This is a genomic window from Geotalea uraniireducens (assembly GCF_027943965.1).
Lineage (GTDB): Bacteria > Desulfobacterota > Desulfuromonadia > Geobacterales > Geobacteraceae > Geobacter > Geobacter uraniireducens.
Genome location: NZ_AP027151.1, coordinates 1,464,579 through 1,521,679 on the forward strand (window position 1 = coordinate 1,464,579; position 57,101 = coordinate 1,521,679).

Consider the following 57,101-nt stretch of genomic DNA (forward strand, 5'->3'; position numbering starts at 1 on the left):
GGGAATTCCTCCGGTGGATCATTTTGCTCACCCTCAACAACGCCCGCCCGGCCGGTTGCTACGAGGAGCTGGTGCTGATGACGGCCCAGGGCTACTACCAGGACGCCACTGCCCACGAGCTGCGCCGCGAGTTGGATTACCTGTACGACCGCAAGCTGGTGGAACTGCGTAAAGAGCCCAGCGGCCGCTGGTTTTGCGACCTCACGCGTTACGGAGTTGACGTGGTCGAGTACACTGTCGACTGCGATCCCGGTATTGCCAGGCCGGTGAACTACTGCCATGGCTAAGCGAAGCTCCGTACAAGGACTCCCCGTGGAGGTGAAGGCTTGGCTGGACAAGGCGCTGGTGGAGGGGAATTTCAGCGGTTACCAGCTCCTCGAGGCAGAGCTCAAGGAGCGCGGCTACCAGATCGGCAAGAGCAGTATCTGGCGCTATGGCACCAAGCTGGAGCGGAGACTGGCAACTGTCCGGGCCGCCACAGAGTCCGCCCGCATCATCGCCGAAGGCGCTGCCGACGAAAAAGACGACCGTTCCGCAGCCGTTATCGCCATGGTGCAAAGCGACATCTTTGAAGCCATGCTGTCGTTCCAGGAGGCCGAAGAAGAGGAGGACAAAGGGGCGCGACTGAAATTGCTGGCACAAGCGGCAAAGGGGATTGCCGATGTCACCCGCGCCTCCATCAGCCAAAAGAAGTTCGCCACCGAGATCCGGCGGCAGGCGCTTACCGATGCAGCCTCGGCGATCGATGACGCCATAAAGGTGCCCGGAGACAACTTTCAATACGACCCGCGAACGGTCGATTACATCCAAACGGTGCTTTATGGTCTCAGGCCGAAATAACGCATACATCCTGGGCTTATCCCTCCTGCTGGTCCTGCTGGTCTGGCTGGGCCGGCCGGTCATTGCACTGGCCAGTTCACATCCCGACTCGGCCAGCACGCCCATCCATATTCCGGCCGCCGATGGCATAACCTCCGTTAGTGTCGACACCATCGCTGGACCGCTGATACCGCTAACCGAATATCAGCGCCGCTGGGTCCAGGACGACTCCCGCCTTAAAATCGGTATGATGACCCGTCAGGGCGGCAAGTCGTTCGGCACCTCCCTGGAAGCGGTCATAGACTGCTTCAAGCGTAAAACCACCTGGGTATTCCTCTCCGCCGGCGAGCGCCAGTCCAAGGAGCTGATGGCCAAGGCCGCCATGCATGCCAAGGCCATGAACCTGGCGATCCTTGAAATTTCCGACACCTTCAAGGATGAACGGGGCGATCGCACCGAGTACAAGCAGTTAGAGATCATCTTCCCCAATGGTAGCCGGATCATCGGCCTGCCCGCCAACCCGGCCACGGCACGCGGTCATTCCGCCAATATCCTGCTGGATGAGTTCGCGCTGCACAAAGACTCCCGCGCCATCTGGACCGCGCTCTATCCGTCGATCACGCGCGGCTACAAGATCCGCGTCATCTCCACCCCACTCGGCAAGAAGAACAAGTTCTACGAGCTGTGGACCGGCCTGACGCTGCAGATATGGGACGGGCAGCAATACCGCCACGTGGGCGAAAAAGGCGGTTGGTCGAAACATAAGGTTACCATTTATGACGCCGTGGCCATGGGACTGGAGTTGTACGACGATGACTTCAATCCCACCGCCGATCCGGAATACCTGCGCCTCGGCCTGGCCGATGACGAAGCCTGGCATCAGGAATACCTGTGCGAGTTTCTGGATGAGACTACCGCGTGGCTACCCTATGACCTGATCGAGTCCGTGGAGGACGTGCGCCTCGATGCGTCGCCGGCATGGCTGAACGAGCTGATCGCCGAGGCCGTGGCCTATCACGAACAGTGGAAAACCGTGGAGCATCCCCCGGTATCTTTTGAAGCGTCACACATCCTGGACAAGGCCGTGATTGGCGGTGATCTGTATGCCGGGTTCGACGTAGCCCGCCACCGCGACCTGTCACTGATCTGGCTGGATGAAATGGTGAACGAGATCGCCCGGTGCCGTGGCGTGGCCAACCTGTCAAAGCAACCGTTCGGCGTCCAGAAGTTGGTCCTGTTCGCGATCCTCAAACATCCGAAGATGCGCCGCTGCTGCATCGATAAAACCGGCATCGGCGCCCAACTGGCCGAGGAAGCCGAGACGCTCTTCGGCTCCAGGGCGGAAGGGGTTCAGTTCACCAACGCCAGCAAGGAAGCCCTTGCTGTTGATCTCAAGAAAAGCTTCCAGGACGGCAAGGATGTCATCCCTACTGACACCACAATCCGCCTGAGCCTGCACACGGTCAAGAAGATCGCCACCAGCGCCGGCAACTTCCGCTTCGATGCCGACCGCGACGAAAAAATCGGCCATGCGGACCACTTCTGGGCCAAGGCACTGGCGGTGCAGGCACGCGGATCGGCTGTTCCCGATACGTGGGCCGCCTCAAAATCCTCTATCGTTCAGGGCGGCTTCTACGCCGGGTTCGGCGGCGGCAGGGCAAAAGACTTACTCGCGGGGTACAACTGATGAAACACGGCCTCTATCTCCCCGATGGCACCTTCATGCGGTTCAACGAAGCGACGGGCACCTCCAGTTCTCTCAGTGAGGAGATCGCCGTCCGATCGCGCAGTGCCGATTTCTTCGCGATCGGAAACCTCTACCTGCCCAACCCCGACCCGGTGCTCAAGGCCCAGGGCAAGGATATCCAGGTCTATACCGACCTTATGACCGACGACCGGGTCTCGGGCTCCATGACCAACCGGATCAACGCAACCCTGGCCCTGGACTGGCAGATCGATAAGGGCAAGAGCAGCAAGAGCCGTCAGGCCAAGGCGGTCAAGGATACATTCGACAAGCTGCCGCTCAACCGAATCATCGAAAGCATCATCCGCCACGCCCGCGCCTTCGGCTATGGGCCGCACGAAATCATCTGGGGCCAGCGTGACGGGCTGACCGTTCCCGTGGATATCGTGGCCAAGCCGCCGCGTTGGTTTGTCTTTAGCCAGCTCAATGAGCTGCGCTTCCGATCCCGCGATCACCTGATGGACGGCGAGGAGCTGCCGCCGCGCAAGTTCATCTGCCCGACCAACGAGTCCTCGTATGACAACCCCTACGGCATCGGCCTGAACTCACGCTGTTTCTGGCCGGTCGCCTTCAAGAAAGGGGGGTGGCGGTTCCGGATTCAGTACGGCGAGAAATTCGGCCAGGTCTGGCCCATTGGCAAGCTGCCGCGCACCGCCACGCCAGAGCAGGTCAACGATCTGCTCGAGCGGTTGGTGGGCATGATCCAGGATGGCTGTGCCGTGATCCCTGATGACGGCAGCGTGGACCTGAAGGAGTCCAACACCAAGGGTGCCACCTCGGACATGTACAGCGGCATCATCTCCGATGCCAACAGTGCCATCTCGACCGTCTGGCTCGGCCATGCCGGCGCCGGCGAGGCGCAGTCCGGCGACAAGTTCTCCAAGGACACCACGGCCATCACCGTGCGCCGGGATTTGCGCGATGCGGATAAAAGCCTGGTCGAGGAAACCTTGAACCAGGTAATCAACTGGACGTGCGAGGTCAACTGGAGCACGGCCGAGGGCGCCCCACGATTCAGCCTGTGGGAAGAGGAGGAGGTCGACCAGGCCCAGGCCGAGCGCGACCAGTCGCTCACGCAATCTCTGGCGCGATCAGGGCTGAAACTCACGCGAGTCTATTATCAACGCACGTACAATCTGGAGGAGGAAGACATCGAGGCCGCACCGGCTAAACAGCCATCCCCCGGCCCGGTGACACTGCCACCCCGCCTGCCGGCGCAGGCCGATGTGCCTGCAGCGTTTGCCGAACCAGCCGACGTCCAGGACAGCGCCGATGTCGTTGCTCAGCGTCTCGATGAAGCGGCCGCGCCGATCATCGAGAGATGGTTGGCCACCCTGAAGAACGAAGTGGATGTCGCCGGCAACTTGGTCGATCTGCGCGACGATCTCCTGAAGGCTGCTAATAAGCTGAATCTTGCCGACCTGGCTGTGCCGATCCGCGACGCCCTGCTGGTGTCTCGCCTGGCCGGCCGGGCCGAAATCCTGGACGAGATTGCCGCGTCCGATGCCGGCGCATCGTTCGCCGAAATCGAGCGGATGCACGCCTGGTCGATGGGCTACCAGTTCGCCGAGCCGGTACTGCGCAGCGCCTTAAACCTCCCCTTTCAGAAGGCCGTCGAGTTCTTCCGGAGCAAAGTCAGCATCCCCACGGAGAAGTGGAACGATCTGTTCCTCGACCAGCACTCCCAGGGATTCATGATCGCTGGGGCGATCAAGGGAGATTTGATCAGCGATCTGCGCGACGCCGTCGATCAGGCGATCAGCGCCGGCATTACCCTGGCTGAGTTCCGTCGGCAGTGGGACCAGATCGTTGAACGCCACGGCTGGCAGTACAACGGAGGCCGCAACTGGCGCACCCGCATCGTCTACGAGACCAACACCCGTCAGGCATACAACGCTGGCCGCTGGCAGCAGGCCACTGATCCGGACGTCCTCAAGACCCGACCCTACCTGATTTATCGCCACGGGGACTCCATCCACCCCAGGGTGCCGCACATGTCGTGGGACGGCACCTGCCTGCCGGCGGATGATCCCTGGTGGGGCACCCATACCCCTCAGAACGGTTGGGGGTGCAAGTGCAAGATCTTCTCGGGTGGCGAGCGCGACGTCGCACGGCTGGGAGACAAGGCCAAGCGCACGGCGCCCAACGACGGCACCTACACCTGGATCGACAAGCAGGGGCGTTCGTTCGAGATCCCCAACGGCATCGATCCCGGATTCCAATACAACCCGGGCGCGGCGGCGGGGAAGAATAAGCAGATACTGGAGGACCGCATCAGCCAGTTGCCGGCCGACATTGCCACGCGAATTCGTGCCGAGATCGCCCAGGGGGCGCAGCAATGAGCAAGGAGCTGATTGAGATTACGCACGACCTCTCGACCGGCGCTCAACGGCAGTTGGCTCGCCTCGTTCGGAAGATCGAAGATACCCAGTCACTGGAGAAGGCTGTCGGCGAGTACCTGGTGATTTCCACCGAGGAGCGCTTCGATACCCAGACCGATCCGGAGGGCAACAAGTGGCAGGAAGTCAAGCCCAGGACGCGAAAGCGGAAGCGGCATTCCAAAATCCTGACCGAGGATGGGTACCTGCGGGGGGACGTTCATCCCGCCGTCACCAACGAGGGACTGCTCGTGGGCGTCGGCATCGCCTACGGCGCCATCCACCAGTTGGGGCACGAGTTCACACAGGAAAACGTCACCCTGCACCTGACGGGCACCGGCCGCAACACCAGGTTTGCCAAGAAAGGCCAGGGAGATCGTACCAAGATTGTCAACCGCACGATCAAGGTGCCGGCACGGCCCTACCTGGGGATCAGCAAGGCGGATGAGCTCGAAATTCTGGCGATCGCCAACGATCACCTGAAACCGTAACGCCCGGATTTTCGTTTTAAGCCGTGTTTCCCGTTCTGGCCGGCCCATGACCCGGCACAGCGCCGAAAATGACGATACAGGAGAATTTAAAGGCGGTTTAAAGGCGGTTGCGACTTACGGCGCGTCTCTCTTTGGGGAGCACGGCCACGGACAAGGCAAAATGAGGCGCGGCTGGTTTTAAAGCGGCTTTAGTCGAAGGCTACTCGGGCGACTGGTACAGTCGCCCTGGAGAAAGGGGCACACATGACGATAGCGAACGACGATATGACGGGCTGGGATCTGGTATTTCGCGCCGGAACGCATGTGGACAGCAACGGCAATACGAGAACCTGGACCACTGCCGATCTCGATAAGATCGTCGCCAGTATCAATCCGGGCTATCACGAACCTCCGGTGGTTATTGGACATCCGTCCGACAATGCTCCCGCGTTCGGCTGGGTTGCGGCAGGCAGGCGGGTCGGGGTTGATTTGTATCTGAAATACAAGGATGTGGCTGAGGAGTTTAAGGAGTGGACGCAGCGGAAGCTCTTCAAAAAAAAGAGCATCTCAGTTTACCCGGACGGCAGCTTGCGCCACGTTGGTTATCTGGGCGCAATGCCGCCGGCCATCAAGGGGCTGCCGGATTACCAGTTTTCGGACGGTGATCGCGGCCAGGCCGTGACCTACGAATTCAGCGACTGGCGCATGACCACTCTGGGACGCATCGTCATGCGTATGCGTGACTACCTGGTTGAGAAAGAGGGAACCGAAAAGGCTGACGGCATCATTTCACCCTGGGATGTCCAGGACATGTTAACCCCGCCCCCTGAATCGGATGACATAAAGAGCAGCTGTTACAAAGAACCCCACGAGGAGGGAGAGATGAAACCTGAAGAGGTCAGCAAGATTGTCGCCGATGCGATGGCGGCCGGACTGCAACAGTTCGGAGAGACGATGGGTAAAACCATCAAAGGGTTGGAGGCGCAGATCACTGCGCTCAAACAGGGCCAGGCCTCCGAGCGCGAGTCCAATCTGAAACGGGAGTTTCGGGAGTTCCTGATGACGCCCGAGATGCAGAAGCGTGTGCCCGAGGGGAGCCGCGAGGCCACTATCAATCAGATGATGACCCTGACCAGCGCGGAGCCGGTCCAGTTCGGCGAAGGTGACAACAAGACCAGTAAGGCGGCCCTGGACGTGTACAAGGATCAACTCCGCGCGCTGCCCGAGGTGGTCCAGTTCGGCGAACACGCCACCAAGAACAGGGTGGGCGACGTGGAGATGGTCGGCGAATTGGATGCCGTGGCTATCGCCCGCCAGGCCAGCGAGTTCGTTGAGGCCGAGGCTAAGGCCGGCCGTGCAGTTACCGTTTCCGAGGCCGTCACTCATGTCACCGCGCAGCTGCAGAAAGGGGGTGCACAGTGAATCCTGGCCTGATCAAGTCCTACCTGGCCGAGGCCGCGATCGCGGACTACACCCTGACATCCTGGGGCGCTGCCGACCGTACCGTCCGGACTGCCGTGGACGGGTCCGCTCCGTTGATTGGCGCTACCACCATCGTCGGCGCCGACAACGCCGGCGATCCGGTCGACGTGGTTCGGGGTGGTCTCCCCGAAGTCCGCTATGGTGCTGCCGTCGCCAGGGGTGACCGCCTGACCGCCGATGCGCGGGGGCGTGCCGTACCCGTTGGCGTTCCCGGGGTCGGCGAAACCATCCACTACCTCGGATATGCCGAGGTAAGCGGTGTCGACGGCGACATCGCGCCCATCTTCATCGCGCCCGGCGCGATTAAAGGCTAAGGAGGATATGCACCCATGAAAACCCCGTTTCCCATTATTCCCGCCCTCTGTGCGGTGGCCATCGCGTACCGCAATCAGGACCTGATTGCCGACCAGGTTTTGCCTTACGTCCGGGTGGGTAAACGCGAATTCTACTACATGGATTACACCGGCGTCGATTCGTTCACCGTCCCGGAGAATGAGGTCGGCCGTAAATCGGCCCCCAACGAAGTCGAGTTCTCGGCCGAGAAGAAGTTGGCCAGTGTCAAGGATTACGCCCTCAAGGACAAGATCCCGCAGGGCGATATCGACGCCGCCGGCCAGGAAGAGTATTCCTACGACCCCCTGGCCCGCAGCACTGAGGGGATCATGGCCCTGAACAAACTGGCCCGCGAAGTTCGCGCGGCTCGGATGGTGTTCAACCCCGCTACCTACCCGGATGCCAACCGCATCGCCCTGGCGGCCGGGTCCAAGTTTTCCGACGCCACCGGCGATCCGATCACCGTCATCAATCGTGGCCTCGAAACACCGGTCCTGCGCCCCAACACCATGGTCATAGGTCAAACAGCCTGGACGGCACTGCGCACCAATCCGGCCATCTGCAAGGCTGTCAACCGTACCGACGGTGACAAGGGGATCGCCAGCAAGCAGGAAATCGCCAACCTGTTCGAGGTCAAAGACATCGTCGTCGGCCAGGGTTGGGTGAATGCCGCCAAAAAAGGACAGCCGCGCAATCTGGTGCGCGTCTGGGGCAGCCACCTCTCCCTGCTGTACCTCAACCCCAACGCCAACACCGACAATGACATCACCTTCGGTTTTACTCCCCGCTACGGCAACCCCTGGGGCGGCGCCATGTTCGACAAGGATATCGGTCCGCAGGGTGGTCAGGAAGTTCGCGCCGGCGAGTCCTGCCGCGAGCTGATCATCGCCCCGGATCTCGGCTATTTTGTCGAGAACGCGGCATAAGGAGGGCGTGAAACATGGGAGAAAAGAAACCCTACAGCGTGACGGCGGCCATTGAACATGACCGCAAATTCTATCCCATCGGTGGGACGATCCGACTCACCGATAGCGAAGCGACCGAACTGGCATCCTCCATTAAGCCTGCAGACGGGCACCCCGGGATGGGGGCGTCGGACGCGGAAGAGCTTGACGCACTCAGAGCACAGATCTCCGATCTGCAGCAACGGCTGGCAGCCAGCCAGACCGAGTGCGATCGACTCGTGGGGGAGGCAGAGAGGTCGGCGGCCGTTGTCGCGGAACTGGAGGCCAAGGTCACAGAGCGCGATGCCCTCATCGAAGAGTTGAAGCTCAAAGAGGGCGGTGCCGATGCGGCCAAGAGTACGGCCAAGGAGAAGAAATAACCCATGTACACCACGGCGGAGACACTCATCGATAAGTTCGGCGTGCAGCATCTGATCTACCTCACGATCAAGGAGCCGAACGGCACCGAGACCGAACCGGACCTCGCCGCGATCAACCGCGAGATCGGCCGCGTCGACGGTATTATCGATGGGTATCTCCGCTCCCGTTACACCCTGCCGCTCGCTGAGATCCCGCCGGAACTGGCAGGCTACGCCGAGGACATGACCATCGCCCGGATCTATGGCTGCCTGCCCGAACGAACCGTGCCCGAGGACGTCACCAGGGCCGCCAAAGAGGCGGTGGCTTGGTTGCGGGATATTCAGAAAGGGTTGGCATCGCTCAGCCTCGCCACGCTCGCGCCGGCGCCGTCAGGGGGAGAGCCCGGCGCCACCGGGTTCTTTAAAACCAGCAAGCGGTCCGAGGACCGGCTCTTCAGTGACAGTATCCTCGACCGCTTCACTGGGCCGAGGTGATCATGGACTTTCTTACCCTTATCGAGGACAGCATTATCGACCGGCTGCGGGCAAAACTCCCCGGCATCTTGGTCCAGCCCTATCCGGACAATCCGGAAAGCTACGAGCCGACCCACCCGGTGGGGGCGCTCCTGGTACGTTACTCGGACGCCGATTATTCCGACAGCCGGGATACCGCCACGGTGGTCCAGGATCGGGACATGCACTGGGAGATTACCCTGGCCATGTGGAGTTTGCGGGGCAAAGCAGGCGGTAAGGGACTGTATGCCTACCTGGAGGCGGGCCGGGTGGCCCTGACCGGATTTAAACCTCCTCATTGCCGCCTCAAGATGACACCGGTCACCGAGGGGTTCGTTAATCGCACCGCATCGGGGCTGAAAAACAAGGCCCAGCGCCTGTGGCAATACCAGATCACGTTCCGCACTCAAGGGCTGAACATCGAGCTCGTCGACGAGGAACAGGAGGTGCTGCTGCGGCACATAACCAGTATCAACGTGACATCCGACATAACCACGGAGGTGCCATAGATATGGCGAAAACGGATACCAATTATCGCTACAGCGGTCCACTCACCGGGGTGACTCTGGACGACGGCCGCGAGGTGATGCTGCACCCCGGCGGCGAGATCTCGCTGCCGGCGAATAACCACTATGTAAAGGCCCTGGTGGCTCAGCGTCTCCTGACTGAGGTGCCGAAACAGTCTCCAGTCCAGGAAGTGCCAAAGCCCCAGACCAAAAAGGAGGAACCGAGTGCCAGCTAATTTCCTGCATGGTGTCGAAACCATCAACATCGACCAGGGTGGCAAACCGATCCGGGTCGTAAAAAGCGCCGTGATCGGCATCGTCGGTACTGCCCCTATCTTCCAGGCGGCCGCCGGCGATCGAACGGTTAACAAGCCGGTCCTGATCCTGAATGATGTGGCCGCCGCCCAGTACTTCGGCAGCGAAAAAACCACCGGCTACACCATTCCCAAGGCCCTGAAAGCGGCATTTAAGAAGGGCGCCGCTACCGTCGTGGTGGTCAACGTTCTCGACCCGGCGGTCCATAAATCGTCGGTGGTAGCTGAGACCGTGGCCCTGGGTGCCGACAGGACCGTCACTCTGGCTCACCCCGGGGTGGCCACCGTCGTGGTCAAGGACCAGACCGGTACCACCACCTACGTAGATGGTACCGACTACACCCTGGACGCCGCTGCCGGGACCATTACCGGAATGGGGGCCACGCTCGTTGCCGGCGTGCAACTCACCGTCGATTACGACTATGCCGACCCGACCAAAGTGGTGGCGGCCGACATTATCGGCACGGTGGACGGCAGCGGCAATCGCACGGGTCTCCAGGCCCTACTCGACTGCTACAGTCTGTTCGGCTTTAAGGCCAAAATCATCATCGCGCCGGCGTACAGCACCCAGAACAGCATTGCCACCGAAATGGTGGCCCTGGCCAACAAGGTGAAAGGGATGGCCTACATCGACGCCCCCATCGGTACCACCGTCCAGCAAGCCATCGAAGGCCGAGGCCCATCCGGCACGATCAATTTCCAGACCTCCAGCCCTCGCGCCATGCTCTGCTATCCGGCCGTCACCGTCTACGATGCGGCCAGCGACAGCACGGAACTCCAGCCGTTCAGCCAGTTCCTGGCCGGCATCCGCGCGTGGCGGGACAACGAGAACGGCTACTGGTGGAGCTCGTCCAACACCCAGATCGACGGAATCGTCGGCATTGAGCGACCGCTCACGGCGGAGATCAACGATCCCTCCTCCGAGGTTAACGCCCTCAATGAAGTGGGGATCACCACGATCTTCAACTCGTTCGGCACCGGCTTCCGGGTCTGGGGAAACCGCACCGCCGCCTGGCCGTCCGAAACGGGGGCCAACGTCTTCGAGTGCGTCCTGCGCACCGGCGACGTGATCGGCGATTCGATCGAGTACTCGATGCTGCAGCACATCGACGGCCCGCTCAATAACGCCCTGATCGATGCGATTGTCGAGAGTGGGCGCAGCTTCCTGCGGAAACTCATCGCTGATGGCGCCATTCTGGACGGTAACTGTTGGTACGACCCGGCTGACAATCCGGCGTCCGAACTGGCCCTGGGGCATGTTACCTTCCGTTATGACTATATGCCGCCGACTCCCGCCGAGCGGATCACGTTCAAGCGGACGCTCAACCTGGATTACCTGAAAAACCTGGGAGGTAACCAATAATGGGTCAGATAGCGATTAAGCAGATCACTAACGCCAACGTTTACATGGATGGCGCGTCGTTCCTCGGCAAGGTCGAGGAGGCCAAACTTCCCGACGTCGTTGCCACCCTCGCAGAGCACAAGGCGTTGGGGATGATCGGTAAGGTCGAGCTCCCCAACGGCATCGACAAGATGGAAATGACCATGAAATGGAATTCCCTCTACGGCGATGTTCTCAAAAAGGCCGCTAACCCGTTCACTGCGGTGCAGTTGCAGTGTCGTTGCTCCCAGGAGACCTACACCGGCCAGGGGCGGACCGAGGAGGTCCCGGTAACGGTTTTTCTCACCGGGACCTTCAAGAAATTCCCGTTGGGCGGCTTTAAGCAACACGAGAACGTCGAAGCCGAGACCACCCTGGCCATCACCTATTTCCGCCTGGTGGTGAACGGCGAGGACATCGTCGAGGTAGACGTCCTGGCCAACATCTACAAGGTTGGCGGCGTCGATCTGCTGGCGCAGTTCAGGTCGAATATCGGCGGGTAGCCATTACTAACAGGGTGGGTTGCCCGCCCTGATTTCCGAACAGGAGCTGACGCATGAAGATTACGAAGGTTGAAGGCAGCAAGAAACCATTGACGGTGGAGTCCGTCGAGATCCGGGAGAGCTTGGTCGAGGATCTGATCCATGCTGAGCGGATCTCCGGCAAGACTCAGGGGTTTGAATTCCTGGCGGCGGTCTTGTCGCAGATCGGCACATTCGATGGCCAGCTACTGGCGCCCGAGGAGTTGCGGAGGCTGCCTACGAAGGATTTTTTGGAGCTTGCCGGCGAGTCGGGGCTGACGGATGCAACGACCTCCCCGGGCACGTCATCTACCTCGTCCGAGAAGGAAAGTGGCGAGAAGAGCGAGTAATGCAGATGACCCTGGCGGAGCTGGACTATTGGGTTAGACGGGTGGATGGCTACATCAGGGAGTTGAATCGACGGATCAGCGACGGGTAGGGGTGGGCTTCAGGCCCGCCCTTATCCCGTTCAGGATCGAGCGGGCAATGCCGAGCAGCAGGGCGGCCGGATAGACGATCAGCCAGAAGAGGATTACGCCGGCCAGGATGATGAAGCATATCATTACGAAGGTTTCCATAGGATGAAGCATACCACATGACCAGCCTCTTTACCATAGCCCTGATGTTCAAGGTGCTCGACAGCGCCACGGCCCCCGTGCGGCGGATCAACGAGACTCTGGACGTCACCGGCCGGAACCTGGACAAGGCGGCCGGTAAGAGCACTGCCCTCAATAACGGCATCGATCGGCTGGGTGTCGGCGCCGGCATTGCGGGCCGGCTGGCGGCCGGCGTTGACAAGATCGGTAAGGCCGCCGGGGCGGCAACCGCCAAACTGGATGCTCTGCAGAAGAAGGCTGAGAAGTTGGGTGAATCGGCCCAGAAGCTTGACGGCCTGGGGCGGCCCCTTTTGGCTGCCGGTGCAATCGGTGCGATAGGTCTCGACCTGTCCGCGGTTCCCGGCGACGCTATAGCCGCCGAGCACGCCCTACGTTCCCTGGGGAACGTGGGAAATCTGACTAACGCCCAACTCGACAGAATGAACGGCGGAATTCTCGTCACCTCCCGATGGGTAAACCAGACGCAGAAAGAACTTATCGAGGGGATGAATGTTCTGGTGGCGGCGGGGCTCAATCCCGAGATAGCCACCAAGTTTATGCCGGTGATTGGCAAGACAGCAACAGCGGCAACCGCAGCGGTTGCCGACATTTCAAAAACAGCTTTTGCCGCCTATGACAACCTGAAGATCCCAATCAACCAGCTTGAACGGGTCATGGATTCACTCTCGCTGGCGGGGAAGGAGGGGAGGTTTGAGCTAAAAGATATGGCGACCTATTTCCCGATGCTGACCGCCGGCGCTCAGGCGCTGGGTGTCAAGGGTGTGGGTGGCGTGGCGCAACTCGGCGCGGCTCTGCAAATCGCCATGAAGGGGGCGGCTGATCCTTCCGTCGCGGCCAATAACTTCCAAAATTTTCTACAGAAGGTCACGTCAAAAGAAACGGTAAAGAATTTCGAAAAATTCGGCATTAACGTTGAGACGGAGCTGAACAAGGCCCTGAAAGCAGGAATGGACCCGTTTGAACACATGATCGGCCTGATCATGAAGGCGACCGGCGGCAACAAGTTCAAGCTGTCCGAACTCTTCGGTGACATGCAAGTAACCAACTTCCTGAACCCGATGATGCAGAACATGGACGAATACCGTCGTATCAGGGACGAGGCACTGACAGCCACCGGCGTGGTGGATAAGGATTTTACCAACATGATGGGCACCACTGTCGAACAGTGGAAGCAGCTAAAGATCACCCTCGCCTCCGTCGCCATGCCGGCACTCGCCGGCCCCCTTTCTCTGATAAACCGCATACTGAAGGCGGTTTCCGCTAACGCAACAGTGGCAAAAATAATCATCTATGGTATCGGAGCGGCGCTAACCGGTGGCGCTCTCCTGACTACCCTCGCCGGCCTGGGGGCGGCGGCGCCCAAAGCGTTAGAGGGGCTGATCGTGTTGGGCAAGGGTGCCACCTGGACCACTGGCCGTCTCACCGCGCTCTACCTGGCGATGCGACGCAAGTGGATCATTAACCGGTTGCCGGATAGCATGTTCGGCGACGTAATTCCTGGCGCGGTCAAGGCCCAAACCGGTATCCGCGCCGTGATCGCCTCTACGCGGGCGTGGGCGGCGGCCAACCTCTTCACCATATCCGGATTGCGGGCACTTTCCGTTACGCTGCTGACCTCGCCCATCGGCTGGATCGCCCTGGCCATCGGCGTGGCGGCCCTGGTCATCTATAAATATTGGAAGCCGATCAGCGGTTTCTTCCGAGGGCTGTGGCAAGGACTTAAAGAGGGATTAAAGGGCCTGGAACCTGCGTGGGACGTCTTCAAACGAGTGGCGCCCATTCTTTTCCCGATCCTGATCCCCCTGAAGTGGATCTTCATCGCCATTAAAGCACTCTTCAAGCCGGTGGATGACGTGGGTGGCAAGGCTGAGGGTATGGGGCGGCGCTTCGGGCGAGCGATCGGTACGATACTCTCCTCGGTCGTGCAACTGCCGGCCAAAATGCTGGCGGCTGGCGCCAACATCATCGACAGTCTGTTCAAAGGGATGACGAGTAAACTCGACAAGCCAATCGGTGCCATGAAGGGCCTGGCCCAGCGGCTGCGCAACTTCCTGCCCTTCAGCCCGGCCAAGGAAGGACCGCTCCGGGACATCAACCGCGTCCGGATCGTCGAGACCATTGCCGAGAGTATGCGGCCTACGCCTCTGGTCAATGCCATGCGGGCCACGACGGCGGCAGCCATGATCGCGGCCGCGCCGGCCGCCGCCCTGGCTCACCCCACGTCTCTCGCCAACCGTCCGGCCGTGCAGTCGCTGGCCCGGCCGATGGCGACGGGTAGCGGCGGCTCGATGCAGCTCACCTTCGCGCCGCAGATCACTGTCCAGGGCGGTAGTGATCCTGAACGGATCAAGGGGCAGGTCAATGAGGCAATGCGATTCTCCTTTGCGGAGTTCGAGCGGATGATGAAGCGTTACGAAGAGCAGAAACAGCGGCGGTCTTTCTGATGTTCGCGCAACTGGGAGACATCCGTTTCGAGTTGATCACGTATTTCGATGGCCTGGAGGGCAGCCAGTCCTTCACGTTCGCCGAACACCAGGTTATCGAAGGAAAGCCGATGCTCCAGTATATCGGCGATGCCCTGGAGACAGTCAGCATCACCCTCAAGTTTCACGTCCTCTACTGCGCTCCGGAAGCCGAGTTCAAACGGGTCAAGGAGATGGCCGCCAAACACCAGGCACTCCCGTTCGTATTCGGCAACGGCATCTACAAGGGCCGCTACGTCATTGTGGAGATCACCGATACGGTGGAGGTCACCGCCGTGGACGGTACGGTGATCGAGGTCTCGGCCAAATGCAGTTTGAAAGAGTGGGTGGACGATTCTCCCCTGGTGCTCAAGAAACAGCAGAAGCAGGCCAAGGCCCCGGCCCGGCTGAAGAACGGCAAGCCGCATCCCAAGGCCAAGAAGGTGGACATCCCCCAACTTACTCCGGCCAGCCTGGCCGCCGGCTACAGGGTCGTTGACAAGAACCAGATCGTGAGGTTGCCCAAGAAATGAAGACCGACATTCTGGAACATATAACCAGCGATGGTGAGCGCTGGGACTGGCTGGCCTGGGAATACTACGGTGACGCCAGCCGGTACGAGCCGATCATCGCCGCCAACCCGGAGGTTATGATCACCCCTGTCCTGCCCGCCGGCATCAAGCTGTTGATCCCGATCATCGCCGATGCCGACCTGGTTGACACCGAGGATCTGCCACCATGGAAACGCTAGACGCGCAACCGGTCAGACAACCGGTCTGGATCATCGAGTACGAGAAAAAGGATATCTCGGCCGCGATCGCCCCCTATGTGCTGCAGGTGACCTATATCGACAACCTGGCCGGAGAGTCTGACGAGTTGGAAATTAATCTCGAGGACCGCGATCACCGCTGGAAAAACGCATGGGAACCCGAAAAGGGAGATCGGATCAGTCTCAAGATCGGCTATCAGGGTGAAAAGCTCGTTCCCTGCGGCGAGTTCCAGGTCGACGAGATTGAATACAACGGCCCTCCCGACACGGTCTCCATCCGCTGTCTGGCGGCCGGGATCAACCAGGCCCTGCGCACGAGGAATTCGAAGGCCTTCGAAGGGATGCCGCTCAAGAAGATCGCCGAGCAGATCGCGGCACGGCACGGTCTGACTCTGACCGGTAATGTGCCGGAGATTCGCATCGAACGAGTGACGCAAAACCAGGAAAAAGACCTCTCGTTCCTGAAGCGGCTGGCCGAGGCATACGGTTACGTGTTCAGCGTGCGCGGTACGCAATTGATCTGGCATGAACTGGCGCAGTTGGATCAGGCCGGAGCCGTGGCCACCATCCAGCGTCTCGGGCTGGCCGGCTCCTACACCCTGCGCACCAAAACCACCCACGTCTATCGGGGGTGCCAGGTCTCCTATCACGACCCGGTCAAAAAGAAGCTGATCACCTACACCTTCCCCGCCGCCGGCATCACCACCGGCGATGTGTTGAAACTCACCGGGCGCTGCGAGAACAAGGCCCAGGCCGAAGCCAAGGCTAAGGCGGCACTCCGGACCGCCAACGGCCGGCAGGCGGAGGGGACCCTGCTGCTCCAGGGCGATCAGCGCCTGGTAGCCGGAGTGAACGTTACCCTGGCTGGGTGGGGAAACATGGACGGCGGCTACCAGGTGCTGAAGAGCCGACACGTCATGGAGCGCTACAGCGGGTACCGGACCGAGATTGAGATCTCCACCACCAGCGCGGCGAAGGTCGGGATGAAGAATTTGAAGAACGAAAAGAGATTGGTGACGGTGACCACATGAAGATCGGCATCGTTGTTGCCAGAGATCCTGCCAGGTGCGTGGCCCGCGTCCAATTTACGGACAACGACGGCATAGTTTCGTACTGGTTGCCGGTGATTCAACCCAAAACGCTCCGGGACCGATTCTATTACTGTCCCGACATCAACGAGCACGTGGTCTGCCTCCTGGATGAGAACGGCGAGGCGGGTGCGATCCTGGGGGCGATCTACTCCGAGGCCGCCACCCCGCCGGTAACGAGCCCGGACAAATGGCATATCACCTTCGACGACGGCACGACGCTCGAGTATGACCGAGCCGCGCACAAGCTCGCTGCCGACGTAAAGGGGGACGTTGCTCTTACCGCCACGGGGACGGTGACCAGCGATAGTCAGGGGGCGACCACCATCCGGAGCGCCACCGAGATTACGTTGATGGCCCCGGCCATTAACCTGAAGAGCTATCTCGGCGGGGCCGCCAGCGGGACTCTGACCGGCACGCTGCACGTGACTGAGCAGATCAAGAGCGACGATCAGATCATCGATTTCAAACGCTCGATGGATGCCGACCGGCAGATTTACACCGGCCACGATCATGACGATGCCCAGGGCGGTGTCACGAGTCGGCCGAACCAGGGGATGTAAATGGTGGTGCGCGTCAATGGCATAACATCGGCCGAGTGGTCACTGAAGCTGGGAAGTCCCGGCGACGTGGTCGAGGAACTCCAGGATATCGATCAGTGTATCGCCATCATTCTGACCACCCGCAAAGGGAGCGATCCGCACCGCCCCCTCTTTGGCTGCGATGCCTGGAAATACCTGGATGCCCCGGCAGGCGTCGCCATTCCCAACGTCATCCGCGAGGCGGTGGACAGCCTGGAGGAGTGGGAGCCGCGTATCAGCCTGGTCCGAGTTACGGCCAGTGTGGAGCTGGCGCACATAGTTTTCAATGTAGAGTGGAAATTGAAAAGCGATGACGTCGTATCTGCATCGGAGGTACAGCTTGTCCAGCCTGCCTGAACCATCATTTATCGATCGTGACCCCAACGTGATCACTGCGGAGCTAGTGGCACAGTATGAGACCGCATCGGGCAAGGTTTTGCAGCCGGCACAGCCCGAAATGTTGCTGATCAATCTCATCGCCTACCGGGAGACGCTGCTCAGGATCGCCATCCAGGAGGCAGCCAAGCAAAATTTGCTGGACTATGCCAGATTCCCGGTCCTCGACTATCTGGGAGAACTGGTGGGGTGTGAACGGCTGTCGGCCCAGCCGGCTCGCACCACGCTCCGTTTCACCCTGGTTGCCCCCCAGAGCTTCGACGTGGTGATTTCCGCTGGGACGCGGGTGGAGACGAAGGACGGCAAGGTGGTCTTCGCCTCCGAGTTCGATCTGACCATCCCGGCCGGTCAGGCGACGGGTGACGTTGCCGCCGTGGCCGAGGATGCTGGCACCGCCGGCAACGGCTATCTGGCCGGGGAAGTAAATAACCTTCTGGGTACGGTGCCCTATCTGCAAAGCGCTGCCAACACCGCCACCACCGCCGACGGGGCCGACGATGAAGACGACGACCGTTACCGGGAGCGCATCCGGACCGCCCCCGAGGGGTATTCCAACGCCGGCAGTCGTGGTGCCTACCGGTTCTGGGCCATGAGCGCTCATCAGGATATCGTCGACGTGGGGATCACCAACCCTAGCGATGGAGTGGTAAACATCTACCCTCTGACCAAGTACGGCACTCCCTCCGCCTCCATGCTCGCGCTCGTGGAGGCGGTGCTCACCGAGGACAAGGTTCGCCCCCTTACCGATCATGTGATTATTCTCCCCCCCGCCCGGATCGATTTTTCCATTGAGGTGGCAGTAACTGCCTATCTGTGGGCTGACACCGCAACCACCCAAACTGAGGTGGAAAAGGCGTTGGAAACCTATGCTGCAACCCTCACGGTCGGACTCGCCAAAGATATTGTTTCCAGCCAAGTGGTCACGGCAGTGGGGAGCGTATATGGGGTTTACGATCCAGTAGTCACGCTCAAGGATAGCAGTGGCGTCGCCTTCACCAAAAGAGAACTGGTTGACAACGAATGGGCGAACTGCACCGCCACGACGGTGACCATGGCGGGGGTGACCAATGGCTGATCGGCGGCTGATTCCGGAGAGCATCCGTGACGTCTCCACTCTGGCGTTCAACGAGCTCATTGACCGCATGGGGACGGTGGATATCACCCCGCTACTGGTCTACATGGTCGATAGCGTGACGGCCTCCGCTCTGCCGCACCTGGCGGAGCAGTTCCACATCACCGGCTACGAGGGGTTTCGCCTGGCCGTCAACGACTCCGAGCGGCGCGGCGTCATCAAAAGCGCCATCGAGAAGCATCGCTACAAGGGGACACGGTACGCTATCGACCTGGCCCTGGCCTCCCTGGGGATCATCTACACCCTGCAGGAGTGGTTCGAGTACGGCGGTGCCCCATATCATTTCCGGATCACCATCGACGTGATCGGGGCCGAGCTGCCGGCCGAAACGCTGGCACTCCTCGATAGTTACATCAATGAGTACAAGAACGTCCGGTCGGTGCTCGACACGATCAACGTCAATCTGTCCGTTGCCAGCGCCGTACCGGTTTACGCACTGGGATTGCAAAGCACCGAGATCATCACCGTCTATCCGCAATAAGGGGGTTCCATGCCTGCCACCTATTACTGCATCCTGACTACCTACGGCCTCAACAAGCTGGCGGCCGCCGAAGCAACCCAGACGCCACTGCCGCTGACAACGTTCGTCGTGGGCGACTCCAACGGCGTCTACTATGAGCCGAGTCAGAGCCAGACCGCGCTGGTCCACCAGGTCTGGAGCGGCGCAGTCAACAATGTCTACGTGCATCCGAATAACGCCAACTGGGTCGTGGTGGAGGCGCTGATTCCGGCCAGTCAGGGCGGTTTCGACATCCGCGAGGCCGGTATCCAGGACAACGCCGGCGGCGTGGTTGCCGTGGCCAAGTACCCGCTGACCAGCAAGCCGGCCCCGGGCTCCGGCTCCGAGAAGGACCTCTACGTCCGGATCATCATGCAGGTCACCAATGCTGCCAGCGTTTCGCAGACCATTGATCCCTCGGTGATCACCGCTACCCTCGAAACCATCTATCAACGCGACTGGAAAGATAGTGTCAAGGCCGCCACAACCGCCAACATTACCCTATCCGGCACTCAAACGATCGATGATGTAGCGCTAGTCGCCAACGACCGCGTGCTGGTCAAAGGCCAGGCCATAGCCAGCCAGAACGGCCTCTACCGGGTGCAGAGCGGCACCTGGTTGCGGGCCTCTGACGCCGACAATGCCACGAAGGTCACCACTGGCCTGACCGTATCGGTCGAGCAAGGAACCGTTAACGGTAGCTCGATCTGGAAGCTCACCACCACCGGCGCCATCACCCTCGGTACCACCGCGCTCACCTTCGCCAAGATCCCAGCCGGCAATGCCGACACCGTGGGCGGGTTTACGCCGAGCCAGACGCCGGGACCGAGTCAGGTGCCGGTTATTGGAGCCGACGGCAGCCTTACGTTGCCGGGCGTTGTCAACGCCGTCGGCTTGGCGCAAAAGGTTTTTAAGACGGGTAGCTCGGGGATTACCGCGAATCAATACGTACCGGTTGCCACAATCACAATCCCCGCCCAGTATCAAAGCTATTCAGCAACTCTGGAGACGCAGGTTGCAGATCACTCGCAGGCGTCAGTCGGAAATTGCCGGTTGGTCATTAACGTCAAGCAGCAAGCGACGTTCGGGTCTAATCCGCTAGTTTCGATGATTAGATACTACGACTCGACTGATGCCGATTATGTTGATTTCGGCTATGTCATCAACCAAAACTCGCCCAACACGATTGTGACAGTCTACGCCGTTATAAAGACCACGTATGCCTCTCTGGTCGGGTACAAAGCACTGGAAAGTGGTGGTGGAACCTGTGTCTGGACCTCGTCCGGGGTCATGTCCGCCGCTCAACCTGTAGGATGGGTAGCTAGCTCAAAGTTCGGCCATATAGGAGTAACGTCGACAACAATTTACACCCCGGCAGCAGGCTCAGCGATTTGCCCCAATACGGCGGCGGGCGCAGATTCGGGATATCTTTCGATCGCCGGCGCTGGGGCAGCATCAGTATCTCGCGGTGCAGCCCTCACACTGTATGGGCTGCAATCTGCCGGCGCGGGGCGGGTCGACTATTACGCCTCGGTTGCAGCTACACATCGGTTCTACCTCGGCACGTACGAATATGCTCGAATCAGCAGTAATGGTAATTTTCTGGTTGGCACGACGAGTGATTCCTTGTTCGGTCTGGATGTCTACAAAAGCGTCGCTACAACCTGCGGCATTAAGGTCACCAATCCCGATACCGGTACAACGTCATCGTGTCGGCTGCAATTGTCCAATGGGGTGCAGTCGGCGAGCATGATACTGAGTGGTTCCAGCTATACTGGTGCAGCCAGTACCTTCAACATCTATACCAGCGACCCCATAAATGGCGACATCGTCATCAGCGCCGGTGCGGCCGAACGAGCACGCTTCAAAGCCGGCGGCAATGTTCTCGTTGGCACCACAGTAGACAAGGGAGGGAAAGTAACGATCGGCGTCAGTTCCGGAACCCCCACCCTTACGACATCGACCGGCGGATTTGAAGTTTCCGACAACTCCGGCTATGGAACATTGACGTGGTGGGGGACTCAGGCGGGTGTCGGGGTATGGAATGGTACTCATGCGACAGTCGGAGCCACCAAAATCAGCCGGGATAGTACCAGGCCGTTCGTCATATCAATGGCACCAGCAAATAATGGTGCCGGGCTGACATTTACCGATGTCATGGTTGTAACGCCAGGTGGGAATATCGGTTTAGGCACCAATGCTGATACCATTTACACCGCCGCAGGAAAAACGTTGAATATTGTTGCGCCAGCGGGGGCGGCACGCCTCACCCTCCAGGGAGCGGCCGCATCTGATTACTCGGCGATTGATTTTGGTGGAGGCGCACAGCGCAATGCGACAATCCAGGGGGATAGCGCTGGTACGCTGACGTTCCTCACTAACGCGTCGCCTAATACGGCCAGCGTTGCAACAAGAATGTGGATCACTGCCGGGGGGCTAGTCGGTATTGGTGCAGCGCCATCCGCTGAGAAACTGGAAGTCGCCGGAAATATCAAAGCCACCGGCTTTGTTTCCTCCGCAACTGCCGCCCAATTCGATAACACCACGAAACTGGCTACCACCGAATTTGTGCAACGAAACGGTCTCGCGTTTCCAACTGCCGGCGGCAGTTCGATCAACGCCGATACCACATTGGCTGTAAGCAGTGCAGGCTCGTGGGCGTATGTCGGGGCCAGTGTTACCGTGACGCTGCCGGCATTGTCCGCCGTCCCACGCGGCGCGACGTTCACGCTGGTTGGCGGTGCCGGTTTCACGCTGAAAGGATCGGGCACTGACAACATCCAGGCCCAGGCCATCCTGCAGAACAGCATCTCTGTTTTGAAGGGCGAAACCGTTACGGTCTCCGCCAATGGCCCGGCCAGCAGTTGGTACGTGGTGGCTGGCGGGGTTGGAGGGTATTCGTTCGGGGTATCGAAAAGTGCCAACGGATACCAGAAGCTCCCGTCCGGCCTGATCCTCCAGTGGGGCGTCTCCGCCTCGGTCAGCGCGAATGCCAACATAGACGTCATATTCCCCATATCATTTCCGTCAACATGTCTGCAGGCCTCATCGTCGATGGTGAATGCCAGCACTACCGATGATGACGTTTTCTCCCGGACGATCTCTACCTCACCCAGCGGTGCTACGCTGCGCTGTGAGCAGGTTTCCGGGGCTGCATTGACCGGGACTCGATACATTCAGTATTTCGCCATCGGCTACTAAAGAAAGGGAGCTAGCTCATGTACGCCCAATTCAACCTGAAAGGCCTGCCGGTCGCATTCTATAGCGAGGATATCCATGGTTCGCTAACCCTGTTGGTAGTGGTCAATGGTGCCGAGATCGACGCGTATGATGTTCCTTCCGAGATCGAGAAGGAAGTCGTCAACGACGATGGCAGTATAAGCATTCAGAAGGTGCCGAATCCTGACTATGCACCACCGGTGCCGCAGTGTGAATCCGTGGCAAACCCCGACTGTAAAATCCCGGCTGACGCTATCGAGATCAGCCAGGAGGATTACATGGCCTATGTGAACGAACCCGGCATGTGGTGTCGGTCCGCCGATGGTCAGCGTGTCGCCGTTGTGCCGGAGATTACCCCGGCCGAAGCCCGGGCGGCGAAGTTGGCTGATCTGGCGGCGTATCGCTTTACCATCGAAACGGCGGGCATTGCTGTTAATGGAGTGACCGTCAGTACCGATCGGGAAAGTCAGGCCATGTTGACAGGAGCCTGGGTACGCGCGCAGCAAGCTCCGGAAGGGCTCATTGATTGGAAGGGGATTACTGGTTGGGTCCAGATCGATAAGGCCACTGTCGAGGCCCTGGCTGCTGCGGTGGGGGCTCACGTTCAGGGCTGTTTCAGCGCCGAGCGGAGGCATGCCGAGGCCATTGCCGCGCTACCAGATGACCTGCAGATGATCGAGGCATATGATTATTCGTCAGGATGGCCGATCAGCTAGAAAAAGAAAGGAAGCGACCGGACCGTGTAGCGAGCACGATCCGGTCGCTCGACCCACAGAGCAAGCTGTGAGCCAAGCCAAGGCTTCCCGCCCTGATCAGAGCGGAGAGAGCCTACCACAAAACCACAAATACCGAAAGGGGCTCACGTGAAGTACCAACCTATTATCCCGTGGATAGGCGGGAAGAGAAGACTATCAAGGCACATCCTGCCTGCATTCCCGGCCCATACCTGCTACGTTGAACCGTTTGCCGGCGGTGCGGCTCTGTTTTTTCTGAAGGAACCATCTAAGGTCGAGGTCCTCAATGACGTGAACCTCGACCTTGTTACTCTTTACCGGGTCATCCAGCATCATCTCGAAGAGTTTATAAGGCAGTTCAAGTGGTCTTTAACCAGCCGCAAAATGTATGGGTGGTTGAAGATTACCGACCCCGACACCTTGACCGATATCCAGAAGGCAGCCCGCTTCTATTACCTCCAACGGCTGTCCTTTGGTGGCAAGGTGAGCTCAAGAACCTTCGGCACGGCAACCACTTCGCCGCCGAGGCTTAACCTTCTGCGGATCGAGGAGGAGTTGAGCCAAGCCCACCTGCGGCTGGCCCGGGTCTATGTCGAGCACCTCCCCTGGGAGCAATGCATTGAGAAGTACGATCGGCAACAGACTTTCTTCTACCTTGATCCGCCCTACTGGCAGACTGAAGGCTACGGGGTGCCGTTCGAGATCGAACAATACCAGCGCATTGCATCCCTTATGGGGACCATGAAAGGCCGGGCCATTCTGAGCATTAACGACCATCCGGACATTCGGAAAGTCTTTAGTGACTATCAAGTTCAAAAGGTGAAGATTGACTACACTGTGGGGGGAGCTGGGAAGGGCAAAGGGAGGCAGGAACTGATCATCAAGAACTATTAAAACTGAGGGGAAGTCAGACGCTCCGAAAGTGGCCGTTTGGCTCCCCAGATTTCAAAACATTCAACTGCCAAATTACGCGGCGGATAGCACATATTCATTAAAATATCTTAACCGTTAAATCCAGTGTAAATCCACTGCCAAATCAAACGGCGCGCTACAAATACCGCCGGTGGTGTGGCGGGGAATTTCTCCCCTACCACACCACCGGCGGTTTATAAACCATGTGTCCAAATTACATTGAGCATTTGGCGCGTTACACGATGCGGTGATCGGCCGGAACTGGTTCGAAGTGTTCGTGCCGCCGGACCAGGCGACGGTGCGCGAGATGTTCTATTCGTCAATCAAGGCGGGGAAAATGCCGGTCCAGGTGCAGAACGACATCCTGACCCGCGCGGGCGAGCGACGCTTCATCTCCTGGACCAATGTCATGGTCCACGATGATGATGGCGCCATCAGCGGCGTGATGAGCATCGGCGAGGATATTACCGAGCGGAACAAGGCCTATAACACCCTGGCGATGTACCAGGAAAAGCTCCGCGGGCTGGCGGCCGAGCTTTCGCTGGCCGAGGAGCGTGAGCGGCGGCGGCTGGCTGCCGAACTGCACGACCAGATCGGCCAATCGCTGACCTTTGCCAAGATCAAGGCCGACTCGCTGAAAAACCTCGTCCGGGAAGAAGGTGCCGCAGCGCTTGGCGACGTGACGACACTGATCGACAGAGCGATTCAGGATACCCGCTCGCTGATTTATCAGATCAGTTCGCCGATTCTCTACGAACTGGGGCTCGAAGCTTCCCTTGAATGGCTGGCCGAGCATTTCGAGACCGAGCATGGTTTGCGGATCGCCTTTTATGACGACGGGGCGGGCAAGCCGCTGAGCGACGAAGTGAAGGTGACGCTGTTCCAGGTGGTTCGGGAGCTGCTGATCAACGTGGCCAAACATGCCCGGGCCGACCGGGTGAGCCTGGCGGTCCGACGGCGGCGCAACCAGATCGTGATCAGCGTCGCCGACGACGGGGACGGATTCGAGCTGTCGCAGGTGGTCGGCGACGTGCGCGGCCGGCGCGGTTTCGGCCTCTTCAATATCCGCCAGCGGCTTGAGTTGTTGGGGGGCGAGCTGGACATCGCCTCGCTCCCCGGCCGGGGAACGACCGCGACCGTGGTGGCGCCGCTCGACAGCGATCCGGGCCGGTAACGTTTCTGCCGGTTGCCATTACCCCCTTTCTATCATGTCTCAGGAGGAGCAGATGAAGATCAAGGTACTGATCGTCGATGATCATAAAATCATGCGCGAGGGGCTGAAGTCGCTGCTCGACAAGGAGACCGACCTGGAGATGGTCGGCGAGGCGGATAACGGCCGCACCGCCATCCAGTACGCCCGGGATCTCGCCCCCCAGGTCGTGCTGATGGATCTGTCGATGCCGGAGATGAATGGCATCGACGCGACGCGCCGGATCGTCACGGAGTGCCCCTCTACCAAAGTCCTCGCCCTGTCGATGCATTCGGACCGCCGTTTCGTCGAGGGGGCGCTGGCCGCCGGCGCCCACGGCTTTCTCCTGAAAGACTGTGCCTTCGACGAGCTGGTGGTGGCGATCCGCGAAGTGGCCGGTGGCCGCTTTTATCTCAGCCCGCGCATTGCCGGGCTGGTCGTCAAGGACTTCCTCGGCCGGGGGGAACGGCCTGGACAGATGGCCGCCGTTCATCTGACTCCCCGGGAACGGGAAGTGCTGCAGCTGATTGCCGAGGGGAAAAATACCAAGGAAATCGCTTTCGCCCTCAACGTCAGTGTCAAGACCGTCGAAACCCAGCGGATGCAGGTGATGCGCAAATTGCAGACGAACAGTATCGCCGAGCTGACCAAGTATGCCATCCGCGAAGGGCTGACGACCATGGATTGACCTCTTCCCGCCCTCTGCCGGCTTCCCGCCAACCAACGGGAGGCGATTTCTGACCCTCTTTCAGGATTTCCTTCCCTCCCTTTTCAGGGTTTCTCTGATAGTCCCCCTTAATCCTCGGCCGATAAGCTCTCGTGAATGAATTAACTTTTATGTGCGGTGACCGCCGCTGCGGAAGGTCCCGCCGCGTGGGGGCTTATCGATGGCATTTTCCTTTTTCATGCGTGATCAGCAGATTCTGGAGCGGGCGGCGGATCATCTGATCCCCGCCGTCGCCGGCCGGAGCCGGATCAGAATCTGGGATGCCGGCTGTGCGCTCGGCCAGGAAACCTGGACGGTCGCCATGATTCTCGCCGAGCGGATGCACCCCTTTGGCTTCAAGAATCTGCGGATCGATGCCACCGACTACGACCAGGCCAACCGCTTCGGCGAGGTGGTCAGCCGGGCGATTTACGCCCACGACGATTTGAAGCGTTTGCCGCCGGAGCTTCTGGAGAAGTACTTCGAAGCCGCCGAAGTCTCAGGGAGTCGACGGGTCAAGGCGCTGCTCCGCGAGCGGATCACCTTCCAGTACCACGATCTGTTGTCACTCCGGCCGATCGGCAGCAATTACTGCCTGATCGTCTGCAAGAACGTGCTGCTCCATTTTTCCCCCCAGCAGCGGGTCGAAGTCCTCAGGATGTTTCATGGCGCCCTGGCGCCGGGAGGTTACTTCGTCTGCGAAAATACCCAGAAAATGCCGGGCGAGCTGGCCCCGCTCTTCGAGCAGGTGACGGCTGATGCCCCGGTCTACCAAAAACGTGTCTAGGCAGTGGGAAGCATTCGCGACGTAACTATCGGCAAACGGGAGGATTTATGGTTAAGAACATGAAAATCGGCATGCGGCTCGGGGTAGGATTTGCGGTGGTGGTCGTGCTGATGACGGTAATGGGATTGTTTGCCATTACCCGGCTCAGTGCCCTCGATCGGGAAATTGAGGATATGGTCAAGGATAAATGGCCGAAAACGGTGATGGCCAACGAAATCATCGAGAACCTCAATATTGTCGCCCGGGCGTTACGCAACGGGGTGCTGCTCAATGAGCCGCAGGAAGTTGCCAAGGAGTTGGCCCGGGTCGACGAGGCGAAAGGCAATATCGCCAAACGGCTTGACGAGCTGGATAAACGGATTACCACCCCGGAGGGGAAGGTGGCGCTGAAAGAGGTGGTCGATGCCCGGGCCGCTTACCTGCCGCTCGAAAGCCGCATCGAGGGATATCTCCGCGCCGATAACGATGCGGCGGCGAAGTCGCTGATGTTCGGCGATTTCCGCAAAGTGCAGAATGCCTACCTGGGCGCGGTGAACAAACTGATCGAATACCAGGGGGAGTTGGTGGAGAAAGCGGGCAACGGTGCCTTTGCCACCTATCAGCAGTCGCGTAATCTGATCGTCGGAACCTTGCTGGCCGCCATTGCCCTGGCGGTGGTGCTGGCGCTGTTCGTCACCCGGAGCATCACCCGTCCGGTGGCAGTCTGCATCGAGTCGGCGCGCAAGATTGCCGCCGGTGATCTGCAGGTGAACCTTGACGATACCGGCAAGGACGAGACGGGGCAGCTGCAGGGGGCGATGAAAGTGATGGTCGAGCGGATCAGGGCGTTGATCGCCGATGCCGACCTGCTGGCCGGCGCAGCGGTGGCGGGACGGCTGGCGACCCGCGCCGATGCCACCAAGCACGAGGGGGATTACCGGAAGATCGTCGAAGGGGTCAACAATACACTCGACGCGGTGATCGGGCCGCTGAATGTTTCGGCTGAGTATGTGGACCGGATCGCCAAGGGAGATATCCCCCCCCGGATTACCGACGACTATAACGGCGACTTCAACGAGATCAAGAACAATTTCAACCTCTGTATCGATACCCTGAACGGCCTGATCAGCGACATGAACGAGATGTCGAAGATGCACGATCTGGGCGACATCGACGTGATGATGCCCGCCGAACGGTACCAGGGAGCCTACCGGACCATGGCCACCGGGGTCAATACCATGGTCGGCGGCCACATCAGCGTCAAGAAGAAGGCGATGGCCTGCGTCGCCGAGTTCGGCAAGGGAAATTTCGATGCGACGCTGGAACGTTTCCCGGGGAAAAAGGCGTTCATCAACGAGACGATCGAAGAGGTGCGCAGCAATATCAAGCGCTTCGAGGAACAGCTCACGGTCCTGATCAGAGCGGCGGCCGACGGCGAACTGGACAAACGGGCCGACGCCGGCCTGTTTGTCGGCGGCTGGCGACAGCTGGCCCTGGGAGTGAACGACACGATCACCAACATCGTCAATCCGCTGATGGTGACGGCCGATTACGTGGACAAGGTGGCGAAAGGGGTGATCCCGCCGACGATCACCGCCGAGTACCGGGGGCAGTACAACATCATCAAGCAGAACCTGAATGCGATGGTGCAGATGATGAACGACCTCTTGGCGCAAACCGACATCATCATTCGCGCCGCTGCCGACGGCGAGCTGGACAAGCGGGCCGACGCGACCCTGTTCGTCGGCGGTTGGAACAAGCTGGTGACGGGGGTGAACGACACGATCACCAACATCGTCAACCCGCTGATGGTCACGGCGGAGCACCTGGATCTGATCGCCAAGGGGGATATGCCGCCGGCGATCACTGCCGAGTACAAGGGGCAGTACAACATCATCAAGAACAATCTCAACCTGCTGATCGAGGCGATCAACGGCATCACCCGGGCCGCGCAGACGGTGGCGGCCGGCGACCTGACCGTGGAACTGAAGTCCCGCTCCGCCAGGGACGAACTTATCCAGGCCCTGTCCGCGATGGTGAAGAAGCTCTCCGAAGTGGTCGCCGACGTGATGAGCGCCGCCGACAACGTCACTGCCGGCAGCCGGGAGATGAGCACCAGTTCGGAGCAGATGTCCCAGGGGGCGACGGAGCAGGCAGCGGCCGCCGAAGAGGCGTCGTCGTCGATGGAGCAGATGTCGTCCAATATCCGCCAGAACGCCGACAACGCCTCCCAGACCGAGAAAATCGCCCTGAAGAGTGCCGCCGACGCCCGGGAAGGGGGGAAGGCGGTGGCCGAGACGGTAGCGGCGATGAAGGATATCGCCGGCCGGATTTCGATCATCGAGGAGATTGCCCGGCAGACCAACCTGCTGGCGCTCAACGCGGCGATCGAAGCGGCCCGGGCCGGCGAGCACGGTAAAGGGTTCGCCGTGGTCGCCGCCGAGGTGCGCAAGCTGGCCGAACGGAGTCAGAAGGCGGCCGGCGAGATCAGTCAGCTCTCCGCCTCCAGCGTCGAGGTGGCCGAGAAGGCCGGCGACATGCTGGCGCGGATTCTCCCCGACATCCAGAAGACCGCCGAACTGGTGCAGGAGATCAGCTCGGCCAGCCGCGAGCAGGATACCGGTGCCGAACAGATCAACCGGGCGATCCAGCAGCTCGACTCGGTAATCCAGCAGAATGCCGGTGCTGCCGAAGAGATGGCCTCGACCGCCGAAGAGCTCTCTGCCCAGGCCGAACAGTTGCAGAATACCATCGCCTTTTTCACGGTCGATGAAACGGCCCTGGCCCGCCGGCGTGCCGTGCCGGTCAACGCGACGAAGAAGGCGCAGTTCGTTACCGCCCATTCGAACGGTTATCACCAGGACGAGTCGAAACCGGCGGCTGCCGCCAAGGCGGTGGCCAATGGCGGTGTCCACCTGGATATGGGCGGTGACAGCCTGGACCAGGCCTTCGACGTGTACTGAAATCGATAACGGTCGGGGGCGGTGCGTGGCGCCGTCCCCCTTCCCCGAGGAGGCGACAATGGCAGTGGCGGCGATTACAGAAACCCGGCAATACCTGACCTTCAAGCTGACCGAGGAGGTGTTTGCCGTTGATGTGGCGGAAGTGCGCGAGATCCTGGAATATTCGACCATCACCAAGGTCCCCCGGACCCCGCTGTTCATGCGCGGGGTGATCAATCTGCGAGGGAGTGTGGTGCCGGTGGTCGACCTGCGGTTGAAATTCGGCATGCCGGCAACGGAACCGACCATTAATACCTGCATTATCGTGGTCGAGATCGATCTGGCCGAGGATCAGCTGGTGCTGGGGATGCTGGCCGATTCGGTGCAGGAAGTCTTCGAACTGGCGCCGGAAAGCATCGAACCGGCACCGCGGCTCGGCACGAAACTGGATACGGCGTTTATCGCCGGGATGGGCAAATATCTGGAGCAGTTCATCATGATTCTCGATACCGACCGGATCTTCAGCGCCGCGGAACTGGCGGAAGTTCAACCGGAGGTGGCGGTGGCGAACGGCTGACAGTCCCTGGTGCCGGGAGAGCGTACCGGCGACAGGGGCGATTGACTCATGGCAGCGGATGATGGGAGGTGTTCATCGTCCGCTGTTTTTGTGTGCCGCGGCGTCACCACCCGGAAACTGCCGGCCGGCGGACGCAAGTGTCGGAAAAACATATAACTTCGTTTTGAAAAAACCACTCAAGCCAGGGGGGAAACGGTCGATAGTGATAAGTGTGTAGGGATTAACCGCACAATGTACGTGTGATTAGCGTTGTTTTATGAATTGATTCTTTTGTGTTTTTGATGGGCATTTTTCCGATAAAGACCCATCGTTATGTCCCAGTCGTTGATGAGGGAAAGGGGAACACCATGCTGAATTTTTTGCGCAAGGATTTGCTCGAAGAGAAGGCCCGCCTGGAAGAAAAAATTGCCGCGCTGGAGCGCGAGCGGGAACAACTGCAGGGAGAGAAATTTCGCTGCCAGTCCATTGTCTCGGCAATCGCCGCGCCGATGTTTGTGGTGGACCGCAATCTGGTCATCACCCATGTCAACGAGGCTGCGCTCACCGCCATGGGGTACCGCAGCGACGAGGTGGTCGGCCGAATGACCTGCGCCGAGCTTGCCAGGACGCCGATCTGCGGCACTGCCGACTGCACCCTGAAGAACTGCATGCGCACCGGTGAAGTGATCGTCGGCGAGACGGTGGCCGAGACGCGGGATCGGCGCAAGATCCCGATCAAGGCGGTCTGCTCGGCGATTTACGACGAGGCGGGAAATATTGCCGGCGGCATGGAGGTGATCGTCGACCAAACCGAGGTGGTCAGGGCGAAATGGGAAATCGACAACATCCTCCGCTCGGTGGCGGCGCCGATGTTCGTTGTCGACAAGAATTTGCTGATCACCTCGGTGAACGATGCCGCCCTCAAGGCAATGGGCTACCAAAGGGATGAGGTGGTCGGGCGGATGACCTGCGCCGACTTCGCCCGGACGCCGCTCTGCAATAGTGCCAACTGCACCATCAAAAACTGCATGCAGAGCGGTCAGACGATCATCGGCGAGACGGTGGCCGAGGCGCGCAACGGCAGTAAGATCCCGATCCAGGCGGCCTGCTCGGCGTTGCTCGACGAGGAGGGGCGCCCCTACGGCGGGATGGAGGTGATCATCGATATCACCGAGGTCAAGCGGCTGCAGCGGGAGGCGAACGAGCAGCGGGAGTACCTGGAACGGCAGGTGCGGATGCTGGTCGAAAAATTGGAAGCCTTCTCGGCGGGCGATCTCAGCATTGAACTGGTTGCCGAGCGGCAGGACGAGATCGGCCAGATCGTCGAGAGCCTGAGCCGGGCGGTGCGCAATCTGGCGGAGTTCGCCCGGGCCGCCGAGCAGATTGCCATCGGCAACATCAACACCGAGGTGAAGCCCCGCTCCGACCGGGATACCCTTGGCGCCGCCCTGGCGTCGCTAATCGCCAGTCAGCAGGAGAAGGCGTATCTGGCCGAGCAGATCGCCGGCGGTGATCTGAGTGTCTCGGTTGCCGTCCTTTCGGAGCTGGATACCCTTGGCAAGGCGCTGGCCCGGATGGTGGCCAAGCTGAAAGACGTGGTGGCCGATGTCAAGAATGCCGCCGACAATGTCACGGCGGGGAGCCAGGAACTCTCTTCCAGTTCCGAGGAGATGAGCCAGGGGGCGACGGAACAGGCTGCCGCCGCCGAAGAGGCTTCATCGTCGATGGAACAGATGTCGTCCAACATCCGCCAGAATGCCGACAACGCCTCCCAGACGGAAAAGATCGCCGTCAAGAGTGCCCAAGACGCCCGGGAGGGGGGAAAGGCGGTAGCCGAGACGGTGGTGGCGATGAAGGAGATCGCCGGCAAGATTTCGATCATCGAAGAGATCGCCCGGCAGACCAACCTGCTGGCGCTCAATGCGGCCATCGAGGCGGCCCGGGCCGGCGAGCACGGCAAGGGATTCGCGGTGGTCGCCGCCGAGGTGCGCAAGCTGGCCGAACGGAGCCAGAAGGCGGCCGGCGAGATCAGCGAACTTTCCTCGACCAGTGTCGAGGTGGCCGAGAAGGCGGGCGGGATGCTGGCCCGGATGGTACCAGACATCCAGCGGACCGCCGAGCTGGTCCAGGAGATCAGTGCCGCCAGTCGGGAGCAGGATGCCGGCGCCGAACAGATCAACCGGGCGATCCAGCAGCTCGATCAGGTGATCCAGCAGAATGCCAGTGCCTCGGAAGAGATGGCTTCAACCTCAGAAGAGTTGGCTTCCCAGGCGGAACAGCTCCAGTCGATTATCAGCTTTTTCAAGACGGGCGAAGAGAGCAGCCAGGGCGCCCGGCGGGATGCCGCTGCCGGGAAAAACGGCGCCAATGCCAAAAAGCGCCTCGGGTATGGCCCGGCCGGCGCCGCGTCCCGTCCCCGGCCCGGTGCTGCCGGGGGGACGCGCCAGGCTGGGGCGGCCCGGGGGGTGATGCTCGATATGGGCGCTGCCAGCGACGGGATGGACGACGAATTCGAGAAGTATTGACCGTCACCGGGGTCGGTGCCGGGGCCGCGACAGGGAGTGCCCGGTGCCGGGCCCGGGGAGGGGTGCTGCCTTTGGCCGGCAGTTGTTGCAGGGGGAGAGACACCGTAAGGTCTTTCCCTTTTTTTTGTCGGCCGCGATATGGCACGGTGAGTCACGGTTGATTGTCGGCCGTAATTTTCGTAATAGTTGCAAGATATTATGAAATAAGCTTAAAGATACTGGTTAATTATGTCGATATAGCTTAAAGTTGACAACGCTTATCGGGTAGTTGACAGAACGTTGATTGTCGGTGAAATAGCGTACTTTTATCCGTAGGCAGACGACGATTCCGGGGGAGGTTCAGATGAAACTGGCAAATTTGAAAATCGGCAAACGGCTGGGGTTGGGTTTCGGGTTGGTCCTGCTGCTGCTGCTTTTGGTAGCCGCTTCGGGATACTGGGGGCTTCACATCCTGACCGGCGCGACCAGCCAGATGGCGCATCACGAGGCGCGGGTTGCCGAACATTCCGCCCGGCTGCGGGCCAATGTGCTCGGCATGCGGCGTTTTGAAAAAGATGCGTTCATCAACATGGGGTCGCCGGAAAAGGTCGCCGAATACTACGGAAAATGGAAAGAGCAGCTCGACCATGCCTCTGCCCGGATCGCCGACCTGGAGAAGGTCGTCGAGAGCCAGCAGGACCTGGAGCTCATCAAGGGGATGAAGGAAAACCTTGCCGGATACGTGGCGGGATTCAATAAGGTCTACAACCAGGTGACCGCCGGTAAGATTACCAGCACCAAAGACGCCAATGCCGCCATCGGCCAGTACAAGGATGAGATCCACAAGCTGGAGGGGGCGGCGCAGGACTTTGCCGACCAGGGGAACAAGCGGATGGCGAAACAGGAGCAGGTCGTCCAGCAGGTTGCCACCAAATCGACGACGGTCATGCTCTGCCTGACCCTCTTGGCGGTACTGGCCTGCGTAGCGATCAGCGTTATCATCACCCGGAGCATCACTGCGCCGCTGCTGGAAGGGGTATCGATTGCCAACCGGCTGGCTACCGGCGATCTGGAGATGACCATCGAGGTCGCACGGGCCGATGAGGCGGGTGAATTGCTCGCGGCGATGAAGAATATGGTGGAAAGCCTCCGTGAATCAGCGCTGGCCGCAGAAAAGGTCGCAAACGGCGATCTGACGGTGGCGGTGCGAATCCGTTCGGAGAAGGATCTGCTGGGTAAGAATCTCAATGCCATGGTCACGACGGTGAAAGGGCTCCTTGGAGAGACCGATCGGTTGATCCAGGCGGTTCAGGCCGGGAAACTTGACAACCGGGGCGATGCCACGGCCTGCAATGGTGCCTGGAGCGAGTTGGTGGCCGGAATCAACCGGCTGATCGATGCCTTCGTCACGCCGATCAATGCTACCGCCGGCTACCTGGAGCGGATCGCCCGGGGTGACGTGCCGCCGCCGCTGAGCGAAACCTATTACGGGGATTTCAATGAGATCAAAAACAACCTCAATGCCTTGATCGAAGCGCTGACCGGGATTACCGCCACCGCCCAGCAGATCGCCGCCGGCGACCTGCGGGTCGAGATCCGGGAGCGGTCGGCGCAGGATGAATTGATGCAGGCTCTGGCCAGTATGGTTGCCAAGCTGCGGGAAGTGGTGACCGAAGTGATCGTTGCCGCCGACAATGTCGCCTCGGGGAGCCAGGAGCTTTCCGCCAGTTCGGAGCAGATGTCCCAAGGAGCGACGGAGCAGGCGGCGGCCGCCGAGGAGGCCTCGTCCTCCATGGAAGAGATGTCGTCCAATATCCGCCAGAACGCCGACAATGCCTCCCAGACGGAAAAGATCGCCGTCAAGAGCGCTACCGATGCCAGCGATGGCGGCAAAGCGGTCAGCGAGACGGTGACGGCGATGAAAGAGATCGCCGGCAAGATATCGATCATCGAGGAGATCGCCCGGCAGACCAACCTGCTGGCGCTCAACGCCGCCATCGAGGCGGCCCGGGCCGGCGAGCACGGCAAGGGATTCGCGGTGGTCGCCGCCGAGGTGCGCAAGCTGGCCGAACGGAGCCAGAAGGCGGCCGGCGAGATCAGCGAACTTTCCTCGACCAGTGTCGAGGTGGCCGAGAAGGCGGGGGCGATGCTGGCCCGGATGGTACCGGACATCCAGCGGACCGCCGACCTGGTCCAGGAGATCAGCGCTGCCAGCCGTGAACAGGATACCGGCGCCGAACAGATCAACCGGGCGATCCAGCAGCTCGACCAGGTGATCCAGCAGAACGCCAGCGCCGCGGAAGAGATGGCCTCCACCTCCGAAGAGTTGGCTTCCCAGGCGGAACAGCTCCAGACCAGTATCGCCTTCTTCAAAGTTGACGATGTCCGGCTGGCCCGACGGCATGTCGCTTCGGCCAAGCAGGCCAAAAAGCAGCTTGCCGCCCATATCGGCGGTCGTCAGGCCGCGGCGGCCACTGCGGCCGGCAAGGCGGCGGTCGACGGCGTCGTCCTGGAAATGTTGCAAGATCATGACAGCGTGGACCAGGAGTTCGAACGCTACTAGGTGGCGTCGGCACCCGTACCTGCCTGGGAAGAATGGATATTCTGGAAGCATTGCTGCAAAAAAACGAAGGTATGCTCGACGAACTGGTCGATGGTTACCTGCGGCAGATCGCCGGCGGGGCCTATGCCCCGACCATGCCCGGCGCCCGAGCAACCGCCATCGCCGGTCTCAACCGGGCGGTGCTGGCCGATGTCTCGGCCGTCGAGGGGAGCGCGCCGGACGGGGGGGGCGCCGTGGCGGCATTTTGCGCTGCCACGGCGGCCGGCCATCGCCGGCGCGGCGTCACCCTCGGCATGTTTCTCCAGGCGCTGAAGGGGTATCGGCACGCATATCGTGACCTGTTTTGCCGCCACCTGAGCCCCCGCCGGGACGAAAAGCTGCTCCGCCGGCTCGTCGACGGCTGTTTCGACCGAGCCGAGCTGGCGGTCTGCGATGCCTGGGAGACCGACCGTCCGGCCGACCGGCTGACCGAACTACAGCAGGCCAATCGTACCCTCACCAATGAGAAGAACAAATATCTCACCCTTTTCGACAGTCTGAACACCCCGGCCATCCTGCTCGATGAGCGCGGGCTTGTCGATGTCGTCAATGCTGCCGCCGCCGGTCTCCATGGCCTGTCCGTTGTTGCCGGGGCCGGCTATTACGGGGGATTGCTCCGCGGCCGCCGGGTCGCCTGGCTAGACGATGCTCTTGCCTCGCTGAAACGGGGCGGACGGCAGGAAGACCGTTTCGAGATTGAACTTGATACTGTGGCGGGGCGGCGCTGTTTCGAGGTCGGCCTGAAACGGCTGGTTGACGTCGGTGGCCGCTTTGCCGGGACGATGGCGCTGTTGAACGATATCACCGAGCGACAGTGGGCTGAAGAGGGGATGCGGCATTACCGCGACCAGTTGGAGGAGATGGTCGACCAACGGACCGCCGAGCTGATGACGACCAATCGGCAACTGCAGCGGGAACTTGCCGGCCGGCGGCGGGTGGAACGGGCGTTGCGGGATTCGGAGTGGCACTACCGGAACCTGGTGGAGAATGCCAAGGATGTTGTCTTCACCCTCTCGCCAGAAGCCCGGATCACCTCGCTCAACCACGCCTTTACCACGATTACCGGCTGGCCCGTCGCTGAGTGGCTCGGCCAGCCTATTGAGTCGCTCGTCCATCCGGAAGATCTTCCCTTTGCGCTGCAGATGGTCCGTCGCGTCCTGGAGGAGGAAGAGTCCCGGCCGGTGGAAATCAGGATCCGGGCCCGGGCCGGCGATTACCAGGTCGGCGAGTTTGTCGGCGCCCAGCAGCGCTGCAACGGGGACGTGGTGGGCATCCTCGGCATCGCCCGCGACGTCACCGAGCGGGTCAGGGCGGCGGCGGAACTCGTTTCCTATCAGCAGGAGTTGAGCACGCTGGCGGCCGAACTGTCGTTGGCGGAGGAGCGGGAGCGGCGGCGGATCGCCGGCGAACTCCATGATCGGCTCGGCCAGTCGCTCGCTTTTGCCCGGATCGGCCTGAGCCGGCTGGCCCGCTCGGTGCGGGCAGCCGAGCCGGCCCGCCAGCTTGATACCATCGCCACCGTGCTCGAACAGACCATCCAGGATGTCCGGTCGCTGACCTTTCAGATCAGCCCGCCGCTGCTCTACGAAGTCGGCCTTGAGGCGGCGCTGGAATCCCTCGGGGAACGTTTCCAGGCCGAGCACGGCTTTCAGGTGGCGTTCCATGACGATGGTGAACCGAAGCCGCTCGACGGAGAGATCAGTGTCACCCTTTACCAGGTGGTTCGTGAACTGCTCGTTAACAGTGCCAAGCATGCTGCCGCACGCCGGGTGACGATCGGCATCAGCAAGCAGTGCGATACCGTCGAACTGCGGGTCGAAGACGACGGCTGCGGTTTTCAAACTGCCAATGACCCGCAGCGCCGAGAAAAGAAAGGGAGCTTCGGCCTCTTCAATATTCGTCAGCGAATCGGTCACCTTGGGGGCGAGATCCGGATCGATTCGGTGGTCGGCACCGGAACGCGGGTGACCGTCACGGTGCCGGCCAGCGTGGCTTGACCCGTCCCGGCGGGCTTTCTGGACCGTCAGTAATTTCCCCGCATCTCCTCAGGAATCTCCTGATTCAGGAGCCTATTACTCTGTCGATACTAATTAGTAACGACAGACATACCGCACACATTCATCCGGGAATTGTTCACTGCGTGGGGGCACGATGATGGAAAGCGTCCTATTTGTCGACGATGAGGCGATGGTTTTGGAATATCTCGGCTGCCTGTTCCGTAACGAAGGGGTCAAGGTCTTGCTGGCGAACGACGGTGCCGAAGCCCTGGAGATCGTCCGGCGCGAGGAAGTTGCCGTTCTGGTGACCGATTATCTCCTGCCGGTAATCGACGGCCTGGAACTGATCGCCCGTGTCAAGACGCTGTCGGTGGCCACGGTGCCGATCCTGATGTCGGGAATTACCGATCTGCCGGCATTTCTCGAACAGCAGCAACCGGAACCGCTCTTTTGCCATTTCGAGAAACCGTGGAAGGGGCCGGAGATGGTCAGCGCCGTCCGGGAGGGGGTCAAGCGCTTTCGGGAGTTGCGCAACCGCAAACGGCGCGAGGAATGTCTTATCCATTCCCTCGGCAGGCTGATCGAGCGCAAGGATGGCTGGACGAAGGGGCACTGCGACCGGGTAGCCGACTATGCCCTGCTGATTGCCGATGCCTTGCAGCTGTCCGAGCAGGAGCGGCAGGAAATCCAGCAAGGCAGTTGGCTCCACGACTGTGGCAAAATCCGGGTGCCGGCCTTGATTCTCAATGCCGAACGCCGGCTGACCGACGAAGAGTTTGCCGTAATCAAGATGCATCCGCTCTGGGGGGTTGAAATCGCCGGTCGGTCGCGGTTGCCGGAGCGGGTGATCAATATCGTCCAGAGCCATCACGAGCGCCTTGACGGTCTCGGGTACCCGCACGGCCTTGCCGGCCGGGAGATTCCCCTTGAGGCACGGATCGTCGCCATTGCCGACATTTACGACGCTCTCTCGTCGGATCGTCCCTACCGGCCGGCCTTCCCTGCCGAAACCGCCAGGAACATGGTGGCCCAGATGGCCGGGAGCGCCCTCGATCCCGAACTGGTCAGGCTGTTTTTTCTGCAGCTTGACAGTCAGCAGCGGGCGGGGCAGCCGGCCCACGCGGTGATGCTGCCCGGCTGCCGTGGCGGCCGGTGCGGCGATTATCCGGATTGTGTGAACAGGCCGGTTGCCGATGCGGAATTGGTTGCCTGAACAGCTCGGTTCTCTGCAACGGCGAAGGACTGATCTCGCTGGAAAAGATTAGAACCGGCATATCAGGATTTTCCTGATATGCCGGTTCGTTTTCCCTGCCGATAAAAAACACTGGGGGCGTTAAATCCGGGTTAACGAAACACGGTCAACGTCCCCGGCATTGATTGATCTTGTCGCCCGTCGGCATCCACCGGCCGGTTTGATATTCAGCTTGGAGAGGAGACTTCTCGTGATCAAAAACATGAAGATCGGAACCCGTCTCGGTCTGGGCTTTGGCTCTGTCCTGGCTATCTTTGCCATTATCGTCGTCGTGTCGATAGTGATGCTGAAAGAGGTTGATCGGGAGTCGCGTCAGGTGGCGAAGGAATCCTTGCCCGCCATGATGGCGGCTTACGAAATGGATGTGGCGGTTACCTCCATCTCCGAAGTGCTGACCGACGTTGCGGCCACCCATAGCCGTGACGGGATTAAGGAAGCCGAGGAGCAGGTGAAGAAATTCAACGAGGCCCTGTCGTTTTTCTCTGAGATGTACCGCCGCGAAAACGACGCCAAGGGACTTAAGGAAGTAGACGAACTTGCCGACGACTTCAAGGCCTTTCATGACAGTGGGCTCAAAATGGCCGACACCTACCTCAACCAGGGGCAGGAGGCTGGCAACCGGTTGATGGCGGAGTTCGATCCGATCCGCGGCAAGCTGACGGCTGCCGTAGAGAAATTCCAGAAGAGCCAGGCCGACGAGGCCCAGAGCAATTCGCTTGATACGGTGGCCGCCGTCGGCAAGATCGTCATGATCATGCTGATTCTGGGTGGCTGCGCCCTGTTACTGAGCATCGTTATCGCCTTCCTGATTACCCGGAGCATTACCCGGCCGCTGCTGGAAGCTGTCGGCGCTTCCAACCGCCTCGCCGAAGGCGACCTGATGGTCGACATCAACCCGCGCGGCAAGGACGAGACGGGCCAACTGCTGGAAGCCATGAAGAATATGATGGACAAACTGAAGCAGGTGGTCGGCGAGGTCAAGAGCGCTGCCGACAACGTCGCCTCCGGTAGCCAGGAACTGTCGTCCACCTCCGAGGAGATGTCTCAGGGAGCCACCGAGCAGGCGGCGGCCGCCGAAGAGGCCTCGTCGTCCATGGAAGAGATGTCGTCCAATATCCGGCAGAACGCCGATAATGCCATGCAAACCGAGAAGATTGCCACCAAGAGCGCCGAAGATGCCCGCGAGGGGGGTAAGGCAGTGGCGGGAACGGTGACGGCGATGCGGGAAATTGCGGCGAAAATCTCGATCATCGAGGAGATTGCCCGGCAGACCAATCTGCTGGCGCTCAATGCGGCGATCGAAGCGGCACGGGCCGGCGAGCACGGCAAGGGATTCGCCGTGGTGGCCGCTGAGGTACGCAAGCTGGCGGAGCGGAGCCAGAAGGCTGCCGGCGAGATCAGCGAACTGTCGGCGTCCAGCGTCGGCGTGGCGGAACAGGCCGGCGAGATGCTGGCCCGGCTTGTGCCGGATATCCAGCGGACCGCCGAACTGGTCCAGGAGATCAGTGCCGCCTGCCGCGAGCAGGATACCGGTGCCGAGCAGATCAATAAGGCGATCCAGCAGCTCGACCAGGTGATCCAGCAGAATGCCAGCGCTTCCGAAGAGATGGCCTCGACGTCCGAGGAACTGGCGGCTCAGGCGGAACAGCTCCAGACGGCCATTTCCTTCTTCAAGGTCGGCAGCGGTCCGGCGATGCGTGGTCCCGCCGTGGCCAAGAACGCGACGAAAAAGGTCCAGATTTCGCACCTGGGGCAGGGGCATGCCAACGGCTACGCGCATGCGCCTGGCGCGCCGGCCCGGGCCGCGGCGGGCGTCAATCTCCAGATGGGAGGGGACGATCAGCTGGATGCCGAATTCGAAAAATTCTGAGCCGGTACGGGATCACCGCGTTTCCTGATCTACGTGCAGTAGACAGCGCCCCGGCTTCGCCCGGGCGCTGTCGGTTTAGGGCAGCGATTGTCGTGCGGCGGTTAAAGAAACCCGCACAATTGCCGATAGATTATGTGACAGCCAGACTTTCAGGAGGTGGCCATGAGCGTAGCGTCAATAACCGAGGTTCGCCAGTATCTTACCTTTAAACTTGCCGACGAAGTATTTGCGGTCGATGTGGCGAAGGTGCGGGAAATACTTGAATATACGTCGATTACCAAGGTCCCCCAGACCCCCGGGTTCATGCGCGGGGTGATCAATCTGCGCGGCAGCGTGGTGCCGGTGGTGGATCTGCGGCTGAAGTTCGGCATGTCGGAAACCGAGCAGACCATCAATACCTGCATTATCGTCGTCGAAGTGCTCCACGAAGAGGAAACGCTCATTCTCGGCGCCCTGGCCGACTCGGTGCAGGAGGTGTTTGAACTTGAGCCGGAGCAGATCGAGCCGGCGCCGCGGATCGGCACCAAGCTGAATACCGACTTCATCCTCGGTATGGGTAAGTACGGGGAACAATTCATTATGATCCTCGACATCGACAAGACGTTCACCAGCGACGAACTGGCCTCGGCCGACGGCTTGGCCGCCAATGAGGCGGCGTAGCCTGTCCGGTGCACCGGCGTTCGGTTCCGACGATAACCAAGGCAGGAGTTGATGTTCGGTTCTACTTCTACGTCTACTGCCACTTCTCCGGAAGTGAAATTTACCACCGCGACGATGTCGGACCGGGAATTCGGCCAGTTCAGCGAATTCATCTACGGTCAGTGCGGCATCAAGATGCCCCCCGCCAAGAAGACCATGCTCGAGGCCCGGCTGCAGAAGCGGCTGCGCAAGCTCGGTCTTCGCTCGTTTCGCGAGTACGCTGAGTTCCTTTTCAGTCGTGAAGGGGTCGAAAGCGAGTTGGTCCATATGATCGACGTCGTGACGACCAACAAGACCGATTTCTTTCGCGAGCCGGGACATTTCGATTTTCTGGTCGGGCAGGCCCTGCCGGCCTTGCTCGAACGTGAACGGTCTGCCGGCCAGCGCCGCCTCAGGATTTGGAGCGCCGGCTGTTCCAGCGGCGAGGAACCCTATACCCTGACGATGGTCCTCTCCGAGTATGCCGAGGTCAACCCCGGTTTTTCCTTCGGCATTCTTGCGACCGACATCTGTACCGAAGTGCTGGAGAAAGCCCGGCTGGCGATCTACGACGAGGAGCGAATCGAACCAGTTCCGCTGGCGCTGCGGAAGAAATATCTGTTGCGGAGCCGGGAGCGGAACCAGGGATTGGTGCGGGTCGTGCCGGAGTTGCGCCGTCTTGTCACGTTCCGCCGGCTCAATTTCATGGATAGCGACTTCGGTATCCATGAGCCGTTCGATATCATCTTTTGCCGGAATGTCATCATCTACTTCGACAAGCAGACCCAGGAACAACTGCTCAATAAGTTCTGCCGCAATCTCGTCCCCGGCGGTTACCTGTTTATGGGCCACTCAGAAACACTCAGCGGTCTCGACGTGCCGGTGGTGCAGGTCGCTTCGACGGTTTACCGGTACGGCCGATGAATCCGCTGGTTACGGAACTGCCGGTGATTTATCTGAAGCCCGGCGAATTCTACTTTTCAGTCGAGCCGAGCCTGGTGACGACGGTGCTTGGTTCCTGCGTGTCGGTAACGATGTTCGATCGGACGAGCCGCACCGCGGCCATCTGCCATGCACTGCTCCCCGAAGGACTCCAGGATGATGTGTTCCGCTATGTCGACACCTCGATTCTGCGGATGCTGAAGGTTTTTGCCGAACAGGGCATCGCCCGCCAGCAGCTCGAAGTGAAGCTGTTCGGCGGTTCGGGAATGCTCGGGATCGTCAAGACAGGAACGGGAAAAGAGGGGATCGGCAGCCGGAACATCGAGATCGCCCGCCAGGTGCTGGCCGCCGAAGGGCTCACGGTTACCGCTGCCGATGTCGGCGGTGTCAGGGGGCGAAAGCTCTTTTTCTACACCCATACCGGCGAAGTGTTGCTGAAACGCCTCCGCCGGGACGAGCAGTGGGCGGGGTAGGGGCTGTTGCCGACGGTGACTGCAGGGTGACGTTATGAAGAAGATCAAGGTGCTTATCGTCGACGATTCCGCGGTGGTCAGACAGACTATGGCGGAGATTCTTTCGTCCGATCCCCATATCGAGGTGATGGCTACCGCTGCCGATCCGTTTATTGCCGCCGAACGGATGAAGAGCCAGGTGCCCGATGTCATCACGCTCGATGTGGAGATGCCGCGCATGGACGGCATAACGTTCCTGCAGAAGATAATGAGCCAGCACCCGATTCCGGTGGTCATGTGCTCGAGCTTGACCGACAGCGGTTCGGAAACGGCACTGAAAGCCCTTGAATACGGGGCCGTCGAGATCATTCAGAAGCCGAAGCTTGGGACCAAGCAGTTTCTCGAAGAGTCCCGGCTGCGCATCTGCGACGTGGTCAAGGCGGCAAACGAGGCGCGGCTGCACAAGATCAGCCCGCGGGCGCGGGAGATCGCTCCCAAGCTGTCGGCCGATGTTATCCTGGAAAAGCCGGCGTCGCGGGCGATGATCCAGACGACGGAAAAAGTTGTGGTGGTCGGCGCCTCGACCGGCGGGACCGAAGCGCTGCGGGTCTTCCTCGAATCGTTTCCCGCCGATTCGCCGCCGATTGTCATCGTTCAGCACATGCCGGAAGGATTTACCCGGGCCTTTGCCCGGCGGCTGGACGGCCTCTGCCGGATCACGGTCAAGGAGGCGGCGGACAACGATTCGGTCATCCGGGGACGGGCGCTCATTGCCCCGGGCAATCTCCATACGCTGCTCAAACGGAGTGGTGCCCGCTATTACGTGGAGATCAAGGACGGCCCGCTGGTTTCCCGGCACCGGCCGTCGGTCGACGTGCTGTTTCGCTCTGCGGCCCGGTATGCCGGCAAGAACGCCGTCGGGGTCATTATGACCGGGATGGGCGACGACGGGGCCAGCGGCATGAAAGAACTGAAGGACGCCGGAGCGTCTACCATCGCCCAGGACGAAAGCAGCTGCGTGGTCTTCGGGATGCCGAACGAGGCGATCAAGCGGGGCGGGGTCGACCGGGTTCTTCCCCTTGAATTGATCTCCCGCGAAGTGCTGCGGATGGCGGAGTAGGTTCACGCTTGATGTTTCTTCGCCGGGGCTGTATTCTTCCCGTATACCCGGTTCTGGCGGCAATGGTGTGCTGCTGGTCGGCTCGGGCAGCCGCCGCGAGATATCGCTGAGATGTTCCCCGCAGGGGGGGATGGAGTTCTCTATGGCAGAAGAAAAGTTTTTTCTCGGCCGTCAGCCGATTCTCGACCGTAATCAGTCACTCTACGGCTTTGAACTCCTTTTCCGTTCCGCCGATACTCTCCACGCCAACGTTACCGATTATCTCCATGCCAGCGCCAGTGTCATTTTCGATGCCCTCTCCAGTTTTGGTTTCCGCGAAATCCTCGGCAAACACCGCGGCTTCATCAATGTCAATGCCGACGTGCTGATGAGCGAAGCGCTCGAACTGCTCCCGCCGGAGAAGGTCGTTATCGAGCTGCTCGAGCATGTCCCGGTTACCGAGAAAGTGATCGGCCGCTGCAAGGAGCTGAAGGCCAAGGGATTTTCCCTGGCGCTTGACGACAACTCCTACGATCCGATCTATGCCCCGCTCTACGAAATTGTCGATCTGGTCAAGGTCGATCTGTTCCGGGTCGATTGGGCCGAGTTACCGAACGTGGTGAAGAAACTGCGTCGCTGGAAGATGCAGCTGCTGGCGGAAAAGGTCGAGACCCACGAACAGTACGAACAGTGTGCCGCCCTCGGCTTCGACTATTTCCAAGGGTACTTCTTCGCCAAACCGATCGTTCTAACCCGGACCCGGATCGATGTCGGCCGGCTGGCCATCGTCAAGCTGTTCAACCAGCTGGTGGCCGAGGTGGACATCGACGAAATCGAGGAGACCTTCAAGCAGAATCCGAATCTGGTCTTCAACCTGCTCCGGCTGGTCAACTCGGTGGCGGTTGGGCTTAAGGAGCGGATCACCAGCCTCCGGCACGCCATCATGGTGCTCGGTTACCAGCAGTTGCGGCGGTGGGCAATGATGGCCCTTTTCACCAACAATGCCCAGGGGGGGACCGATAACCCGCTGTTGGTCCTGGCGGCAATGCGCGGCCGGCTGATGGAGCGGTTGAGCGAGCGTCTTCCCAAGAGTGCGGTCGATCACGATTACCCCGATCGCGCCTTCATGACTGGCATTCTCTCCCTGGCCGACGTGCTGCTCAAGGTTCAGCTGGAAGAGGTGATTGCGCCCCTCAATCTCGACGAAGACGTTCGGGAGGCGCTCCTTCATCGCACCGGCGAGCTCGGCGATCTGCTGACCATTGCCGAAAAGGTCGAAAAGGACGAATTTGCCGGTCTGGCACCGCTCTTTGTCCGCCTTGACATTACCCTCGATTCACTTGCTGCGATCCAGTTCGATGCCTTCAACTGGCTGCACAAGATGGATGCGGCCATCTAGCCGCCGCCCGCCAGCGGCCCCTCCCGGCGGGGCACGCTGCCGCCTGTTTGCCGGGCGTGGTGCTGTTCTGCCTCCGCGTCTCCCGTGTCCCGATGAAATATCCCCCCTTGCCGAACCGGCATTGGGCTCGATCCCTGTGCCGAACGGACACGGGCTGCTCCCGGGTCTTTGACCTTGACATTCCCCACCGCTCCCTTTATTCTGCCAGTTTAGCCGTGAAGCGCTCTCCTGCGGTGTCCCGCCGCATTTGGCAAAGAGTCGGCAGTTGCAGTACGCAAGGAGTTTTTTTCATGAAACCATTATTTCTCAATCCTCCCACCTTCGAGGACTTCGATGGCGGGGCCGGTGCCCGCTACCAGGCGTCCCGCGAGGTGACCTCCTTCTGGTATCCCACATGGCTCTGTTTCCCGGCCGGCATGATCCCCGGCAGCCGGGTGGTCGACGCGCCGGTACAACGTTTCACCCTCGAAGATTGCCTTACCATCGCCCGGGATTTCGACATGGTGGTGATGTACACCTCCACGCCGACCCTGGCGATCGATATTGAAACGGCACGGCGGATCAAGGCGGAGAAACCGGCCATCGTCACGGTGCTGACCGGCCCCCATGTCACCGTCCTCCCCGAAGAGACCCTGCGCCAAGCCAAAGGTGCCGTCGACATTGTCTGCCGCGGCGAGTTCGATTACTCGACCAAGGAGCTCTGCGAGGGGCGCGAGTGGGAACGGGTCGACGGGATCAGTTTCCTCCGCGACGGCAAGGTGGTCCACACCGCTGACCGGCCGCCGATCCAGGACCTCGATGCCCTGCCGTTTGCCAGCCAGATCTACCAGCGGGATCTGCCGATCGACGAATACATCATCCCCCACTTCCTCCATCCCTACGTTTCGATCTATACCAGCCGCGGCTGTCCGTCCAAGTGCATCTACTGCCTCTGGCCCCAGACGTTCTCCGGCCGGGCCATGCGGACCCGCAGCCCGCGGAACGTTTACGAGGAAGTAAAGTGGATCGTCGACAACGTCCCCGGCCTCCGGGAGATCTCCTTCGACGACGATACCTTTACCGCCGATCGGCGTCATGCCCGGGAAGTGGCGCAGCTGATCAAGCCGCTCGGTATTTCCTGGACCATCAACGCCCGGGCCAACTGCGACTACGAAACACTGAAGACCATGCGCGAGGCGGGGCTGCGTCACGTGGTGGTCGGTTACGAGTCGGGGAACGAGCAAATCCTGCGGAACATCAAGAAGGGGGTCACCAAGCACCAGGCCCTTGAATTCACCCGCAACTGCAAGAAACTCGGCCTGTCGATCCACGGGGCGTTCATTATGGGGCTTCCCGGCGAAACCCGGGAGACGATTCGCGAGACCATCGAGTTCGCCAAGGAGCTGGATCTCAACTCCATTCAGGCGTCGCTGGCCTCTCCCTATCCCGGCACCGAGTTCTGGGACCTCTGCCGCAAGGAGGGGTGGATTTCCTCCGAATCCTATATCGACAATACCGGTCACCAGATGTGCGTCATCAACTATCCCCATCTCTCCAACAAGGAGATCTTCGACGCGGTCGAACTGTTCTACAACAAGTTCTACTTCCGGCCCAAGTATATCGCCCGCAGCATCGTCAAGATGATCACCAACGGCGAAGAACGGCGGAAGCTGCTGAAGGAAGGGAAGCAGTACCTGGAATACATGCGCAAGCGGAAGCAGGCTGGCACTTCCTGCTGACCTGCCGATAACCGCCGGATGCCGTACCGGGGGCAATCGATTGATTGCCCCTTTTGCATGAAGAGAGCGCTGCCAATGAAAGAACTGATTGTCAATGCCGACGACTTCGGCCTCTCCCCCGGCGTCAACCGGGCAGTGATCAAGGCCTGGCGGGAAGGAATCCTCACCGGTACTTCGCTGATGATTGGCGGCGCTGCCTTTGCCGAGGCGGTAGAACTTGCCCGTCAGCATCCGGGGCTGCAAGTGGGGCTTCACTTGACCCTCGTTCAGGGGCGCGCGGTGGCGGAACATGCCGGTTTCCCGACGATTTGCGACCGGGCGGGCGACTTCACCGACGATCCGGTGCAGGCGGGGATGCGTTATTTCTTTCTCAAGTCGCTTCGCAAGCAGCTTCGGCGGGAGATCGAGGAGCAAATCCTCCGCTTCCGGGCCACCGGGATCCCGCTGTCCCATATCGACGGCCACCTCAATATCCATATGCACCCGGTGGTGTTCGACATCCTTCGTGAACTGATGCCGAAATACGGGATTACCACCTTTCGCCTGACTCGCGAGGACTACCGCGCCAACCTGGCCATCGATCGTCACCGGCCAATGGGGAAAGGGGTCGACGCCTTTATCTTCTCCCGGCTGGCCAACCGGTGCCGTCCCTGGCTCGACCGGCTCGGTATCGGCTACGCGCGGGAAGTGAAGGGGTTGCTCAATTCGGGGCGGATGACTGAGGAGTATCTCCTCAAGGCGCTGGCGGGCGTTGGGGACGGAGTGACGGAAATCTACTTCCATCCGGGGATTCTTCCCTGTGCCGAGATCAGCCGCCGGATGCCCGACTACCGGCATGAAGATGAACTGGCGGCGCTGACTGGCGGTCGGGTGAAGGAACGGCTCGGGGCGCTGGGAATCAGGCTGCGGAATTACCGGGGAGAGGAAAAAAAGCATGCTTAAAACCCTGATCATCATGATCCTGGCGGTTTCCGCCGGTACTGTCGGTGATATCCTGCTCGCCAAGGGAATGAAGGAACTCGGCGATATTTCGGCCATGAACCTGCGGGGGATCATGAATGTTGCCCTGCAGGCACTGACCACCCCCAAGCTGATCATTGGCACGGCGATGTTGGCGATCTTTTTCTTCCTTTGGCTGGCGGTGCTCTCCTGGGAAGATCTTTCCGTCGCCCTGCCGATGCAGGCTCTCAATTATGTCCTGGTTGCCTTTCTCTCCCAGTGGTTTCTCGGCGAGACCGTCACGCCGATGCGCTGGACAGGGACCATCCTCGTCTGCGTCGGAGTGATGCTGATTACCAAGAGCGGTGCCCACTGACCGTCCTGTCTGTAACCGCGAAAAGGTCCGACACAAAAAAAGGGAGCCGTTACGGCTCCCTTTTTTGCTGCCTCGCCGCGGCGAGGGTGCCTACTTCTGTCCTTCGACGCTCTTGACCGCCTTCTCGAACAGTTCCGGGCTGAACCCTTTGAGTACCTTCTGATCGTTGCCGATGACGATGACCGGCACCCCCTGGCTCCGGTATTTGCCGGTCAGTTCTTCCATCGCCTGCGGATCGAGTTCAACGTCGCGGTTGATGAAGGGGATGTTGTGCTCGGTGAAGTACTCTTTCGCCTGTTTGCAGTGTGGGCACCAGGATACCGAGTAGAGAACGATTTTCGGGTAGTTGAGCGGGTGGGCCGCCTTGGCGTTGATCTTGCTCTGCAGGGGTGATGCCGCTTCCATGGCTTGGGCGCCGGCGGCCAGGGTCAGGGCGAGAAGGAGGGTTGCCGTTCCGATTTTTCGCATGATGCCGATCTCCTTTGCGATACAATTGCACTTGGTTGCCTGAGCAAACCTGTTTGAGACTATACCGGACGGTGCCGTCAAGTCAATCGGTGAAAAAGGGATTGTATTCGCCCGGCGGATATGGCATCCCGATACTACGTACATTCTGCACGGGAGATAGACACGATGAAGCGACGAACGCGCATTTGCGAGCTATTGGCGGGTGAAGGGCTGGGCGAGGATGTCGAGGTCAGGGGGTGGGTCAGGACCAATCGGGTTGGCAAGAACGTGGCCTTCCTGGCGGTCAACGACGGTTCCTGTCTGGCGAGCCTACAGCTGGTGGCTGCCCCGGAACTGGCCAATTTCCCCCAAATCTGTGCCATTGCCACCGGGGCAGCGGTGGTGGCCCGGGGGCGGCTGGTCGAGTCACCGGCCAGCGGCCAGCGCTACGAGGTGCATGCCGAGCGGCTGGAGGTGGTCGGCACCAGTGACGAGCAGTATCCCCTGCAGAAGAAGCGGCACAGCTTCGAATATCTCCGTTCCATTGCCCACCTGAGGCCACGCTCCAACACCTTCGGCGCGGTCTTCCGGCTCCGCTCCTCCCTCGCCCAGGCCGTTCACCGCTTTTTCGCCGAGCGGGGGTTCCTCTACGTCCATACTCCGATCATCACCACCAACGACTGCGAAGGGGCCGGCGAACTGTTCCGGGTAACGACCCTCGATCCGGCGGCGCCGCCGCTGGTGGCCGGAGCGGTCGATTTCAGCCAGGATTTTTTCGGCGAGCGGGCCGGGCTGACGGTCAGCGGCCAGCTCGAAGGCGAGCTGTTTGCCCAGGCGTTCACCGATATTTACACCTTCGGACCCACCTTCCGGGCCGAGAATTCCAATACCCCCCGCCATGCCTCCGAGTTCTGGATGATCGAGCCGGAGATGGCGTTTGCCGACCTGATGGCCGATGCAGCGCTGGCCGAAGAGTTTCTCCGCTTTCTCTGCCGCCATGTCCTCGACCACTGTCGGGAAGACCTGGAGTTTTTCAACGAACACATCGATCGGGAGCTGATCGCCCGGATTGAGGCGGTGGCCGACAGTTCGTTTGCCATGATGGAGTATGCCGAGGCGATCGACCGGCTGCGGCGTGCGCCCGTTTCCTTCGAGTTTCCGGTCCAGTGGGGACTCGACCTCCAGACCGAGCACGAGCGCTATCTCACCGAAACGGCGGTCGGCGGGCCGGTATTCGTCGTCAATTATCCCAAGGAGATCAAGGCGTTCTACATGCGCCAGAACGATGACGGCACCACCGTTGCCGCCATGGACCTGCTGGTGCCGAAAGTCGGCGAGATCATCGGCGGCAGCCAGCGGGAGGAGCGGCTCGACCTCTTGGCGCCGCGGATGGCCGAGCTCGGCATCCCGCCGGATAGCCTCTGGTGGTACCTCGATATCCGCCGCTGGGGCTCTACCCCCCATGCCGGCTTCGGGCTCGGCTTCGAACGGCTGATCATGTATCTGAGCGGCATGGAGAACATCCGCGATGTGGTGCCGTTCCCCCGTACCCCCCGTCACGCCCAGTTCTGACCAGCCGCGGCCGGCCGGCGACGTCGAATGGCTGCCGGTCGCCGCGGTCTTGTTCCGGAGGCCCACCGGCATGTTCGTCTTTTCCCTCGCCGTTCATATCTATTTGCCCAGCCATTCCCTCAAGGGGAAGCGGGGCATCGTCAAGAGCATCCTCGCCCGTGCCCGGCAGAACTTCAACGTAGCCGCGGTCGAGGCCGACCTGCACGACCGCCATGGCGAAACGCTCCTGGGCTTTGTTACCGTCAGTCCGAGCCGGCTTGCCGGGCGCCAGGCACTTGAACGACTCGAAGAGTGGCTGGTGGCGGAGCGCCCCGACGTTGACGTAGTGGCGACGGATATTGAAGAGCGCTAACTGGTTGGCTGACAACGATTTTTTGGATCAACAAACGGGACAAAAACAATCCTGTTTACCGTTGAACTTTCTGCCGTTCGTGATATCGTTAACGACAGGCGGAATGCGGTTTTTACTGCTCCAAGGAAGGGGTGCGGCATGGCCTACGAGGCTCAAAACTACGCAAAACTGGTGGGGATCAGCGGGTTCAGTGAAGCACTGTTGAAGAACCATTTTACTCTCTACCAGGGTTATGTAACCAATACCAACAAATTGCTCGATAGCCTCGGCCAGCTGCTCCAGGAGGAACGAACGGGAACGCCGGAGTATGCCGAACTCAAAAGACGGTTCGGCTGGGAATTCAACGGTATGCGCCTGCACGAACTCTACTTCGGGAATCTGGGCGGGAACGGAGCGATCGAGCCCGGCAGCCGGTTGGCCGGCAAGATTATCGCCGATTTCGGCGGCCATGATGCCTGGGAGAAGGATTTCCGAGCGACCGGAGCGATGCGCGGCATCGGCTGGGCGATTCTCTACCAGGATGTGGCGAGCGGCCGGTTGTTCAACTGCTGGATCAACGAACACGATGCCGGCCATCCGGCCGGCTGCCAACCGATCCTGATCCTGGACGTTTTCGAGCATGCCTTCATGCTCGATTATGGGGTAAAGCGGGCTGACTACATCGAGGCCTGTTTCGCCAATATCGACTGGCGCAGTGCCGAGGCGCGGCTGGCCTGACGGGGGGAAGACAATCATGAAAGCGCTCATTATCAGTGCCGACCATTTCGAAGATTCGGAACTGCTTATCCCCTACTACCGGTTGATGGAGGAGGGGATTGCCGTGGATGTTGCTGCCGCCGACCGGGGGAGCATCAGGGGGAAGCATGGCTATGAGGTTGCAGTGGACAAGTCTTTCGGCGAGGTCCGGCCCGAGGATTACCGCCTGCTCGTCCTGCCGGGCGGGCAGGCGCCGGCGGCTGTCCGGAAGGAGCCGGTTGCCCTGGAGATCTGTCGGGCCTTTTTTGCCCACAATAAACCGGTGGCGGCGATCTGTCACGGTCCCCAGACCCTGATCAGCGCCGGGTTGCTCAAGGGGCGCCGGGCTACCTGCTATCGCTCCGTGGCCGAGGAACTGAAGGCCGCCGGGGCGGTCTACGAGGACCGCGAGGTGGTGGTGGACGGCAATCTGGTCACTTCCCGCCAACCCGCCGACCTGCCGGCGTTCATGCGGGAAACGATGAAAAAGCTGCGGGGATAGCGAGGTGCGGTCATGAAACGCAATCTGCTGCTGGCGGTGTTGTTGCTGATCTGTTCGGTTGTGGCGGTGCCTGCAGCCGAACAGGACGAGTTTCGGGCGATGATCGACAAGGACGGGGTGCAGCGGGTGACGGTCGTCGGTGGCGATTTCTACTTCCACCCGAGCCATATCGTGGTCAAGGTCAATGTGCCGGTCGAGTTGACGGTCACTAAGGACACGCTGATCGTACCGCATGACATCAACGTCCATGCCCCCGAAGCCGGTATCGATTTCAAGGTGGAATTGTCCCGGGAGCCGCAGGTGATCCGCTTTACACCGACGAAAACCGGTCGTTATCCGATGTACTGTGACAAGAAGTTCCTCTTCTTCCCCAGTCATCGGGAAGAAGGGATGGAAGGCGTCATCGAAGTCGTCGAGTAGCTCCTGACGGTCCTGTTCCATTTTCCCTGCCGGCGTCACCCCCGGGAAGCGCCTGCCGGCGGTCCGCGCCGCCGTTTGGCCGATCTCCGCGAACGATTGCCGATAAACCCCTTTCCACTACCGCTCATTAATGCTATTTTTTGCAGAACCGCTGCGGGGTATCTCCGGCGGCGATCTTCGTGTCCGGAGTGTTGCCGATGGCCAATGATGACCTGGGGAAGCTGAAAATCGACAAGACTGCCGCCTTCCGACCCACCGGCCGCCGGCGTAAGAAATTCTGGCTGGTTGTCGCGGCAGTCGTGCTGGTGCTGATTGCCCTGGCCGCAAGCGGCGTCTTCACGCCGGCGGTCGAGATCGAGGCCGGCACCGTCTCGCAGGTCTTCCCCTACCAGACCTTTACCCTGCTCAACGCCAGCGGCTATGTCGTTGCCCAGCGCAAAGCGGCGGTCGCCGCCAAGCTCACCGGCCGGCTCGACTGGCTCGGCGTCGAGGAGGGGAGCAGGGTGCGCCGGGGGCAGATCCTGGCCCGTCTCGAGAATCAGGATGCTGTGGCTGCCCGGGCCCAGGCGGCGGCCAACCTGAAGAGCGCCGAGGCCCAGCTTGAACAGGCGCGGGCCGAACTGAACGATGCCACGCTGTCGTTCAACCGCCAGAAACAGCTGCTCAAGGATGGAATAATTGCCAAGGCCGACTACGACAGTGCCGAAGCCCGTTTTCTCCAGGCGAGAGGCGGGGTGGACGGCGCCCAGGCGGGGATTCGGGCCGCTGCGGCCGCCCTGCGCGGCGCCGAGGTAAACGTCGAGTATTCCTACATCCGGGCGCCGTTCAATGCGGTCGTCTTGACCAAGGATGCCGATGTCGGCGATATCGTCACGCCGATCGGCGCGGCGGCCGACGCCAAGGCGGCGGTGGTCACCATTGCCGACCTCGGTTCGCTCCAGGTGGAAGCCGACGTCTCCGAGTCGAATCTGGAAAAGGTCAAGATGGGACAGCCGTGCGTCATTCAGCTCGATGCCCTGCCGGAGGCGAAATTCCCCGGGGTAGTGCACATGATCGTCCCGACCGCCGACCGGAGCAAGGCGACGGTGATGGTGAAGGTGCGGTTCCTCACGCCTGATCCGCGGATCCTGCCGGAGATGAGTGCCCGGGTGGCGTTTCTCGATCACGCCCTCGAATCAGGGGATCAGACGCCCCGAACGGCGGTTCCGCCGACGGCGGTGGCGGAGCGGGGCGGTCGCCGGGTGGCCTTCGTCGTCGCGGGGCAGCGGGTGAGCGAACGGCCGGTGACCGTCGGCGCCAGGATCGGCGATATGGTCGAAATCAAGAGTGGGCTCAAGGCCGGCGAGCGGATCGCGCTCAAGCCGGTTGCCAAGTTGAACGACGGCAGCAAGATCAAGATCGTGGAACCGTGATGACCGACCGCGCAACGCCCATCGTGGCGCTCAGACACGTCTCCAAGTCCTACCGGCGCGGCAACCAGGTGGTGCCGGTTTTGGAGGATATCACCTTCGATATCGACCAGGGAGAATTCCTTGCCCTGATGGGGCCGTCCGGTTCGGGAAAGAGCACCCTGCTCAACCTGATTGCCGGGATCGACAAGGCCGACAGCGGCAGTATCATGGTCGGCGGGGTCGACATCACCCGGCTGCCGGAGAAGGACCTTGCCAGCTGGCGGGCGGCCAGCGTCGGCTTCATCTTCCAGTTCTACAACCTGATCCCGGTGCTGACCGCCTTCGAGAACGTCGAGCTGCCGCTGCTTTTGACCGGTCTGTCGCGGCGCGAGCGGCAGGAGCACGTGATGACCACCCTGTCGCTGGTGAATTTGGCCGACCGGATGGACCATTACCCCTCACAGCTCTCCGGCGGACAACAGCAGCGGGTGGCCATCGCCCGGGCCATGGCCACCGATCCCGACATCCTGGTGGCCGACGAGCCGACCGGCGACCTGGACCGGGTCTCCGCCGCCGAAATCCTGGCGCTGATGGAACGGCTGGTGGCGGAGTTCGGCAAGACGATCATCATGGTCACCCACGACCCGAAGGCCGCCGAGCATGCCCACCTGATGCGCTATCTGGAAAAGGGCATCCTGACCGATGTTCATCCTTAAGCTGCTGATACGGAATGCCTTCCGCCACAGGCTGCGCACCGCCCTGACCATTGTCGGGGTGGCCGTCGCCATTACCGCCTTCGGTCTGCTCCGGACCTTGGTCGATCTCTGGTACGCCGGCGTCGAGGCGTCTTCGTCTTCGCGGCTGCTCACCCGTAACGCCATCTCGCTGGTCTTTTCCCTTCCCATCTCCTACGAGGAGCGAATCCGCCAGGTACCCGGCGTCAAGGACGTTTCCTACGGCAACTGGTTCGGCGGCATCTACAAGGACGAAAAGAACTTTTTCCCCAGCTTTGCCGTCGAGCCGAAGAGTTACCTGGCGATCTATCCGGAGTTCGTGCTGCCGCCGGACCAGGAGCGCGCCTTCATCCTCGACCGGCGCGGTTGCGTCGTCGGCCGGAAGACTGCCGAGCGGTTCGGCTGGAAGGTCGGTGACCAGATCACCCTCCGCGGCACCATTTTCCCCGGCGAGTGGGATATGGTCATTCGCGGCATCTACCACGGCGCCCGGAAAAACACGGACGAAACCCAGCTGTTTTTCCACTGGGACTACCTGAACGAGGTGGTCAAAAAGACGGTGCCGCGGCGGGCCGATCAGGTCGGCATCTACTTCATCTCCCTGACCAAGCCGGAGCTGGCGGCGGCTGTTTCGCTGGCGGTGGACCGGCTGTTCAAGAACTCCCTTGCCGAAACCCTCACCGAGACGGAAAAGGCGTTCCAGATGAGTTTCGTTTCGATGACCGAGGCGATCATGGTGGCGATCCAGATCGTCTCCTATGTGGTAATCGTCATCATCATGGTGGTGGCGGCCAACACCATGGCGATGACAGCCCGGGAACGGATCGCCGAATTTGCCACCCTGAAGACCCTCGGTTTCGGGGCGGTCCATATCGCCGGGGTGGTGTTCGGCGAGTCGCTGGTCATCTCCCTGCTCGGCGGAATACTCGGCATTGCCCTGACCTATCCGGCCGCCCACTGGATCGAAAGCAATCTCGGCCAGTTCTTCCCGGTTTTCTCCATTGCCCCGCTCACCATCTATCTCGACCTGGCGGCGGCAGCCACGGTCGGGGTCGTGGCCGGAATCTTCCCGACCTGGCGCGGGGCGACGATCCGGATTGCCGATGGGCTGCGGAGGATCGGCTGATGGGGATCCCCTACTACTACAGCTTCCGCAATCTCTGGACCCGGCGCATGACCACCGTCTTGACCGCTCTCGGCATGGCGCTGGTGGTGTTCGTCTTTGCCGCTACCCTGATGCTGGCGGCGGGGCTGCAGAAGACCCTGGTCGATACCGGTTCCTACGATAATGTGGTGGTGATCCGCAAGTCCGCCCAGACCGAAGTGCAGAGCGGCATCGACCGCTCCCAGGCCGCGGTGGTGGAGACCGAGCCGGAGATTGCCATGGAAGGGGGGGAGCCGCTCCTCGCCAAGGAGCTGGTGGTGCTGATCAGCCTGCCGAAACGGGGAACCAACAAGCCGGCCAACGTCGTGATCAGGGGGGTGGGCGCCCGTTCGCTCCGCCTCCGTCCACAGGTCCGGCTGGTGGAGGGGCGGATGCCCCGGCCCGGCCTGGCCGAGATCATCGCCGGGCAGAACATTGCCAAGCGCTTCAAAGGTGGGGGGATCGGCGAAAGCCTGCACTTCGGGATGCGGGACTGGCGGGTGGTCGGGGTCTTCGACGCCGGGACGACCGGCTTCTCCTCGGAGATCTGGGGGGACGTCGATCAGCTGATGCAGGCGTTCCGCCGGCCGGTCTACTCGTCGATCGTCTTCAAGCTGCGCGATCCGGCGGACTTTGCCGCAGTGAAGAAGCGGATCGAAAACGATCCGCGGCTGACCCTCGAAGCGAAGCGGGAGATCCGCTTCTATGCCGATCAGTCGGAGGCAATGGCCAAGTTCCTCCGCATCATGGGGATCACCCTGACGGTCATCTTTTCCTTCGGGGCGGTGATCGGTGCGATGATCACCATGTACGCCGCGGTGGCCAACCGGACCACTGAGATCGGTACCCTGCGGGCGCTCGGTTTTCACAAGGGGAGCATTCTCAGTGCCTTTATGCTCGAATCGCTGTTCCTCGGCCTGCTCGGCGGCCTGGTGGGGATTTTCTGCGCCTCGTTCATGCAGCTGATCACCATCTCGACCATGAACTGGCAAACCTTTTCCGAACTGGCCTTTTCCTTCACCCTTACCCCGGGGATCATCGGCAAGTCGCTGCTTTTCTCCCTGGTGATGGGGTTTGTCGGCGGGCTGCTGCCGGCGGTTCGGGCGGCGCGGATGAGCATCGTGGATTCGCTCCGGGCAAGCTAGTTGGCGCCCGGATCTCTTCCGGCAATCGAAAGGACTTCTGTGAACCGTTATCTCGCGACGCGCACCCTGGGCTTCATGCTGCTCATCGTCTCCCTGGTGCTCTACGGCATCGACTACCTTGCCCTCGGTGGCGGCAGGGAGATCGCTTCCGGCTTCCTCGGCAACTTCGCCTTCCTGCCGCTCTATGTGCTATTCGTCACCCTGATGATCGAACGGGTGCTCAAGGAGCGGGAGCGAATCTCTCTCCGGCGGAAGCTGAACATGGTTATCGGCGTGTTTTTCAGCGAGGTGGGGACCGAGCTGCTCCGGAACCTGACCGATTTTCTGCCGGCGCCGGCGGAGCTGGAACGGCGGCTCCAGGTCCGGCCGCAGTGGACCGCTAACGATTTCCGGGAGCTCTCGGCGTTTCTTGCGGCCTTCGAACTGCAGCTGGACAGCCGAATGGGGGATTTGGCCTATCTGCGCCATTTCCTGGTGGGGAAGCGCGAGTTCATGTTGC

Annotated in this window: 56 protein-coding genes and 1 pseudogene (2 of these 57 cut by a window edge); 55 read left to right on the forward strand and 2 right to left on the reverse strand. The window is 60.7% G+C overall.

Annotated elements, in window-relative coordinates; translation table 11 throughout:
- The 15 genes from QMN23_RS06865 to QMN23_RS06935 all read left to right on the forward strand — a co-directional run.
- Positions 1-287, forward strand: the 3' portion of a protein-coding gene (locus QMN23_RS06865; RefSeq protein WP_282002873.1) for a hypothetical protein. The gene continues 22 nt to the left of window position 1, outside the view; only the last 287 of its 309 coding nucleotides appear in the window; its start codon lies off the left edge, out of view; the stop codon is at positions 285-287.
- Positions 288-312: 25 nt separating this feature from the next.
- Complete coding sequence (locus QMN23_RS06870) at positions 313-840, forward strand: DUF3486 family protein (protein ID WP_282002874.1); 528 nt, start codon at positions 313-315, stop codon at positions 838-840.
- On the forward strand, positions 821-2,506 hold the full coding sequence (locus QMN23_RS06875) for a terminase large subunit domain-containing protein (RefSeq protein WP_282002875.1): 1,686 nt from the start codon (positions 821-823) through the stop codon (positions 2,504-2,506). The genes QMN23_RS06870 and QMN23_RS06875 overlap by 20 nt, the downstream gene beginning before the upstream one ends.
- Positions 2,506-4,905: a phage portal protein family protein gene (locus QMN23_RS06880; RefSeq protein ID WP_282002876.1), complete on the forward strand. Its 2,400-nt coding sequence runs from the start codon at positions 2,506-2,508 to the stop codon at positions 4,903-4,905. The genes QMN23_RS06875 and QMN23_RS06880 overlap by 1 nt, the downstream gene beginning before the upstream one ends.
- Positions 4,902-5,432, forward strand: a complete 531-nt coding sequence (locus QMN23_RS06885; RefSeq protein ID WP_282002877.1) for a phage virion morphogenesis protein — start codon at positions 4,902-4,904, stop codon at positions 5,430-5,432. The genes QMN23_RS06880 and QMN23_RS06885 overlap by 4 nt, the downstream gene beginning before the upstream one ends.
- Positions 5,433-5,675: 243 nt before the next feature.
- The gene (locus QMN23_RS06890; RefSeq protein ID WP_282002878.1) at positions 5,676-6,833 is read left to right on the forward strand and encodes a hypothetical protein; all 1,158 of its coding nucleotides are present in this window, start codon (positions 5,676-5,678) and stop codon (positions 6,831-6,833) included.
- A complete protein-coding gene (locus tag QMN23_RS06895) occupies positions 6,830-7,207 on the forward strand; it encodes a hypothetical protein (RefSeq protein ID WP_282002879.1) in 378 nt (125 codons plus the stop codon). The genes QMN23_RS06890 and QMN23_RS06895 overlap by 4 nt, the downstream gene beginning before the upstream one ends.
- Before the next feature lie 15 nt (positions 7,208-7,222).
- Positions 7,223-8,152, forward strand: a complete 930-nt coding sequence (locus tag QMN23_RS06900; protein WP_282002881.1) for a hypothetical protein — start codon at positions 7,223-7,225, stop codon at positions 8,150-8,152.
- Between the two features lie 14 nt (positions 8,153-8,166).
- Entirely contained in the window at positions 8,167-8,550 is a 384-nt protein-coding gene (locus QMN23_RS06905; protein WP_282002883.1) for a hypothetical protein, read from the forward strand.
- Between the two features lie 3 nt (positions 8,551-8,553).
- The gene (locus QMN23_RS06910; protein WP_282002884.1) at positions 8,554-9,024 is read left to right on the forward strand and encodes a DUF1320 domain-containing protein; all 471 of its coding nucleotides are present in this window, start codon (positions 8,554-8,556) and stop codon (positions 9,022-9,024) included.
- Positions 9,025-9,026: 2 nt separating this feature from the next.
- Positions 9,027-9,551, forward strand: coding sequence for a Gp37 family protein (locus QMN23_RS06915; protein ID WP_282002886.1), 525 nt, complete (start codon positions 9,027-9,029; stop codon positions 9,549-9,551).
- A gap of 2 nt (positions 9,552-9,553) precedes the next feature.
- On the forward strand, positions 9,554-9,784 hold the full coding sequence (locus tag QMN23_RS06920; protein WP_282002887.1) for a hypothetical protein: 231 nt from the start codon (positions 9,554-9,556) through the stop codon (positions 9,782-9,784).
- Positions 9,774-11,225, forward strand: a complete 1,452-nt coding sequence (locus QMN23_RS06925; RefSeq protein WP_282002889.1) for a phage tail sheath subtilisin-like domain-containing protein — start codon at positions 9,774-9,776, stop codon at positions 11,223-11,225. The genes QMN23_RS06920 and QMN23_RS06925 overlap by 11 nt, the downstream gene beginning before the upstream one ends.
- A complete protein-coding gene (locus QMN23_RS06930) occupies positions 11,225-11,746 on the forward strand; it encodes a phage major tail tube protein (protein WP_282002891.1) in 522 nt (173 codons plus the stop codon). Before QMN23_RS06925 ends, QMN23_RS06930 begins: the two co-directional genes overlap by 1 nt.
- 53 nt (positions 11,747-11,799) lie before the next feature.
- Complete coding sequence (locus tag QMN23_RS06935; RefSeq protein WP_282002893.1) at positions 11,800-12,114, forward strand: phage tail assembly protein; 315 nt, start codon at positions 11,800-11,802, stop codon at positions 12,112-12,114.
- Positions 12,115-12,189: 75 nt separating this feature from the next.
- Here QMN23_RS06935 and QMN23_RS06940 read toward each other — a convergent pair whose 3' ends face one another.
- Positions 12,190-12,327 (reverse strand): hypothetical protein, encoded by a 138-nt coding sequence (locus QMN23_RS06940; RefSeq protein ID WP_282002895.1) that lies wholly within the window; start codon positions 12,325-12,327, stop codon positions 12,190-12,192.
- Between the two features lie 32 nt (positions 12,328-12,359).
- Between QMN23_RS06940 and QMN23_RS06945 the strand changes: the two genes are divergently transcribed.
- The 30 genes and pseudogenes from QMN23_RS06945 to QMN23_RS07090 all read left to right on the forward strand — a co-directional run bounded on the left by QMN23_RS06945 (position 12,360) and on the right by QMN23_RS07090 (position 48,160).
- Positions 12,360-14,825: a phage tail tape measure protein gene (locus QMN23_RS06945; protein WP_282002897.1), complete on the forward strand. Its 2,466-nt coding sequence runs from the start codon at positions 12,360-12,362 to the stop codon at positions 14,823-14,825.
- The gene (locus QMN23_RS06950) at positions 14,825-15,376 is read left to right on the forward strand and encodes a phage tail protein (RefSeq protein WP_282002899.1); all 552 of its coding nucleotides are present in this window, start codon (positions 14,825-14,827) and stop codon (positions 15,374-15,376) included. Before QMN23_RS06945 ends, QMN23_RS06950 begins: the two co-directional genes overlap by 1 nt.
- Entirely contained in the window at positions 15,373-15,594 is a 222-nt protein-coding gene (locus tag QMN23_RS06955) for a tail protein X (protein ID WP_282002901.1), read from the forward strand. The genes QMN23_RS06950 and QMN23_RS06955 overlap by 4 nt, the downstream gene beginning before the upstream one ends.
- Positions 15,582-16,643 (forward strand): phage late control D family protein, encoded by a 1,062-nt coding sequence (locus tag QMN23_RS06960; RefSeq protein WP_282002903.1) that lies wholly within the window; start codon positions 15,582-15,584, stop codon positions 16,641-16,643. The genes QMN23_RS06955 and QMN23_RS06960 overlap by 13 nt, the downstream gene beginning before the upstream one ends.
- Positions 16,640-17,263, forward strand: a complete 624-nt coding sequence (locus QMN23_RS06965; RefSeq protein WP_282002905.1) for a phage baseplate assembly protein V — start codon at positions 16,640-16,642, stop codon at positions 17,261-17,263. The genes QMN23_RS06960 and QMN23_RS06965 overlap by 4 nt, the downstream gene beginning before the upstream one ends.
- Positions 17,264-17,638, forward strand: coding sequence for a GPW/gp25 family protein (locus QMN23_RS06970; RefSeq protein WP_282002907.1), 375 nt, complete (start codon positions 17,264-17,266; stop codon positions 17,636-17,638). It begins immediately after the preceding gene.
- Positions 17,622-18,752, forward strand: a complete 1,131-nt coding sequence (locus QMN23_RS06975) for a baseplate assembly protein (RefSeq protein WP_282002910.1) — start codon at positions 17,622-17,624, stop codon at positions 18,750-18,752. The genes QMN23_RS06970 and QMN23_RS06975 overlap by 17 nt, the downstream gene beginning before the upstream one ends.
- Complete coding sequence (locus tag QMN23_RS06980; protein ID WP_282002912.1) at positions 18,745-19,290, forward strand: phage tail protein I; 546 nt, start codon at positions 18,745-18,747, stop codon at positions 19,288-19,290. Before QMN23_RS06975 ends, QMN23_RS06980 begins: the two co-directional genes overlap by 8 nt.
- A 9-nt stretch (positions 19,291-19,299) precedes the next feature.
- Entirely contained in the window at positions 19,300-22,509 is a 3,210-nt protein-coding gene (locus QMN23_RS06985) for a phage tail protein (RefSeq protein WP_282002913.1), read from the forward strand.
- 17 nt (positions 22,510-22,526) lie between these two features.
- Complete coding sequence (locus QMN23_RS06990; protein ID WP_282002915.1) at positions 22,527-23,243, forward strand: DUF4376 domain-containing protein; 717 nt, start codon at positions 22,527-22,529, stop codon at positions 23,241-23,243.
- A 147-nt stretch (positions 23,244-23,390) separates the two neighbouring features.
- Positions 23,391-24,155, forward strand: coding sequence for a DNA adenine methylase (locus QMN23_RS06995; RefSeq protein ID WP_282002916.1), 765 nt, complete (start codon positions 23,391-23,393; stop codon positions 24,153-24,155).
- A 256-nt stretch (positions 24,156-24,411) separates the two neighbouring features.
- Positions 24,412-24,648, forward strand: a pseudogene (locus QMN23_RS07000) (PAS domain S-box protein); the annotation flags it as partial.
- 24 nt (positions 24,649-24,672) lie between these two features.
- Entirely contained in the window at positions 24,673-25,347 is a 675-nt protein-coding gene (locus QMN23_RS07005; protein WP_282003830.1) for a sensor histidine kinase, read from the forward strand.
- 52 nt (positions 25,348-25,399) lie between these two features.
- The gene (locus tag QMN23_RS07010; RefSeq protein ID WP_282002917.1) at positions 25,400-26,050 is read left to right on the forward strand and encodes a response regulator; all 651 of its coding nucleotides are present in this window, start codon (positions 25,400-25,402) and stop codon (positions 26,048-26,050) included.
- Positions 26,051-26,249: 199 nt separating this feature from the next.
- Positions 26,250-26,855 carry a CheR family methyltransferase gene (locus QMN23_RS07015; protein WP_282002918.1) on the forward strand — a complete coding sequence of 202 codons (606 nt, stop codon included), beginning with the start codon at positions 26,250-26,252 and terminating at the stop codon, positions 26,853-26,855.
- Positions 26,856-26,902: 47 nt separating this feature from the next.
- Positions 26,903-29,797, forward strand: a complete 2,895-nt coding sequence (locus QMN23_RS07020) for a methyl-accepting chemotaxis protein (protein ID WP_282002920.1) — start codon at positions 26,903-26,905, stop codon at positions 29,795-29,797.
- Between the two features lie 58 nt (positions 29,798-29,855).
- Positions 29,856-30,353: a chemotaxis protein CheW gene (locus QMN23_RS07025; protein WP_282002922.1), complete on the forward strand. Its 498-nt coding sequence runs from the start codon at positions 29,856-29,858 to the stop codon at positions 30,351-30,353.
- Between the two features lie 347 nt (positions 30,354-30,700).
- A complete protein-coding gene (locus QMN23_RS07030; protein WP_282002924.1) occupies positions 30,701-32,857 on the forward strand; it encodes a methyl-accepting chemotaxis protein in 2,157 nt (718 codons plus the stop codon).
- Between the two features lie 343 nt (positions 32,858-33,200).
- Positions 33,201-35,399, forward strand: coding sequence for a methyl-accepting chemotaxis protein (locus QMN23_RS07035; RefSeq protein WP_282002925.1), 2,199 nt, complete (start codon positions 33,201-33,203; stop codon positions 35,397-35,399).
- 32 nt (positions 35,400-35,431) lie between these two features.
- The gene (locus tag QMN23_RS07040) at positions 35,432-37,435 is read left to right on the forward strand and encodes a PAS domain-containing sensor histidine kinase (RefSeq protein WP_282002927.1); all 2,004 of its coding nucleotides are present in this window, start codon (positions 35,432-35,434) and stop codon (positions 37,433-37,435) included.
- A gap of 154 nt (positions 37,436-37,589) precedes the next feature.
- Positions 37,590-38,648, forward strand: coding sequence for an HD-GYP domain-containing protein (locus QMN23_RS07045; RefSeq protein ID WP_282002929.1), 1,059 nt, complete (start codon positions 37,590-37,592; stop codon positions 38,646-38,648).
- 241 nt (positions 38,649-38,889) lie between these two features.
- Positions 38,890-40,557, forward strand: a complete 1,668-nt coding sequence (locus tag QMN23_RS07050) for a methyl-accepting chemotaxis protein (protein WP_282003832.1) — start codon at positions 38,890-38,892, stop codon at positions 40,555-40,557.
- Positions 40,558-40,719: 162 nt separating this feature from the next.
- Entirely contained in the window at positions 40,720-41,217 is a 498-nt protein-coding gene (locus QMN23_RS07055; protein ID WP_282002930.1) for a chemotaxis protein CheW, read from the forward strand.
- A 51-nt stretch (positions 41,218-41,268) separates the two neighbouring features.
- The gene (locus tag QMN23_RS07060) at positions 41,269-42,159 is read left to right on the forward strand and encodes a CheR family methyltransferase (protein ID WP_282002932.1); all 891 of its coding nucleotides are present in this window, start codon (positions 41,269-41,271) and stop codon (positions 42,157-42,159) included.
- A complete protein-coding gene (locus QMN23_RS07065; protein WP_282002934.1) occupies positions 42,156-42,650 on the forward strand; it encodes a chemotaxis protein CheD in 495 nt (164 codons plus the stop codon). Before QMN23_RS07060 ends, QMN23_RS07065 begins: the two co-directional genes overlap by 4 nt.
- Before the next feature lie 34 nt (positions 42,651-42,684).
- Entirely contained in the window at positions 42,685-43,749 is a 1,065-nt protein-coding gene (locus QMN23_RS07070) for a protein-glutamate methylesterase/protein-glutamine glutaminase (protein WP_282002936.1), read from the forward strand.
- 142 nt (positions 43,750-43,891) lie between these two features.
- Entirely contained in the window at positions 43,892-45,127 is a 1,236-nt protein-coding gene (locus QMN23_RS07075) for an EAL and HDOD domain-containing protein (RefSeq protein WP_282002938.1), read from the forward strand.
- Positions 45,128-45,417: 290 nt separating this feature from the next.
- Positions 45,418-46,845, forward strand: a complete 1,428-nt coding sequence (hpnJ, locus tag QMN23_RS07080; protein ID WP_282002940.1) for a hopanoid biosynthesis associated radical SAM protein HpnJ — start codon at positions 45,418-45,420, stop codon at positions 46,843-46,845.
- A gap of 75 nt (positions 46,846-46,920) precedes the next feature.
- Positions 46,921-47,787 carry a hopanoid biosynthesis-associated protein HpnK gene (hpnK, locus tag QMN23_RS07085; RefSeq protein ID WP_282002942.1) on the forward strand — a complete coding sequence of 289 codons (867 nt, stop codon included), beginning with the start codon at positions 46,921-46,923 and terminating at the stop codon, positions 47,785-47,787.
- Complete coding sequence (locus tag QMN23_RS07090) at positions 47,780-48,160, forward strand: EamA family transporter (protein ID WP_282002944.1); 381 nt, start codon at positions 47,780-47,782, stop codon at positions 48,158-48,160. Before hpnK ends, QMN23_RS07090 begins: the two co-directional genes overlap by 8 nt.
- Before the next feature lie 90 nt (positions 48,161-48,250).
- On the opposite strand, the gene QMN23_RS07095 is transcribed toward QMN23_RS07090, so the two are convergent.
- Complete coding sequence (locus QMN23_RS07095; RefSeq protein WP_282002946.1) at positions 48,251-48,628, reverse strand: glutaredoxin domain-containing protein; 378 nt, start codon at positions 48,626-48,628, stop codon at positions 48,251-48,253.
- A gap of 165 nt (positions 48,629-48,793) precedes the next feature.
- Between QMN23_RS07095 and asnS the strand changes: the two genes are divergently transcribed.
- The 10 genes from asnS to QMN23_RS07145 form a co-directional block, all read left to right on the forward strand.
- Positions 48,794-50,179, forward strand: a complete 1,386-nt coding sequence (gene asnS / locus QMN23_RS07100; RefSeq protein WP_282002947.1) for an asparagine--tRNA ligase — start codon at positions 48,794-48,796, stop codon at positions 50,177-50,179.
- 70 nt (positions 50,180-50,249) lie between these two features.
- Positions 50,250-50,531, forward strand: a complete 282-nt coding sequence (locus tag QMN23_RS07105; protein ID WP_282002948.1) for a DUF503 domain-containing protein — start codon at positions 50,250-50,252, stop codon at positions 50,529-50,531.
- 138 nt (positions 50,532-50,669) lie between these two features.
- Entirely contained in the window at positions 50,670-51,248 is a 579-nt protein-coding gene (locus QMN23_RS07110) for a superoxide dismutase (protein ID WP_282002949.1), read from the forward strand.
- Between the two features lie 16 nt (positions 51,249-51,264).
- Positions 51,265-51,768, forward strand: coding sequence for a type 1 glutamine amidotransferase domain-containing protein (locus QMN23_RS07115; RefSeq protein WP_282002951.1), 504 nt, complete (start codon positions 51,265-51,267; stop codon positions 51,766-51,768).
- A gap of 12 nt (positions 51,769-51,780) precedes the next feature.
- The gene (locus QMN23_RS07120) at positions 51,781-52,188 is read left to right on the forward strand and encodes a quinol oxidase (protein WP_282002953.1); all 408 of its coding nucleotides are present in this window, start codon (positions 51,781-51,783) and stop codon (positions 52,186-52,188) included.
- Between the two features lie 197 nt (positions 52,189-52,385).
- On the forward strand, positions 52,386-53,600 hold the full coding sequence (locus QMN23_RS07125; RefSeq protein WP_282002954.1) for an efflux RND transporter periplasmic adaptor subunit: 1,215 nt from the start codon (positions 52,386-52,388) through the stop codon (positions 53,598-53,600).
- On the forward strand, positions 53,600-54,295 hold the full coding sequence (locus tag QMN23_RS07130; protein ID WP_282002955.1) for an ABC transporter ATP-binding protein: 696 nt from the start codon (positions 53,600-53,602) through the stop codon (positions 54,293-54,295). The genes QMN23_RS07125 and QMN23_RS07130 overlap by 1 nt, the downstream gene beginning before the upstream one ends.
- Positions 54,282-55,439, forward strand: a complete 1,158-nt coding sequence (locus QMN23_RS07135; protein ID WP_282002957.1) for an ABC transporter permease — start codon at positions 54,282-54,284, stop codon at positions 55,437-55,439. Before QMN23_RS07130 ends, QMN23_RS07135 begins: the two co-directional genes overlap by 14 nt.
- Positions 55,439-56,602: an ABC transporter permease gene (locus QMN23_RS07140; RefSeq protein ID WP_282002959.1), complete on the forward strand. Its 1,164-nt coding sequence runs from the start codon at positions 55,439-55,441 to the stop codon at positions 56,600-56,602. The genes QMN23_RS07135 and QMN23_RS07140 overlap by 1 nt, the downstream gene beginning before the upstream one ends.
- 39 nt (positions 56,603-56,641) lie before the next feature.
- Positions 56,642-57,101, forward strand: partial view of a hypothetical protein gene (locus tag QMN23_RS07145; protein ID WP_282002961.1) — the 5' portion only. 281 nt of this gene lie beyond the right edge of the window; the window shows 460 of its 741 coding nt (coding positions 1-460); the start codon lies at positions 56,642-56,644; the stop codon falls past the right edge of the window.

What these genes read in the sequence shown, in the direction of transcription:
- QMN23_RS06875 (WP_282002875.1), top strand. Translation starts at nt 821, where the DNA reads ATGGTCTCAGGCCGAAATAACGCATACATCCTGGGCTTATCCCTCCTG.
- QMN23_RS06880 (WP_282002876.1), top strand. Translation starts at nt 2,506, where the DNA reads ATGAAACACGGCCTCTATCTCCCCGATGGCACCTTCATGCGGTTCAAC.
- QMN23_RS06885 (WP_282002877.1), top strand. Translation starts at nt 4,902, where the DNA reads ATGAGCAAGGAGCTGATTGAGATTACGCACGACCTCTCGACCGGCGCT.
- QMN23_RS06890 (WP_282002878.1), top strand. Translation starts at nt 5,676, where the DNA reads ATGACGATAGCGAACGACGATATGACGGGCTGGGATCTGGTATTTCGC.
- QMN23_RS06900 (WP_282002881.1), top strand. Translation starts at nt 7,223, where the DNA reads ATGAAAACCCCGTTTCCCATTATTCCCGCCCTCTGTGCGGTGGCCATC.
- QMN23_RS06905 (WP_282002883.1), top strand. Translation starts at nt 8,167, where the DNA reads ATGGGAGAAAAGAAACCCTACAGCGTGACGGCGGCCATTGAACATGAC.
- QMN23_RS06910 (WP_282002884.1), top strand. Translation starts at nt 8,554, where the DNA reads ATGTACACCACGGCGGAGACACTCATCGATAAGTTCGGCGTGCAGCAT.
- QMN23_RS06915 (WP_282002886.1), top strand. Translation starts at nt 9,027, where the DNA reads ATGGACTTTCTTACCCTTATCGAGGACAGCATTATCGACCGGCTGCGG.
- QMN23_RS06920 (WP_282002887.1), top strand. Translation starts at nt 9,554, where the DNA reads ATGGCGAAAACGGATACCAATTATCGCTACAGCGGTCCACTCACCGGG.
- QMN23_RS06930 (WP_282002891.1), top strand. Translation starts at nt 11,225, where the DNA reads ATGGGTCAGATAGCGATTAAGCAGATCACTAACGCCAACGTTTACATG.
- QMN23_RS06935 (WP_282002893.1), top strand. Translation starts at nt 11,800, where the DNA reads ATGAAGATTACGAAGGTTGAAGGCAGCAAGAAACCATTGACGGTGGAG.
- QMN23_RS06940 (WP_282002895.1), bottom strand. Translation starts at nt 12,327, where the DNA reads ATGATATGCTTCATCATCCTGGCCGGCGTAATCCTCTTCTGGCTGATC.
- QMN23_RS06945 (WP_282002897.1), top strand. Translation starts at nt 12,360, where the DNA reads ATGACCAGCCTCTTTACCATAGCCCTGATGTTCAAGGTGCTCGACAGC.
- QMN23_RS06950 (WP_282002899.1), top strand. Translation starts at nt 14,825, where the DNA reads ATGTTCGCGCAACTGGGAGACATCCGTTTCGAGTTGATCACGTATTTC.
- QMN23_RS06955 (WP_282002901.1), top strand. Translation starts at nt 15,373, where the DNA reads ATGAAGACCGACATTCTGGAACATATAACCAGCGATGGTGAGCGCTGG.
- QMN23_RS06960 (WP_282002903.1), top strand. Translation starts at nt 15,582, where the DNA reads ATGGAAACGCTAGACGCGCAACCGGTCAGACAACCGGTCTGGATCATC.
- QMN23_RS06965 (WP_282002905.1), top strand. Translation starts at nt 16,640, where the DNA reads ATGAAGATCGGCATCGTTGTTGCCAGAGATCCTGCCAGGTGCGTGGCC.
- QMN23_RS06970 (WP_282002907.1), top strand. Translation starts at nt 17,264, where the DNA reads ATGGTGGTGCGCGTCAATGGCATAACATCGGCCGAGTGGTCACTGAAG.
- QMN23_RS06980 (WP_282002912.1), top strand. Translation starts at nt 18,745, where the DNA reads ATGGCTGATCGGCGGCTGATTCCGGAGAGCATCCGTGACGTCTCCACT.
- QMN23_RS06985 (WP_282002913.1), top strand. Translation starts at nt 19,300, where the DNA reads ATGCCTGCCACCTATTACTGCATCCTGACTACCTACGGCCTCAACAAG.
- QMN23_RS06990 (WP_282002915.1), top strand. Translation starts at nt 22,527, where the DNA reads ATGTACGCCCAATTCAACCTGAAAGGCCTGCCGGTCGCATTCTATAGC.
- QMN23_RS07005 (WP_282003830.1), top strand. Translation starts at nt 24,673, where the DNA reads ATGTACCAGGAAAAGCTCCGCGGGCTGGCGGCCGAGCTTTCGCTGGCC.
- QMN23_RS07010 (WP_282002917.1), top strand. Translation starts at nt 25,400, where the DNA reads ATGAAGATCAAGGTACTGATCGTCGATGATCATAAAATCATGCGCGAG.
- QMN23_RS07015 (WP_282002918.1), top strand. Translation starts at nt 26,250, where the DNA reads ATGGCATTTTCCTTTTTCATGCGTGATCAGCAGATTCTGGAGCGGGCG.
- QMN23_RS07020 (WP_282002920.1), top strand. Translation starts at nt 26,903, where the DNA reads ATGGTTAAGAACATGAAAATCGGCATGCGGCTCGGGGTAGGATTTGCG.
- QMN23_RS07025 (WP_282002922.1), top strand. Translation starts at nt 29,856, where the DNA reads ATGGCAGTGGCGGCGATTACAGAAACCCGGCAATACCTGACCTTCAAG.
- QMN23_RS07030 (WP_282002924.1), top strand. Translation starts at nt 30,701, where the DNA reads ATGCTGAATTTTTTGCGCAAGGATTTGCTCGAAGAGAAGGCCCGCCTG.
- QMN23_RS07035 (WP_282002925.1), top strand. Translation starts at nt 33,201, where the DNA reads ATGAAACTGGCAAATTTGAAAATCGGCAAACGGCTGGGGTTGGGTTTC.
- QMN23_RS07040 (WP_282002927.1), top strand. Translation starts at nt 35,432, where the DNA reads ATGGATATTCTGGAAGCATTGCTGCAAAAAAACGAAGGTATGCTCGAC.
- QMN23_RS07045 (WP_282002929.1), top strand. Translation starts at nt 37,590, where the DNA reads ATGATGGAAAGCGTCCTATTTGTCGACGATGAGGCGATGGTTTTGGAA.
- QMN23_RS07050 (WP_282003832.1), top strand. Translation starts at nt 38,890, where the DNA reads ATGAAGATCGGAACCCGTCTCGGTCTGGGCTTTGGCTCTGTCCTGGCT.
- QMN23_RS07055 (WP_282002930.1), top strand. Translation starts at nt 40,720, where the DNA reads ATGAGCGTAGCGTCAATAACCGAGGTTCGCCAGTATCTTACCTTTAAA.
- QMN23_RS07060 (WP_282002932.1), top strand. Translation starts at nt 41,269, where the DNA reads ATGTTCGGTTCTACTTCTACGTCTACTGCCACTTCTCCGGAAGTGAAA.
- QMN23_RS07065 (WP_282002934.1), top strand. Translation starts at nt 42,156, where the DNA reads ATGAATCCGCTGGTTACGGAACTGCCGGTGATTTATCTGAAGCCCGGC.
- QMN23_RS07070 (WP_282002936.1), top strand. Translation starts at nt 42,685, where the DNA reads ATGAAGAAGATCAAGGTGCTTATCGTCGACGATTCCGCGGTGGTCAGA.
- QMN23_RS07075 (WP_282002938.1), top strand. Translation starts at nt 43,892, where the DNA reads ATGGCAGAAGAAAAGTTTTTTCTCGGCCGTCAGCCGATTCTCGACCGT.
- hpnJ (WP_282002940.1), top strand. Translation starts at nt 45,418, where the DNA reads ATGAAACCATTATTTCTCAATCCTCCCACCTTCGAGGACTTCGATGGC.
- hpnK (WP_282002942.1), top strand. Translation starts at nt 46,921, where the DNA reads ATGAAAGAACTGATTGTCAATGCCGACGACTTCGGCCTCTCCCCCGGC.
- QMN23_RS07090 (WP_282002944.1), top strand. Translation starts at nt 47,780, where the DNA reads ATGCTTAAAACCCTGATCATCATGATCCTGGCGGTTTCCGCCGGTACT.
- QMN23_RS07095 (WP_282002946.1), bottom strand. Translation starts at nt 48,628, where the DNA reads ATGCGAAAAATCGGAACGGCAACCCTCCTTCTCGCCCTGACCCTGGCC.
- asnS (WP_282002947.1), top strand. Translation starts at nt 48,794, where the DNA reads ATGAAGCGACGAACGCGCATTTGCGAGCTATTGGCGGGTGAAGGGCTG.
- QMN23_RS07105 (WP_282002948.1), top strand. Translation starts at nt 50,250, where the DNA reads ATGTTCGTCTTTTCCCTCGCCGTTCATATCTATTTGCCCAGCCATTCC.
- QMN23_RS07110 (WP_282002949.1), top strand. Translation starts at nt 50,670, where the DNA reads ATGGCCTACGAGGCTCAAAACTACGCAAAACTGGTGGGGATCAGCGGG.
- QMN23_RS07115 (WP_282002951.1), top strand. Translation starts at nt 51,265, where the DNA reads ATGAAAGCGCTCATTATCAGTGCCGACCATTTCGAAGATTCGGAACTG.
- QMN23_RS07120 (WP_282002953.1), top strand. Translation starts at nt 51,781, where the DNA reads ATGAAACGCAATCTGCTGCTGGCGGTGTTGTTGCTGATCTGTTCGGTT.
- QMN23_RS07125 (WP_282002954.1), top strand. Translation starts at nt 52,386, where the DNA reads ATGGCCAATGATGACCTGGGGAAGCTGAAAATCGACAAGACTGCCGCC.
- QMN23_RS07130 (WP_282002955.1), top strand. Translation starts at nt 53,600, where the DNA reads ATGACCGACCGCGCAACGCCCATCGTGGCGCTCAGACACGTCTCCAAG.
- QMN23_RS07135 (WP_282002957.1), top strand. Translation starts at nt 54,282, where the DNA reads ATGTTCATCCTTAAGCTGCTGATACGGAATGCCTTCCGCCACAGGCTG.
- QMN23_RS07140 (WP_282002959.1), top strand. Translation starts at nt 55,439, where the DNA reads ATGGGGATCCCCTACTACTACAGCTTCCGCAATCTCTGGACCCGGCGC.